We start from the raw sequence: 57671 nt of genomic DNA, 5'->3' as shown, positions 1-57671 counted from the left end.
GCACGAGCTTCTGCTTGCCGACTCTCCGATTTCGCCGATGCCGATTCGGGGCGGGCTTTCTAGCCCTTCACCTCGAATCTGTCAACCTTCTTTTTCTCTTTCGAGACTCTTTCGAGACTCTTTCGAGGGAGGTCGACCGGGCGGTCTCCAGAGGGACAGCCTTCGCTGCCGGTCTCTGGCCCCCGCCTGAGCGGGGCGCGCTTTCTATCGGCCCACCCCGGACCTGTCAACCTTCTTTTCTTCCGGGCTCTCTTTCGAGATTCCTTCGAGAAAGGCCGACCGGCGATCTCCAGAGGGACAGCCTTCGCTGCCGATCTCTGGCCCTCGCCTGAGCGGGGCGCGCTTTCTATCGACCCACCCCGGACCTGTCAACCTGCATTTCTTCGCGGGGGAGCGTCCTTTGGCAGAGCCCGCCCGCTGCCCGCCAAGCTCGTCCACCACCCGAGGCGGCATCGAGGCGGTCGAGCGCGAGCTCGGCGGGGCGTCACGCCGCGCGGCGAGCTCGCTCTCCAGGTGCCGGGCGGCCTCTCCGGGCGCCGGGCGGCTCGGCACGACCTCCGCGCGACGAGGCCCCTCGGCCCGGGCGACACCTACTGGCGCTACTGCGGGAAGTTGCCCCGGAACGGCAGAAGAACCGCCATGGCGCCAACGACGCCAAGAGAAGAAGAGGGGGGAAGGGTTGTCCCTCCATTTTCCCCTTCCAATTTCCTGGTTTCTTGGCGCCCTTGGCGTCATGGCGGTTCGCCTCTCGGCCCGACTCCCCACAGCAGCGCTAGCATCCCAGGACATGTCGATCATCGATCGCTTCTGCTGGTACGAGCTGAGGACCACGAGCCCGGAAGCCGCTCGGGCGTTCTACGCCGAGGTCGCCGGCTGGCGGGCCGAGCCGTCGGGCGGTTCCAGCATCTTCCGCGCGGGCGAGCACCGCGTGGGCGGGCTGGTCGAGCTGCCCGAGCGCGCGAGGGCCCTCGGCGCCCCGCCGCACTGGCTCGGTCAGCTCGGCGTGCGCGACCTCGACGCGTCGGTGCAACGCTGGATCGAGCGCGGCGGCCAGGCGCTCGGGCCCGCGCAGCAAGCGACCGATGGCAGGCGCGTCGCCGTCGTCCGCGATCCGCAGGGCGCGGTGCTGGCGCTGTGCTCACGGGGGGATGCGTGGGGCCAGGGGGATGCGTCGAGCGGCGAGGACGTCGCGTGGCACGAGCTGCACACCACCGACCACGAGCAGGCCTGGTCCGTCTATGCCGAGCTCTTCGGGTGGAAGGCGACCGAGGCGCTGCACCTGGGACCGGAGATAGGGCCGTACCAGATGTTCTCGTGGGCAGGCGCCGATCGGAGCGTGGGCGCGATGGCGAGCACGGCCCGGGCGCCGCACATCCACACGCACTGGCTCTTCTACCTGACGGTGGCGGACCTCGATGCCTCCCTGGCGAGGGTGCGGTCGCTGGGCGGCACGGTGGTGAACGGGCCGATGCAGGTCCGAGGCGGCGATCGCGTCGCCCAGTGCGAGGACCCGCAGGGCGCTGCCTTTGCCCTTCTTCAGCGCGTCAAGGCGAGCCGCTCGACGCCGGGACCAGCGCCCTCGGCCCCGGCCCCGGGCGCGCGCCGCCCTTGATGCGCGCCTCCGTCACGACCTCGTCCCACTGCGCGTCGTAGCCCTCGAAGTGGACCCGGTAGGAGCCGGGGGCGACGACGCCGGTGATGATGGCGGGCTTGTACGCGCCCTTCCACTCGACCTCGACGCGGTCGCCGACCTTCCGCGCGCTGCCCTCGCCGGAGGCGCGCTGCTCCTCCTCGCGCAGTCGCCGGGCGCTCGCCTCGTGCAGGCACTGCTCGCGATGGCAAGCGAGGCCGGAAGCGCAGTCGTCGTCGACGCGGCACGGAGACCCGAGCGGCGCCTTCTTCCCGCAAGCAGCGAGCGCGGCGGGCAACGCGGCCGCGACCACGAGCGCTCTCAGAAGCGCTCTCAGAACGGAAACGGCTCCACCCCGCACGGCGCCCCATCTCACCAGACCGGCCCGGGCACCACAACGCCGATCCGGCCCCGGCACCACAACGCCGACCGCGCCCCGCCCCTGCCGGCGGGCCCGCGCTCTGCTATGGTCGCCCCCGCCGTGCGACTGCTCGCCGCCCTCGCGCCCGTGGCCCTGCTCCTCGCGGCGCCGCCGCTCACGGGCTGCGGCGGCGCTTCCGCGCCGCGCGTGTGCGCGGGCGCCGGCGTCTGCGGCGCCGGCTACTGCGTCGCGGGGCGCTGCCGGCCGGCCGACGCCCTCCCGGCGCCCCTCGACGCGCGCCGCATGCTGCTCCCGCCCGAGGACCTGGCCGTGCTCGAGCAGAACGGCGACGCCGCGCCCGCCGTCCCCGACGCCGCCGCCCTCGGGCGCGCCTCGACCGGCGACGTCGTCCTGCTGCTCCGCTTCACGCCGCCCTTCGGCGAGGACGCCGAGATCGCGAGCGCCTTCGTGGTGCTGGAGCCGGCCCCAGGCGCGCCGCCCGCGGGGCGCGCGCTCACCCTGGAGGTCGCACGCATCCTGGAGCCGTGGCGATCGGCCACGGCGACGTGGGGACGGCAGCCCCGCCTGTCCGTCCCGGTGCCCGCGGCGATCGCGCCGCGCCGCCCCGTGACGCCGCTGCGGATCGACGTCACGTCGCTCGTGCGCGACTGGGCCAAGCGGCGCAGGGACGACCACGGCATCGCGATCCTCGCGCCGGGCAGCGACGCCGTCGGGGCGGCGTACACCATGGGCCTTTCCCAGGGCGTCGGCCCGCAGCTCGAGGTGTACGTCCGGTGAGCGGCGGTCAGGGCGACGACGCGGAGGACGACCTCGACGCGCGGCTCTCCATGCCGCTCCCGCTCGTCCGCCCCGACGCGGCCCGGGCTCGGCCTGTCGCGCCGGACGAGCCCTCGGCCGCGCGCGGCGCCGAGGGAGCGCTCCCGGCCGCGCGTGGCGCCGCGGCCGCGCGCGGCGCCGGCCACGACGACGAGCCCGCCGTCACCCGGCGCTCCGCCGCGAGCGCGCCGCCCCCCGCGCGCGCGCCCACCGTGTCGCCGGCGTCGCGCGCGACGCCCGCGCCCGCCCCGCCGCCCGCGCTGCTCCAGGTGCGCGACCTCCGCGTCTCGTTCACCGCCGACGGCCGCGTCAGCCGCGTCCTCGACCGCGTCTCGTTCTCGGTGCCGCGCGGGCGCACGGTGGCGCTCGTGGGCGAGTCGGGCAGCGGAAAGACCGTCACCGCGCTCAGCATCCTGCGGCTCCTGCCCGCGCCCTACGCGTCGATCGACGGCGGCGCGATCGCGCTCGAGGACCGGGACCTCCTCGCGCTGCCCGAGCGCGAGATGCGCGCGGTGCGCGGCGGCAAGATCGCGATGATCTTCCAGGAGCCGATGACCTCGCTGAACCCCGTGTACACGGTCGGCGCCCAGATCGCCGAGGCGATACGGCTGCACCGGCCGATGTCCCGCGGCGACGCGCGGCTCTACGCGGTGAGCCTGCTGCGCAAGGTCGGCTTCCCCGAGCCCGAGGAGCGCGCGAGCAGCTACCCGCACGAGCTCTCGGGCGGGATGCGCCAGCGCGTGATGATCGCGATGGCCCTCGCGCCGGGGCCCTCGCTCCTCATCGCCGACGAGCCGACCACTGCGCTCGACATGACCACCCAGGCGCCGATCCTCGACCTGCTCGACCGGCTCAAGGCCGAGTCGTCGATGAGCCTCCTGCTCATCGCGCACGACCTCGCCGTGGTGAGCGAGCTCGCGGACGAGATCGTGGTCCTCTACGCCGGCGTGGTCGTGGAGCAGGGGCCGGCGCGCGAGGTGCTCGCGGCGCCGTCGCACCCGTACACGCGGTCGCTGCTCCGGAGCGTCCCGGCGCCCGGCTACCGTCCGCACCGGGTGCGCGGCCAGAGGGCGCGGCGCCTGCCGACCATCCCGGGCGGGCCGCCGGATCTCCGCGATCTCCCGCCCGGGTGTCGCTTCCACGACCGCTGCGACGCGGTGTTCGCGCGCTGCCGCGCCGAGGCCCCGGCGCTGTACGCCGTCCCGCCGGGCGCGGGGCAGCATGCGGCCCGCTGCTTCCTCCTCGCGGACGCGGGCGCCGGGCGCGCCGGCGAGGAGGGCGCCGCGTGACGCGCGACGCCGGCTCCCCGCGACCGCCGGAGGGCGACGGGCCGGGCAGCCCCGCGGCCCGCGATCGGGCGGAGGACCCCGCGGCCCGCGCCGAGGGCGCCCGGGGCGCGCGCCCGCTCCTCCAGGTGGAGGGGCTCTCGAAGCTATACCCGGTGCAGCGCGGCCCGTTCGCGAAGCCGTCGTTCGTGCAGGCCGTCGACGGGGTGACGTTCCACGTCGACCGCGGCGAGACGCTCGGCCTGGTCGGCGAGTCGGGCTCGGGCAAGAGCACGCTCGGGCGCGCGGCGATCCGGCTCATCGAGCCCACGGTCGGCCGCGTCCTCCTCGACGGCACCGAGCTCACGGCCCTGTCCGACCGCGCGCTCCGGGCGATGCGCCGGCGCATGCAGATCGTCTTCCAGGACCCCTACGGCTCGCTCAACCCGCGGATGACGGTGCGCGAGATCGTGGGCGAGGGCATCGTGATCCACCACCTCGCGCGGACCCGGGACGAGGAGACCGCGATGGTCGAGGGCGTGCTCCAGAAGGTCGGCCTGCGGCCGGACATGATGGCGCGCTTCCCCCACGAGCTCTCCGGCGGGCAGCGGCAGCGGATCGCCATCGCGCGGGCGCTCGCCGTGCGCCCCGATTTCCTCGTCTGCGACGAGCCGGTGAGCGCGCTCGACCTCTCGGTCCAGGCCCAGATCATCAACCTGCTCGAGGAGCTCCAGGACGAGCTCTCGCTCGGCCTTTTGTTCATCTCGCACGACCTCCGCGTGGTCGAGCACGTGAGCCACCGCGTCGCGGTCATGTACCTCGGCCGGATCGTGGAGATCGGCCCGACGAGCGACGTGACCGAGCATCGGCACCACCCGTACACGCGCGCGCTGTTCGACGCGATGCCGTCGCTGGACCGCGGCGGCAAGGCGCGGCGCCTGCTCCCCGGCGCGCCGGCGAGCGCGATCAACCCGCCCGAGGGGTGCGTGTTCCACCCGCGCTGCCGGAAGGCGGAGGAGGGCAAGTGCGACGCCGAGATCCCGCCGCTCGAGGAGCTCGTCCCGGGGAGCGGCCACCGCGTGGCGTGCTGGCACCCGGAGGTCGAGTGACCGCGATGCGCCGGTGGAGGGCCCCCCTGGGGCCTCACCTCCGGGGCTTGCGTTCCGGCGAGCCCCTTTCGTGGCTCGCCTGCGCTTCAGCCCCTCCAGTGAACCTCCTGGGGGGCCCGCCACCGGCGCGCTGAAGCGCCGCGGCTCAAGTTGGCACAAACGACGGCCCGATGTGACTCGAACCGGGCGCTCTCCTGCATGAATTCTGCGCCTTTCTCAGAGGCATCTTCTTTGCTGCATGTCGTGCGGCACCCCGGGGGATCGCGTGTTGCGAGATCGATGGAAGAGGTGATGAGATGGCGAGTGATGAGCTTCGAGCGTTGACAGCAGCCCTGCTGCTCGGTGCCTGCCTGATCGGATGTAGCAGCATCAACGGAGGAGGCGGCGGCGCCAGCGACGACGGCGGCGGCGCCAGCGACGGCGGCGGCGGCGGCAGCGACGAGAGCGGCGGCGGCGGCGGCAGCGACGAGAGCGGCGGCGGCGGCGGCAGCGACGAGAGCGGCGGCGGAGACGGCGGCGGCTGGGTGACGTCCGCGGGCGGCCCGTGCGCGGTGCGCGACGTGGAGGGCACGATCCCGGGCGTGAAGCTGTCGATCACGTCGAGCCGGTGCGTCTACTTCATGGGCGAGCACGCGGAGTTCGTCTACGAGGTCACGACCGACGCGAGCGTCCCCCCGATCGACATCGCGGCCTCGACCGGCTGCGGGCGCTGCACCAAGCCGAGCTCGGATCCGCTCTCGTTCGTCTCCTACCAGATCAGCGGCACGTCGGTGGACGGCGAGCCGCAGCGCTACTGCCTGTGCGACGTGGGCTGCTGCGCTCCCGACGAGGCGACGACCGTGGAGGTCGACGCGACGGTGGCCACCGGCACGATCCGCTGGTCGGGGCGGCAGTGGGATGGCCCGTCGGACACGGGCAACCCCGAGGGCCCGGCGTTCTCGCCGGGGAGCTACGATGTCGTGGTGACGTTCGACGGAGGGGCGCAGGGCTCCGTGACGGCGAAGTTGGGGATCCAGATCGTCCTCCCGTGAGGCCGTGAGGCCCGGAGCGGCCCGGCCCTCTGCAGGGGGCCGGCCGCGGCGGGTCTGCTAACGCCATTGCGGGAAGTCGGGCCGAGAGGCGAACCGCCATGACGCCAAGGGCGCCAAGAAACCAGGGAAGTAGAAGGGGAAAATGGAGGGACAACCCCTCCCCTCTCTTCTTGGCGTCGTTGGCGCCATGGCGGTTCTTCTGCTGATCCGGGGCAATTTCCCGCAGTAGTGCTAACGTCCGCGCACCATGCACGCCTGGCGCGCACACACCTTCGGCTCCCCCGAGGTCCTTGCCTGGGAACCGGTGGACGATCCCCCGCTCGCCGACGGCCAGGTCCGCATCGAGGTCGCGGCCGCGGCGATCAACTTCCCCGATGTCCTCTTCACGGCAGGCGCGCACCAGGTCAAGCCGACACCGCCGTTCACCCCCGGCTTCGAGGTCGCCGGCGTCGTCATCGAGAGCCGCGAGCCGTCCTTGCCGCCGGGCGCCCGCGTGGCCGCCACGCTGCCCGGCGCGGGGGGTTACGCGACGCACGTCATCGCGGGTCCGCGCACGACCTACGCGCTCCCCCACGGCATGCCGTTCGAGGACGCCGCGGCGCTGACGATCACCTACCAGACAGGCTATCTCGCGCTGCACCGGCGCGCCGGCCTCCGGCCGGGCGACACCGTCCTCGTGCACGCCGGCGCGGGCGGCGTCGGCAGCGCGGCCATCCAGCTCGCCAAGGCCGCGGGCGCGACCGTCCTCGCCACCGCGGGCGGCGAGGAGAAGGCGGCGGTCTGCCGCGCGCTCGGGGCGGACGTCGCCATCGACTACCTGCGCGAGGATTTCGTCGCGATCGTCAAGGATCGGACGTCGGGCCGGGGGGCCGATATCGTCTTCGACCCGGTGGGCGGCGACGTCTTCGACCGGTCCACGCGGTGCGTCGCGTTCGAGGGCCGCATCCTGGTGATCGGCTTCGCCTCCGGCCGCATCCCCGCGGCGCGCGCCAATCACCTGCTCGTCAAGAACTACGCCGTGATCGGCGTCTACTGGGGCACCTACAGCCGCAACGAGCCCGCCCTGACGCGCAGGGCGCAGGACGAGCTCTACGCGCTTTACGCCCGGGGAGCGATCAAGCCGCTCCTCTCCGCCGCGCGACCGATGGCCGACGCGAGGGCCGCGATGGCGGCCGTCGCCTCGCGCGCCACGACGGGCAAGGTGGTCCTCACGACGCGCTGACGGCGGGGCGCACAGCGCCCCTCAGGCCGGGCCGCCGCCCGCCGCGCGAGGACGCGGCGGGCGGCGCGGCGGCCACGATCACCGGCAGCCGCCGGCCGTCGACTCCTCGGGGAGATCCCCGAGCGTGTCCTGATCCGTCGTCTTCAAGCCGAAGCCATAGGGGAACAGCGGCTTCTGACCGTCTCCACGGTTGACCGTGGTCTGGCAGTCGCTCGCCGGCCACGAGAACGACAGCTTGCCCTGGAACTCCTCGTCGCCGAACAGCACGTCCGCCACGCCGCCGCCCTCGGTGCCCGGGAGCCACGCCGCCACGAAGGCGTCGGAGAGGTTCAGCTCCTTGTTCACGTAGAGCGGCCGCCCCGACAGGAAGACGGTCACGATCGGCAGATCCGGCGCGGCCGCGCGGATGGTCCGGAGGACCTGCACGTCCTCGGGGCGGAAGGCCGCGTGCTCCAGCGTCTTCGCGTGCGGCGCGGTGTTGTCGTCCTGGAGCTGGATGTCGCCGTACATCTCGGCATACGGCGTCTCCCCGATCACCACGATGGCCGCGTCGAAGCTCCCCGACGCGCGGCTGCCGTCCTCGCTCAGGGTCACCTGGCCGCCGCCGCCCTTCACGAGCTCCTCGATCCCGGCGTAGATCGACGTCGCGCCCGGGAAGTCGGCGTTGTCGACGTCGGTGCCCTGCCACGTCCGCGACCACCCGCCGCACTGGTTCGGGATGCTGTTCGCGGACTTGCCCGCGACGAGCACGTTGGAGGACTTGCCGAGCGGCAGCGCCCCGCCTCGGTTCTTGAGGAGGACGAGCGACTTCCGGACCGCCTCGCGCGCGAGCTCCTTGTGCTCCGCGGCGCCGAGCACGCCCTGCTGCCCCGCGAACATCCGCTCCGACGGCGCGCCCTTCGTCGTCCGCGGGCCGAGGAGCCCCGCCCGCATCTTGACGCGCAGGATCCTCGTCACGGCGTCGTTGACGCGCGCCTCCGAGATCTGGCCGCCCTCCACCTGGGAGAGCGTGTTCTGATAGAACGCCTTCCAGTCGTAGGGGACCATCATCATATCGATGCCCGCGTTGAACGCGGCGGCGCACGAGTCGTTCGTGCACCCGGGCACCTGGCCGTGGCCGTTCCAGTCGCCGATGACGAAGCCGTCGAAGTGGAACTTCTCCTTGAGCACCCCGGTGAGCAGCTCGCCGTTCCCGTGCATCTTCGTGCCGCGGATGCTGTTGTAGGACGCCATGACCGTCTGCACGCCCGCGGGGATGGCCGACAGGTAGCCCTGCGCGTGGAGGGTGCACAGCTCGGTGTCGGAAGCGAGGTTGTTGCCCTGATCGTCGCCCTTGTCGGTGCCGCCGTCGCCGATGAAGTGCTTGGCGGTCGCGATGACGTTCGCGGGGCCGAAGAGGCTTCCGCCCTTCGGGTTGCCCTGGATGCCCTTCACGATCCGGCCCGCGTAAGCGTTCACGATCTCCGGATCTTCGGAGAAGGCCTCGTACGTGCGACCCCACCGGTCGTCGCGGACGGTCGCCAGGGTCGGCGCGAAGGTCCAGTCGAGCCCGGTCGCCGCGACCTCCTTGGCCGTGGCAGCGCCGATCCGCTCGAGCAGCTCCGGATCGTTCGCGGCGCCGAGGCCGATGTTGTGCGGGAAGAGCGTGGCGCCGCGGACATTGTTGTTGCCGTGCACCGCGTCGATGCCCCAGATGATCGGGATGCCCGCGCGCCCGCCGGTCTTGTCCACCGAGGCCTTGTAAAAGGCGTCGGCGAGCGTGACCCAGTCCCCCGCCGACGCGTTCTTGCTCTTGCTCGGCCAGGAGCCGCCGCCGTTCAGCACGGAGCCGATGTTGTACTGCCGGACCTCGTCCGGCGAGATCTCGTTGATCTCGGCCTGGATCATCTGGCCAACCTTCTCTTGCACGGTCATCCGGCCGACGAGCTCGGCCACGGCCGCCTCGATCTCCGGATCCTGCGCGAGCTCGCTGTGCACCTCGGGCCAGCCGGCGTCGCAGGGCAGGAGCCCCGCGCTGTCCTCGCCGCCGCCGGCGCCGCCCGTGCCGCTGCCGCCCGTGCCGCTGCCGCCGCCGCTTCCGCCCGTGCCGCTGCCGCTGCCGCCCGTGCCGCTGCCGCCCGTGCCGCCATCCTCGCCGCCTTCACCGCTGCCGCCGGTGCCGCTGCCGCCGGTGCCGCTGCCGCTGCCGGGGCCGGTGCCCGTCCCCGTCGATGAGCTGGTCGGCTCGTTCGACGAGTCGTCCCCGCAAGCGGCCGGCGCGAGGACGACCGCCGCCGCCATGATCCATGTCGCATACCGTGTAAGGCGCATAAGGAGCTCCCCTTGGTTGTCCGTGATCAAGAAGAAGGGTTTTGAAGTGATCCGTGGCCGTCATCCAGGGCGCCCTGGGGACCGGGCCCCGCGCGCGCCTCGCCCGCGAGCGCCGCGGCAGAGGGACCGAGGGCGCGCCGCCCGCTCGCGTGCCTGGAGCTCACCCCTCGGCCCCAGGCCGCGCGCTCTTCCCGTGGAGAGCAGGGCGCCCCCCCACAACGCGCATCGCACGCGTGCTCGGCGGGCGGACAGCGATGCCCTGTCAAGCATCTTACCCGGGCAAGACACAGGCCAGAGCGCGCGATGAACGTGCGCGGAAACAGGCCCCACGCACCGGGTAGAAAGCAATACAACGGCGATGTTCTAGTCCATGGCAGCACCGGCACGCAAGCCCCCCCTCATCCTCCGGACCAGGGGTCGGTCGCTGATCCTGGACGCACTCCACGCCTGGACACGGCATGGACCGCAAAAGCCGTGAGCGCGGAATCCTCCGGTGCTGCGCGCCGTGGCATGACGCCACAACGTGTGGAAGACGGCCACGGACGCCCGCGGCCGCCACGAGGGCGCGCCCTCGCGTCGTGGCGTCAGGGCGCGTGGCCGTGAACTTGCAACTTTGCAGGACACGAGGTTGACGCCATGCGCAAGCCACACTCCCGGGAGGCCCTGACGACGGAGAGACGCCCTCCCCTTGCGATTGCCGTGCTCCTGCTCGCGCCGGGGCTCTCCGCCGGCTGCGGCCAGGGCGACGCGCGGCCCCCGAATCCGGGCGCCCCGCCGGGGCAAGAGAAGAAGATCGATACCAGGCTCCTCGAGAAGGGCGCAGAGGCGCTCCAGGACCTCAGCCCGGTGCGGGCCATCGACCACTACCTCGACGGGTTCCACGTGATGTCAGGACGACCCGGACCACCACATGGAGGCCCATCACTACTGCAAGGGGGTCAACGAGGAGTTCACGCAGCTCCATCGCTCGTTGCTCGATGGCGCGGACGGCGCAAGTCGCCGGCACGAGGGCAGGCCAGCCGGGGCGCGCGCGGCATGCGCAGGTGAGCAGCGAGCAGGCGCTCAGGACAGATACAGGCTCGCCCGCGGGGCCACGCCCGCGGGTCGGCGCTCCGAAGGACGGGGGAGCGCCCAAAGACCTCCGGATGAGCCCGATTGTTCGTGGCGAACGATTCAACCAAGTCGTAATAAAACAACGTGACGAGCGATTTCTTGCTATCCATGGAAGCGGGATTTACCCGCGGGGCCAGGCTCGCCTATGGTGCGCCCATGCTATCGATTACTCGTACTTCAATCCATCTCCTCGCGACCACCGGTGCAATCCTCCTCGCGCTCGTGGCGTGCGGAGGCGACGACGATGAAACGGGCTCCGGCGGCTCTGGCAGCACGACCGTGACCGGCACCGGCGGCGCAGGCGAAGGCGGCGCAGGCGAGGGCGGCGCAGGCGAGGGCGGCGCAGGCGAGGGCGGCGCGGGCGAAGGCGGCGCGGGCGAGGGCGGCGCGGGCGAAGGCGGCGCGGGTGAGGGCGGCGCAGGCGAGGGCGGCGCGGGTGAGGGCGGCGCGGGTGAGGGCGGCGCAGGCGAGGGCGGCGCAGGCGAGGGCGGCGCAGGCGAGGGCGGCGCGGCCCCGGAGGCCACGGCGTGGTCGGACGTGGAGCCCGTCCTCAAGGCGCGCTGCGCCCCCTGCCACACCAACACCCCGGCGGCCGGCGGCTTCGCGCTCACCTACGCGGCGGCGATGACGGACGCAGAGAACGCGGCGTGCAAGGCCGAGGGGCTCAATCGGGGCGCGTGCGCCCTCAAGCTCGTCCTCTCCGGCGCCATGCCCGCCAACATGGGTTGCAAGGGCGATCCGGCGCAGGACGGCGGCAAAGCCGGCTGCCTGAACGCCGAGGAGCTGGCGACGCTCCAGGCGTGGGTCGACGGCGGCCAGGCCGAGTGACGCCCGGGGGGCGCGGCCCCGGCCGCGCCTCGCCTCACCGCGGCGGCTCCGTGAGCGCCCCGTCCTCGTAGGCCTGGATCAACCGCTCCAGGACCTCGATCTCCCTCGCCAGCTCCTCGCCCTTCTCCGTGTCCGCGACCCTGCGCGGGACCCCGTGGACCTCCACGTCCGAGATCGCGGGGATGATGTCCTCCCCCGCCTCCACGGCCTGCTCGACCGACGTGAAGTGGTGGTGCTGCGCGAGCCGCGCCCCGCTCGCCTCGAGCACGAGCGTGTACCCCTTGTCGCCGTAGGCCTCCGAGAACGCCCCGTCGATCGTCACCGCGCGGCGCGACGCCTTGATCGGCGACTCCCCCCGCTCGACCCGCACCGGCACATGCCCGTTCACGATGAGCCCGCGCTCCTCGTCCACGCCGAACTCGCGGCACACCCGGCCGCAGAAGCCGGCGTCGTGGATCAGGTGGAAATAGGGGTTCTTCGTCTCCCGGTGCGTCGCCTCGTCGGCGACGAAATACGACTCGAAGGTCGTCATCCGGTCCTTGCCGAACATGGGAGAGAGCGGGCCGGTCCAGAGGTACCAGAGCATGTCGACGTCGTCCTGCGCGCCCCCCCGGAAGGCCCGGCGCACCTTGCGCTCCAGCGCGTCGAACAGCGCCCTGCCGCGGCGCTCTGCGCCGTCCACCTCGAAGGGGAGGAACGCCCCCTCGCCGTCCACCGGGACGCAGCCGTGGAAGATGAGCGCGCGATCGCGCCGCAGCCACGTCGTGCCCTGCTGCACCATCCAGCGCATCTGGCGGGACAGCACCGGGCTCTTCAGGAACGACTCCTTGAGGAGGGCGATGCACGCCGCCTCGTCCTGCGTCAGCGCGTACGGGTCGCCGGCGCCGAGCGTCGGAAAGCGGGTGTCGAGGAGCTCGTGGCGCTCGCCGTCGATCGTGACCGTGCCCGCGCGCGGGTCGACGCGGTGGAGCAGGCAGCGGTGCTCGAGGGCGTACTCCGGGCGCCGCCGGCAGAGCTGGCCCTCCAGCTTGAGCTGGAGGATCGCCATGGCCTTCTGCATCCGCGCCATGAGCAGCGCGTCGCGCAGCCCCTCGCCCCGGACCGCGAAGCGCGCCGCCGGGTCGTCGGCGTAGGCCGTGCGCGCGAGCCGGTCGACCGGGGCGACCGGGATGCCGAAGCCCTCCTCGAGCTGCGCGAGGCGCCCGTAGCGCAGCGAGAGGCGGACCACCGTGGCGATGAGCGCCTCCTGGCCGAGGCTCGCGCCCATCCAGCTCACGTCGTGGTTGCCCCAGACGACGCGCGCGCGCGGCTGGCGCATCAGGTACTCGATCACCTTGTCCAGCCGGGGGCCGCGATCGCCGAGGTCGCCCGCCACGACGAGCTCGAAGACCGTGAGGTTCCGGATCGCGCGCGCCGTGGCGCGCAGGATCTCGATCTCGCGGCCGTGCTGGAGGAACGGGTCGACGAGCGCGTCGACGTAGGCGCCCTCGCCGAGCGCGGCGCGCGCGGACACGAGCTCGCGGAGCAGGCCCCGCATGTCGGCCGGGAACGCCTGCTCCACCTGGCGGAGCGTGTAGCGCAGCGACAGCTCGCGGATGACCTCGATCTCGCGCGCCAGCGCCCAGAGCACGAACGCCCGCCGCGCCGCCGCGTCGCCGCGCGCGACCCGGGCGTAGCTCTCGCGCGGATAGTAGATGACCGAGAGCAGGGCGCGCTTCTCGTCGGCCGTGAGCCGGTCGCCGAAGACGCGCTCCACGAGCGGCCGCAGGCTCCCGGACGCGTTGTTGATGATGTGCTTCAGCTTCCTGTGCTCGCCGTGGACGTCGCTGACGACGTGGACCGTGCCCTTGGGGAGCGACAGGATCGCGCGGAGGTGGCCGATCTCGGCGAGGGCGGCCTCGGTGGTCGGGTACCGGCCCGCGAGGGCGCGGAGGAGGGGCAGCTCCCGCGTGTCGAGCATGGCGCCCCAGCATAGAGCAAGGCCGCGGCCCGCCGCAGCCGGCGAGCGCTGGCGTGCCGCACCGCCCGGCCGCGCTGCCCCCCCGGTGGTGGTCACGTTGGGGGTGCTCACCTCCGGGGCTTGCGTTCCGGCGGGCCCCTTTTGTGGCCCGCCTGCACTCCAGCCCCTCCGGTGAGCACCCCCAACGTGACCACCACCCTACCCCCCTTGCGGCAGGGCAGCGCCCGATTAGGCAACGTCACGGGGAGCACCCGGGCGCGGAGCGCAAGCTCGGCGAGGGCTCCACCTTCACCATGGAATCACCCCTGTCCCGATGAGCAAGTCTGTCCTGATCATCGATGATGATATCGATCTGGCGACCACCCTGGCCGAGACGCTGCGCGAGCTCGGGTACGACGCGACGCCGTTCTTCAGCGGTCGCGAGGCGCTGGAGCGCCTCGCGGCGGGCGAGCGGCCGGGGGTCATCCTGCTCGACCTGATGATGCCGAAGATGAACGGCTGGAAGGTGTGCGACGAGCTCAGCGCGGCGCCCGGGCTCGGGGAGATCCCGGTCGTCATCATGACCGCGGCGTCGAACATCAAGCAGCCGATGCCGACGCACGCGCGCGAGGTGATCAACAAGCCGTTCGAGCTGGAAACCCTGCTCCGGACCATCGACGCCGCGTGAGCGACGCGCGCGGGGCGGCGCCGCTCACGCCCGGGCTGGCCCCGGCGGAGGCGCCGGTCAGCGCGGCGCGGCGACCACCTTCACGACGAGGTCCGGGTCTGCCTCGATGTCCTCCTGCGCGAACAGCGCGGGGCGCCACTCCTTGCGCGAGAACATCGCGGTCTGATCGGCGAAGTGGGGCGACGCCGGATCGTGCGATTGAGCGTAGGAGAGCAGCGCCTCCGCGCGCGGGCCGTCGCTCGTGAACTCGAGGGCGAGGAGGAAGCTCGTGCCGTAGTTGATGGGGTAGCCCGAGGTCGTGAGGCCCGTCACCTCGTTGAGGAGCTCCCCGGCCGGGGTGTGCCTGGGCAGGAGCGTGCTGTTGTAGCTCGTCGTGAACCCGACGACGTTGGCCACCCCTTCCCGGCTGCCCCCGCCGTGGATGGCGATGGCCTCGTCGCCTCTCCGGGTGAACTGCGCCTCGCCGAGCGGCGTGCTCGGGTCGAGCCCCGCCTGCGCGAGCAGGCGCGTCGCCTCGCCCAGCGCCACGAGGATCGGATCCGGGCCCGCCTCCGGGGCGCTGACCAGATCGCGCGGCGTCGCGAGCGGGTCCTCGGGATCGAACGGCTCGGCGTAGAGCGCGCCCGCGTCGACGAGGTCGGCGTTCCGGAACCGGCCGAGCAGCTCGCGCCACACGAGCGCGCCGGCGCTGCTCGTGTCCAGCCGGCCGTCCCAGGACGCGAGCGCGCGGCACGCGTCGGTGAGATCGACCTCTTCGCCCTCGACCTCCACCGGCGCCGCGCCGTCGCAGCGCCCGACGACCGCCGCGAGGAGATCCTCCGCGATGCTCGCCCGGTTGCTCAGGATCGCGCCCTTCAGCTCGTCCCACGAGAAGAGGCCGTCCTCGCCCGAGGCCGCGCCCTCGCCCTCCTCGGTGAGCAGGCGGAGGTTCATGCGCGTCCGGGCCGAGATCGGGGCGCCGGGCGCGCCGAAGAGCGCCGGGTAGCCGGCGAGCGGCTCCGCGGGGTTCGTGAGCCACGGCGTGTCGTTGGCGTTCATGACGAAGTCGGCGCGCGTCAGCATCGGCACGTCGCTCCACGGCACGAGCGGGCCTGCGCCCTCCGTCTCGACCCACTCGTCGCGCCGCGTGCTCCCGTCGAGCAGCACGATGCCCGAGGCGGCGAGCGCCCCGGTCAGCCCGTCCCTGCCCAGCGCGCGCCCGTAGGCGCGCGCCGCCTCCTCGCTCAGGTGGGGCACGCGCGAGGCGTCCATCAGCAGCGTTTGCCCTCCGGCGTCCACCGCGGTCGTGAACACGAACGGGATCCCCCGCAGCTCCTCGTGCGCGCGCCGGAGCTCCTCGAGGTCCCTGGCCCGGCCCATCGCGAGCCACTGATCGAGGGCCGTCACGTTGTCCGCGTTCGCGTCCCGCAGGGAGAAGGCCTGCTCCGCGGACCAGGCGAGGAGGGAGGCCCCGAGCATCGGGCCGTAGTGGCTCCGGTACATCGCCCGCGACACCTGCGTGAGCGAGCCGTCCTCGCCCAGCACGTCGATGGTGAGCTCGCGGCGCTCCATCGCCCGGCGCTCGCCCTCGTAGAGGTAGGCGGTGGGATCCTCCGGATCGAGGGTGAGCCTGTAGAGCGTGAAGTGGTTGGCCGGCGAGACGGTGTGCGTCCACGCGACGTGCTCGTTGAAGCCGATGTTGATGACCGGCAGGCCCGTCAGGGAGACGCCGTAGACGTCGAGCTGCCCCGGGATGGTCAGGTGGGACTCGTGAAACCGGAGCTCCCCCTCCCAGGGGAAATGCGGGTTCGCGACCAGCATGCCCCGGCCTCCGTCGGCGCGGTCGCCGCCGATCGCCCAGGCGTTGCTGCCGAGATCGAGGTGGGCGAAGTCCGGAAGGCCGGCGTCGGGCGCGCGGCGCCGCTCGCCGGAGGCGACCGGAGGCGCGGCGCGACTGAGGAAATCGAGCAGCTGTCCGCTCCCGGCGAACTGGTTGATGTGGACGAAGTACGCGGCGAGATCGGCGGCGCTGATCGGCTTGACCCACGCCGCGCCGGTGCAGGGGGCGGGCAGGCCGCCGGCGCCGGTCTCCGCCAGGTACAGGTTGTATCCCGCGGCGTACCCGTCGACGAGCGCGCGCGCCTCGGGGGACGCGCGCGAGAGGAGGGCCTCGCCGCGCTCGGCGACGCCGAGCGCGAGGTAGGCGAAATCGCTGTCGATGTTCGCGTCGTCCTCGCCGGGGCCGAACGTCCTGGCGCGCTCGCTGCGCACCTTCACGATCTGGTCGGCGAGCGTGCACACGATGTCGCGCGCCGCGGCGTGGCCGAGCCCGAACCCGAGGCTGCCGTGGTCCTCGGCGAGGATGTGCGGCACCCCGTGGCTCGTCCAGCGGATGGTGGCCTGGTAGTCCCCGTGCGCGACCGGCGCCGGATTGACGCCGGGCTCGTCGCTGCACGCGGCCAGGAGGCCGAGGCAGCCGAGCCCCACAACGATTCTTCCTCGCATGAAAGCATTCTCCCGGCCGCGAGGAGCGCCGCGCCGCCGGCTCGCTCTTCCGGCGACGGCGCCGCCTCGAGAGCGCCGCCGCGCCCTGCTTCGAGCGCTCTGCGACCCTGTGATGGTCCTGTGTTCGTGTTCCTGTGCTCTCTGCTCGAGCGCCGCGCGAGCATAGGGACACGGCGCGGGGACGCCTAGACGGCAGAGCCCGCGCGGCGCGCCGGGCACGGTTGATGGAGGCGCTGCGCCGCTGTGCAAGGCTCGCTCTCTCCCAGGCCGCAGGCTGCGTCCAAGCCGCAGGCTGCGTCGCGCGCGGGCGAGCCGGGGCGCGCCACGCGCGCGGTCCCGGCCATGGCGATCGTCGTCCTCGTCGCGCTCGGCTCGGGGTGCGTCCGCGAGGCGGCAAAGGAAGCGACCAGCGGCACCCTCGAGGCGCTCGAGCGCGGCGCGGGGGAGCTCACCGCGCCGGCCGAGGGGGCGGACAGGAGGCAGGCCGAGGGCGCGCCCGGCGGGCAGCAGGCCGAGGGCGCGCCCGGCGGGCAGCAGGCCGAGGGCGCGCCCGGCGGGCAGCAGGCCGAGGGCGCGCCGGCGGCCGGCCGCCCGCTCGTGGGCGCGATCGTCCACGACGCGGTCCGGGCGGGCACGGCGGAGCTCGGGCGGCAGGCGGGGGTCCTCGAGCCGGTCATCGCGCGGACGAGCGAGGCGGTGAGCAGCGCCGTGGTCGAGGGCGCCCTCCAGCACGACCGGCAGCTCCTCGCCCTCGTCGAGCAGGGCTCGGGCGCGGCGGCGCGCGCGGTGGCGCGCGAGGGGACCGCGCAGCTCGTGGAGCACCTCGCCGGCTGCCCGGCCGGCGACCCGGGCTGCTCGAGCGCCGCGATCGAGCGGGCGAGCCGCGCCGCCGCCACCGGCTTCGCCGACGGCCTCGGGCGGGCGCTCCGGCCCTGGGTCCTCGGCCTCGCGTTCGGCGCCGGCTTCCTCCTCGCCGCGCTGCTCGCCATCGCCATCGCGGCCGTCACGCGGCGGCACGAGCGCGCCGCCACGCACTGACGCGCGACGCGAGGCGGCGCTCCCGGGTGCTGAAGTGCTTCGGCTTGAAAATCGTCCAGCGAAGCCGTATCGCGAAGCCCTTGCCGATCACGAGCAGCTGGTCGCCGATCCGACGGGGTTCATGGCGATGATCCAGACGTTCGCGGCACCGATGACGATCCAGATGCGAACGATGGTCTGGCCTGTCCCCGGCGGGAAACGCCCGTCCGATTCGTCGCCTCGTCGGGCCGCCCCCCGTCAGCCGTCAGGAGAGCACTTCGGTAGCAGTCTTCGCCCCGAGGACGTTCTCGATCCAGCGGTCGAGGGTCGAGATGCCCGTGCATGCCTGGATGCGCGCGCTCTCGTCCTCGGCGAGCCCGATCCCTGCGCGCGCAAGCAGCCGCAGCAGCGTGTCCCTCTTGCCCTTGAGCTCGCCTTCACGCATACCATCGAGCTTTCCCTCACGCATGCCCTTGAGCTCGCCCTGACGCATGCGCCACCGCCGACAGCACGGCGAGCTCGGTCTCCTTCTCGGCGTCGGTCGGGTCGGTGATCTCGGGGACGACGGCCGGACCGAGCTCCAGCGGCTTGGCGGTGCCCCCGCGGCGTCGAGGCACGCATTGGCCCCTCGATGCCTCATATCGATTTCTTGCTGCCCAGCATCGCCCTCTCGGCGCTTCACATCGACTTTTCGATGTCCCAGGGCGAATCTTCGACATGCGCCCTTGACAGAGGACCTGGCCGTGCGCTCCTGCGGACATTGGTCCGGCAGCGATCCGCATGACCTGCTCCTTTCCTCGACGCGGATCGCCTCAGCAATATCCCCGCCCGTGAACCGCTCCCCGCTTCCGCGTTGACCCGCCTCCCTGATTGCTCCGGCCTCTCCGATTGCCCCGCCTTCCCGATCCAACCCGCTCCCGCAAGGCACCCTGATCGGCGCCGCGGATCGGCCCGCTGGCAATCGACCCGCCGCCGGCCGCTCGGGCACGGCGCTGCCGTCGCGACCGCGCCGCTTCCCGGCAATCGCGATCGCGCCGCCTTTCGGCGCGCGACGGTCGGCTTTACAGCATGCCCGGAAGGAGGATCACCCATGGCAAAGGCACCCCACGACCCGAACGTCGAGCAGAACAAGGCAACGAGCGAAGGAGGAGCCATCGGCGATGCCCAGGCCCTGGAGCAGATTACCGGGCTCATCCTGCTCGACATGGCGGCGGCCGAGGCGTACCGCGCAGCGAGCGACGTCTGCAAGGCGCCGGAGATCAAGAAGCAGCTCGAAGCGTTCCGCCAAGATCATGAGCGGCACGTGCGCGAGCTCTCGGACGCGCTCGGCACCGGCCTGCCCGAGGAGGCCGACGATCGTGGCCTGTGCATCCGCCGGTACACCGAGCTGTCGGCGCGCGAGGACCGGACAGCGCTCGTCGCCATGCGCGGCAACGAGGAGCTCACGAACGACGCCTACGCCTCGGCGCTCGCGAGCGATCTGCCGGCGGAGGTCCGGCGGATGGTGGAGGCGAACTGGAAGGATGAGCGGCGCCACATCCGCTGGATCACGGAAGAGATCCGGACGCGCGGCTGGGAGCTCCCGGAAGTGCCGTCGACGCTGGCCGAGGCCGCGTGATCTCGCCGACGGCCGACGGCCGAGCCGTCGGCCAGGGCGCCGGCCGGGGAGGCCCAGCGCGCGCGATTGACGCGCGGCCGGACAAGTCAAGCATCCAGCAGCATTCCAACCGATAAACGCTGCGCGCCCGCCACCGGCGATATCCGCGGCCAGCATCCTCGATATCGACGGCCAGCATCGTCCCAGGATGAACAAAAAATGAAGCGGGGACGCTTCCTGGAACCCCTCTGCCGGGCAACCCCCTGCAGCGACGGGATGCTGCGCCGGCATAATCGCCGGGTCTGAACCGTTGATCTCACCGTTCTCGTCGCGTCTCATCCTCGTCGCGTCTCGTGCCGCTGCGGCGGCCATGCCCCTCCGCCTCCTGCAAGCCCAAGGAGGAGGCGCCGCGCTGCCTCTGTACACGATTCGAGCCATCTCGAAGCAGCTGGGAAGCAAGCGAGAACCGCTCGAAGACCCATGAGCAGATGGCATGATGCTGCCATGGCTTCGCCCCCGACCGCCCGATACGCGATTGGTCGGTCATCCATTGCGACCGCAAGCAAGACCGAAAAATCGACCCTCGCCAATGAGCACGAAATCAATCTTGACACAAACTCGACCAGCCGTTACAGCTCCTGTTATCCACAGCAGGCTGGGGGGGGAACCGCTGTGACCCGCGCAAGCGTGGCGTTCCTTTTGGTGAGACAAGGAGGCGCAGCGTGCTCGATCGAGCTGGATGCTTGGCCAACGATCGATTCATCCGGCAGTATCAGGAATGGATCAACCCGATACTGGCCCGGGATCTCGAGCTGAAGACGACATCCAGGCCAAGCCGGATCGTCGATATGGGCGTAGGCCCAGGGTTCCTGTCGCGGGCGCTGGCCCGGCGGTTCCCCGAGGCCACGGTGATCGGGGTCGACATCAACCCCGCGATGCTGGATCTGGCCCGTGACAACCTCGCAGGGAGGCCCGAGGCGCAGCGCATCGAGCTGGTGAAGCAGGATGTCCACGCGCTGTCGTTCGAGGATCGGTGCGCGGACGTCGTGATCTCGTGGTCCTGCTATCACCACTGGGCGGATCCGGTTCGTGGGCTGGCCGAGTGCTGGCGCATCCTCCGTCCGGGCGGGATTCTCTCCATCTTCGATGTGGAGCCGAGCCCTGAAATGATCCCTTATCTACAGGCGAACCTCTCCGATCCCGAGATCGCCGGGATCCTCGTCAAGTCGCTGCGGGAAGCGATCCCTCAGCAGGTTGTTGGAGAGCATGCGCGCGCCGCGGGGATCGTCGGCTTCGAGATCAAGCCGTTCGAGCTCGACATGGCCGCGGTGCTCGACTGTATCGACGAGATCGAGGAGCCGGCTCGGGTATCCGAGCCATCACCCGTCAACAGCATCGCATGGGCGCTCACCGCCCGGCGTTAACCCGGAGCCACGAAGAAAGGAGGTGATGTTCATGAAGCGCTACGTGCAGCCGAAGCTGATCGATCTGCGCACCGCGATCGTCGTCGGCGGCCATTGATCCGCGCTACGCCGCCCTCGCCGGCGGCTGGGTGGCTGGATGAATGGCCAGGAAACATCGGACCAAACCGCTGGGGCACTGCCCTGAAAGGAGATTCTCATGAAGCGCTACGTGCAGCCGAAGATGGTCGACCTGCGCACCGCGATCCTCGCCGGCGCCCATTGATCCGCCCGACGCCGCCCTCGCCGGCGGCGGATGGACGGTCAAGGATCGCCGCACGAGCCCGCCCTCACCGGCGGTAACCGAGCAGCCTCGGGGCTCCGATCTCAGGGTCGGGGCCTCGAGGCTCCTCCTCTCATCTCATGAGGAATGCACCCGATGCTTGATGCCAGCTTCATCCCTGCACTCGCCGAAGGCGTCGAATGGCGCGAGCACGCCAAGGGCGTCGTCATCAACCCCATGATGGCCCTCAACGACACCGCCGCGACGATCTTCCGCCTCATCGACGGAGAGCGCACGGTGGGCGCCATCGCCGGCGAGATCGCCCGACAGTACGACGCCCCGGCCGACGAGGTCCTCCCGGACACGATCCACTTCATCGAGCAGCTCATCGACAAGAAGATCGTCCGTCCCCATGAGTAATCCGCCTCCTCCCCCGCCGCTCCCCGGGCCGATGAACACGCCGCCCGAGCCCGCCGAGTGGCTGCGCCTGCGGGCGCTCGGCGTGCTGAACAACCTCGTGGGCATGGTGGCGCTGGGCCGCCGGGCCGGGCTCACGCCCGAGCAATGCGCGCGCTTCGTGGTCGAGCAGTACCGCGACCACGGCTTCCACGACGGCTGGCGCACGCAGCACGGCACCGGCAATGCGGCGCAGTTCGCCGAGATCTTCGCCGCCGGCCGGCGCATGCTCTACGACGAGGTCATCGTCTCGGAGGCAGAGGGAGGCTTCCTCGTGCGCTCCCGGGCGTGGTATTATGACCCTCAGCCGGAGGTGTTCTTCTTCATGGACGTCGAGCTGCCCGAGCTCGACCGCTTCTCCGTGGAGGTCATGCGCGTCCACGCGGAGGAGCTCTCGATCGAGCTCGACATTCGCCGGAGCGGCGAGTGGGAGGTGGCGCTCATCCGGCCACGAAGGGAGTCTTGAAGGCTCGCCATGCGCGTTCCCGCCTACCACGTCGTCGGCGCCCTCAGGGGGCTGAGCCTGGGCCTCTTCAGCCCGCTGTGGGTCGCGTACCTCTACTCGCGCGGGATGGATCTGATCAGCATCGGCCTGCTGGGAACGCTCTTTGAAGCCGTCAAGTTCATCTTCGAGGTGCCGACCGGCGCGCTGGCCGACCACTGGGGGGATCGCCGCTCGCTGCTGACCGGCACCGCGCTGATGGTGCTCACCTGGGTGGGATTCGGCTTCATCCAGGGGTTCGGCCTCGCCTGTGTCGTCATGGTGACCTGGGCGGCGGGAGAAGCCTTCATGTCGGGCGCCTACGAGAGCTGGATCTCTGGCCTCGTCCCGGAGGAGCGGCTGACGCGCACGTTCCTCGACAACTCGCGCATCAACGTGATCGCGCTCGTCCTGGGCGCGGCCGGGAGCGGCTGGATCTACCAGCGCTCTCCCACGCTGCTCTTCCTCGTGATCGCCGCGCTCTTCGCCGTTCAGCTCGGGGTGCTGCTCGGCGCCAGGTTCGCTTCGCGCAGCCCGGAGCTCGCGCACGCGCCGGAGAAGCCCTCGCTCGGGCTGCGCAGCATGATGGCCCACGCGCGCGCCAGCGCCTCCGACCTCCTCCGATGGCGGCTGGGAGGGCGCGTGGCGATCATGACCTTGTTCGCGGCCATGGTGTTCGATGGCATCGCTCGCTTTTACCAGCCTGCGCTGGTGGACCGTGGCACGTCACCTCAGGCCATGGGGGGGGTGATGTTCGCCGCGGCGCTCGTCGTGCTCCTGTTCCTGACGCTCGGCGCGCGGCTCACGGCGCGGATCGACCGCGCGCCCCTGGCCGCGGTGGCCGTCGTGGATCTCGGCGTGGTGGCGCTGTGCGCGGCCGTGGTGCTCTCCTCCGGCGCCCCGGCGCTGATGGCCATCGCCCTGCTGCTCGCGATGGAGGACGTGCGCGATCCGATCCTCAAGAGCGTCATCGCCAGAGGCGCGCCCCAGGCGCGGCGGGCCACCATCCTGTCGCTGGTCTCCGGGATCGGCGCCGCGGGCGAGATCCTGGCGGGCGTGATCTTCGGGTTGCTCGTCTCTAGGCTTGGAGAAGGGAGCGTCTTCGTGGTGGGGGCGGCGCTGATGCTGCCGACGATCATCGCGGGCCTGGTCCGCCGCGCTGCGGGAGACGAGCCGTCGGCGGCGGGGCTCGGCTCGAGCCCCCAGGAGAAGGGTTGAGGGGATCGATGTGCGGCATCGTTGGTCTCTTGACCCTGGGAGACGAGGAGCTCGGTCCGCGCGACGAGCGGGCGGTGGACGCGGCGGTGACTCGCCTCTTCGCCCGTGGGCCGGACGGTGAAGGGCGGGTCGCCCGCCGCGGCGTCGATCTCCGCTTCCGCCGCCTGGCCATCAACGATCCCAGCCAGGCCGGGCTCCAGCCCTTCCAGAGCGAGGATGGATCCGTGGCCGTGCTGGTGAACGGCGAGATCTTCAACCACCGTGCGCTGCGCGCGGCCGTCGGGTCTGGCCATCGCTGGCGCAGCGGCTCGGACTGTGAGGTGCTGCTGCCGCTCTACCGCGCCCACGGGCTCGCCGCGCTGGAGCGCCTTTGCGGGATGTTCGCCGCGGTCGTCGTCGATCTGGCCGAGCGAAAGGTGCACCTCGCGCGCGATCGCTTCGGCATCAAGCCGATGTTCTACAGCGTGCGAGGCGACCGGATCGCCGTCGCGTCGGAGGTGTCTGCCCTCGCCTCGCTGCTGGAGGCGCCGGCCGGGATCGACTGGGAAGCCGCGCTCTCCGATCCGTGGTTCGCCCGCTATCCCTGCCTCTCCTGGCCAGACCCCGCGCGCTGGTACGCCGGGGCGGAGAGCGTCCGGCCCGGCGAGGTGGTGACGATATCGATGACGGACGGGAGGGTGGCCACGCGGCGATGGTGGCGGCTCGGGGCCTGCCTGGCCGGCTCGGCCGGCGCGGAGGGGGGGCCCGCCGCCACGACCCCTGCCGAGGCGCCGGTCGCCGCGTATCGAGAGGCGCTGGAGAGGTCCGTCGCAGATTGCCTGAGCGGCGAGGCGGACGTGGCGCTCTTCCTCTCCGGCGGCATCGACTCGGTGGCCATCGCCGCGCTGGCGCGTGCCGGCGGGGCGCGTCCGCTGTGCGTCACGAGCTCGGCCCCGGCGGCGGAGCTCTCGGGCGATCTCGGCGCGGCCCGCGCGGCGGCGGACGCGCTCGGGCTCCCGCTCGTCTCGTGGGCTCCGGCGGACGTCTGGCCGAAGCTGGACGCCGACCTGTGGACCGGCCTGCTCGCCATCACCGAGAACCCGCTGACCGGCCCCGAGCAGCTCTACAAGATGGCGATCTACGTGGGCCTCGCGCGCTCCCACCGCGGCGTGCGCGTCACGCTGTCGGGGCAAGGCAGCGACGAGTTCAACGGGGGCTACAGCACGCTGTTCGCCCCGCCCGGCGGCGGCTGGGACGACTTCCTCACGGCCGTGGATCTCCTGGCCGGCGAGATCTCGGCTCACCGCACGATCGACCTGGCCGCCCACTGGAATCGTGATCTCGGCGCCCCGGTCGTCCGCGGCCGGCCGCGGCCGCCGGAGGCGACGGCCCTCCCTGGAGACAGGGGCTGGCGTGACTACATCACCAGCAAGTGCCGCGATCTCGAGCTGTTCAACCTGTGGAACGAGGATCGGACAGCGGCCGCCGTGAGCATGGAGAACCGCGTGCCCTTCCTCGATCACCCGGTGGTGCTGACCTCCGCCCGGCTGGGGCTCGATCCGGCGCTCGCCGCGCGGTGGCTGTACGACAAGCGCGTGCTGCGCGCGGCGGTGGGCCCCTTGTTGCCGGAGGCGCTCGCGGTGCGCGAGAAGGTGCCGTTCTTCTACGGCCGGGGGGCTGCCCTGGCCGCCAGGGAGATGGCGAGCCTGCTCGGCGCCGACGGCGGGCGGCTGCTCGAGGCGGCGCTCGACGGCTCGCCTGCGGCGCGGGAGTGGCTCGACGCGGACGCGCTGCGCGCGGCGGCGCTGCGGGTGATCGAGGATCCCCAGGCGCGCGGCTGGGAGGGCGTGCTGCGCGTCGTCAACCTCGCGCTGCTCGACGGGCTCGTGACGCACCGGATCCAGCCGCCGCAGATCGTTCCCGGAGCGGGCGCCTGACAGTCCACCGTAAAGCACGACAGGGATGAGCTCATGGAGACATCGAGGACCGACACGTGGAGCGAGCGTTTGGGTGACTGGGTCGCAGGGCTCGGCGGCAACGAGGAGGGGCTCCCGCGCACCCACCTGCATCGGCGGTTCAGCGCGGAGGCGTTCCGCTCGCTGCCCGGCTTCGCGGAGGCGGCCGACCTGGAGCGCTTCATCGCCCGTTACCCTGCGCCGATCATGGCCGTCGGCGGGCCGTGCTGGGACGAGACGGCGGGGTTGCGCGATCGGTTCCTGATCCGGCCCGAGCAGGCGCTGAAGTACTACGCTGCCGGCGCCACCCTGGAGCTCGATCATGCCGACCTCTTCTCGCCCGAGCTCGCGCGCGTCGTGGGCACGCTCGCCGGCATCCTCCGGCTGCCCGCAGGTGTGACGGGCAAGGCCATCGTCTACGCCTCCCCGAGCAGCGGCGGGTTCCCGGCGCACTTCGACGCGTACTACAATTTCGTCTTCCACATGGGCGGGGTGAAGCGCTGGAGCCTGTGGAACAACGACAACGCCACCGATCCCGTGGTGCACTACGAGGTCGAGACGTATCCCTTCGTCCCTCCCAACCTGGCCCCTTACTGGCAGGGGACGCCCACGCCCACCCGAGAGCCGCCGATGGTCGAGGAGCTCAGCGCGGGGTCGCTGCTCTTCTTGCCGCGCGGGATCTGGCATGAGACAGCGGCGAGCGGGTACTCGCTCTCGATCAACATCACGTATTCGATCCCGACCGTGGCCGATCTGGTGTCGGCCGCCATCGCTCGTGCCCTGCTGTCACATCCGCACTTCCGCAGCACGCCGCTCAGGCTGGACAGACCAGCCGCGTCGCTGGCCGAGGCGGCGCGGGTGCTGGGCGCGCTTCCCCCGGAGGTCCTCGCGGAAGCGCAAGGGGAGGGGCAGGATCTTTATCAGATCTTCCTGCGCGGCTACATCACGAACTTCCGCGAGCACCTGGCCGGCGTCATGGACGAGGCGAAGAGGAAGTGAAGCGGGGCGTCCCGCCGGGCGACGCGACCGCGCAGGGCAGCCCGCGCCAGCGCAAGCTCGGCGGCTAGCGCTTCTTCGCCCTCGCGGCGGAGTTCGGACGGATATCGACCTGCGTGGTATTCTGACAGGGCACCAGCGCCGTCACACCTGCGCTGAGCCATTCGGGGTATTTCGTCTCCCCCGGCTTCCCCACGCGCACGAAGAAGCGACCGCAGCGCACCACCAGCGGCTCGTTGACCGGCCCCGCGTGCTTCCCGTTCACATAGACGCCCCCCGTCTCGGGGAACCCCACCGTGAGCACGCCATGCCCCTTGGGCAGCGTGGCGAGGTCAGGCACCTTCCGCGCCTCGTTCTCCACGGCCTCCTTGGCCGCTGCTTCTTTGGCCGCCGCTTCTTTCTCCGCGGCCTCCTTGGCCGCCGCTTCTTTCTCCGCTGCTTCTTTGGCCGCCGCTTCTTTCTCCGCTGCTTCTTTGGCCGCCGCTTCTTTCTCCGCGGCCTCCTTGGCCGCCGCTTCTTTCTCCGCGGCCTCCTTGGCCGCTGCTTCTTTCGCCGCGGCCTCCTTCGCCGCTGCTTCTTTCGCCGCGGCCTCCTTCGCCGCGGCCTCTCTCGCGGCCGCTTCCTTGGCCGCTGCCTCTCTGGCCGCCGCCTCTTTCGCCTCCGCGTCGCGCGCCGCGGACGCTTTCACTGCCGGCGCTTGCGACCCCGGGCTCCGCTCCTCTGAAGGCTGCTCGCTCGGCGGCAGCGCCGCCGTCGCGTCCGACTCGAGCTCCGGCGTCGCGTCGACCGGCGCCGTGGTGATCACCACCGGCGCCTCCCGTCGCGCGATGTAGATCCAGAGCACCGCGACGATCGTCGCCGTGACCGCCGAGACCGCGATCGTCCCGATCGGCGACAGCGACCGCGGCACCTGCCACCGCGGCAACGGCCATCGCCGGCGCAGCGACGCCCAGCCCTGGCGCAGCGACGCCCAGCCCTCGCGGAGCAGCTCCCCGCCCCGGCGCAGCATCGGTCCCCCGCGGCGCAGCGCCGGCCATCGCTCGTGCAGCGACGCCCAGCCCCGGCGCAGCGACGCCCAGCCCCGCTGCAGCGACGCCCAGCCCCGGCGCAGCACCGGCCATCGCTCGCACAGCGACGCCCAGCCCCGGCGCAGCGACGCCCAGCCCCGGCGCAGCGACGCGCCGAGCACACCCGAGGACGCGGCCGCCGAGGCCCCGGTCAGTCCCGCCGCGCCCGGTTGCGAAACGCCGCCGGTCGGCGTTAGGCCCACCGAGCCCACGGGCAGCGCCATGCCCGGCGGCGGCAGGCCAGGCGGCGGCAGGCCAGGCGGAGCCACGGGGACCTCCACGCCGGACGGCGTCACGGACGACTCCGGCGACGACGCCGGAGCCGCCGCCGGGCCGAAGAACACCGGGGCCAGATCCGCCGGAAGGGCCGGCGGCGGGCCGAAGCGGATCGCCTCCGGGATCCCCGAGGGCGACACGCCGAGCGGCGCCAGCGAAGGCGCGGCGCCCGGCAGCGTCGAGCTCCCGTCCTCGAGCACCGGATCGGCCTCGTCGGGCAACGTCGCCATCCCGCCCGCCAGCGCCTCCTCGGCCTCCGCGTCGCGCTCCGCTGCGCGCCGCGACGCCTCGAACAGCCGGCCGAACGTCTCGCGATCGGGCAGCCCAGGCCTCCGCGCCTCGCCCTTCGCCCCGTCCCCCCTCGACCCCCCGCCGTTCGATCCCCCGCCCCTCAACCCCCCGCCGTTCGCCCCCGCGCCCCTCGCCGCCTCCCCCTTCGGATCGCCTGGGAGCGGCGGCGCGGGGTTCGCCGGCACCGGGATCGTGATCGGATCCGGCCCCGGCGCGGCGGTCCTCCCCGGCCCGTCCCGCCGCGCCGACCCCGCCAGCGCCTCGGCGGCCGCCGCCGTGGGGGGCGCGGTCTGCGCCAGCGGCCCCCCGGGCCGCGGCGGCGCCGGGCTCCCGTCCCTCGCGAGGCGATCCTTCGCGAGCCACCTCGCGGCGTCGGCCGCAGGCCTCGCGGTCTGGCCCCCCTTGCCCTTGACCGGGATCGTCGGACGCCGATCCTCCTCGGGATCCGCGTCCTCGAGCTCGATCGTCGCGTGCGCGGACTGCACGCGCGTCACCAGCTCGGACTTGCCCCGCTCGGGCCGCGACACCTTCGCGAGCGTCTGCTCGATGTCCTGGCAGGTGAGCTTCCGGTTGTCCGGCGACGGGGAGAGCGCCGTGTCGAGCAGCGCCGCGATCGGGCGCGGGATCTCCGGGCGGATCGACGAGATGGACGGCGGACGCGTGCCGTCCGCGGGCGGGCGGCGCCCCGAGAGCAGCGACCAGAGCAAGAGCCCGAGCCCGTAGATGTCGGCCTTCGTCGTCACGCGCTCGGCGCGCACCTGCTCGGGCGCCATGAACCCCGGCGCCCCCTTCACCACGCCCGCGATCGTGTCCGGCGTGCGCCCGAGGATCTTGCCGAGGCCGAAGCCCGTCAGGCGCACCTGCCCGTCCCACCCGATCACGACGTTCTCGGGGTGCAGGTTGCGATGGATGACCGGCGTGGGGCTGCCGTGCTCGTCGGTCGCCCCGTGCGCGTGCGCGAGCGCGCCCGCGAGGCAGTGCACCACGTAGTACACCGCCGCGTCCGCGAGCTTCTGCTGCCGCGACGACAGGTGCTGGAGCAGCCGATTGAGGTTCACGCCCTCCACGTGCTCGAGCACGAGCACGAGCTTGCCGTCGTGCTCGAAGAAATCGAACATCCGCACGATCGCCGGGTGGTTCAGCGACGCGCAGATCGACGCCTCGCGGGCGAGCTCGTCCCCGAAGCGCGGGTCGCCCTCGGCCGTGTTCGGGACGAGCTTCAGCTCGCTCACGCGCCGGAACCCGAGCGGGCCGTCCAGCCGCCCGAGATAGACGCTGGTGGGCCCAGAACCGGACAGGCGCCGGAGGATCTTGTAGGCCCCAATCGTCCCGGGAGCGGGCTCCGTCGGAAACATCCGGGGCCGATCATACCCAAGCGCGACGACGCCCCCAAGCCAACGACCAACACGGATCATTTCGCGGCGCCGGGGGGCGTGCGCGGGCGCCTCGGTAAGGCGCCATGCTCCACGCACGCTGTGCGCGGCGCGCTGCTCTCCTGCTCACCCCCGCGGTACAGCCGATCAGCGGAGCGCTGGACAGCCGTGACGGATTATGGCGCGAGGTGGATCACGCGACCCGCGCGGATCCCAGGCGCGCCGTGACGGCGCGCGCGATCGGCCGCGGCTCGGCGCTACGAGCGGCGGCGGGCCTGGGCTATAAGCCGCGGCGATGAAGCTCCGCTCCTGGCATCGCCTGCTCGCCGTCGTCTTCCTGGCCGGCTGCGAGGCTGCCGTCCCGCCGCCGGCCCCGCCCCCGCCGCCCCCGCCGCCGAGCACCGCCTCGGCGCCCGCGCCCGCGCCGCCGCCCGCGCCCGTGGCGCCGGCGCCGCGGTTCCCGGCGGGGTGGCCCCACCCCGAGGGCGCGCCGCCGGTGCGCGGCCCCTCGATGGTGTCGAGCGACGCAGCGCTCGCCTCGAAGGTGGGCGCGGACGTCCTCGCCTCGGGCGGCAACGCCGTCGACGCGGCGATCGCGACGGCGTTCGCGCTCGCCGTGGTGCACCCGTCGGCCGGCAACCTCGGCGGCGGCGGGTTCATGGTCGCGCGCCTCGGCGACAAGGAGCACGCGCTCGACTTCCGCGAGACCGCGCCGGGCAAGGCCACGCGCGACATGTTCCGGGGCAAGGACGGCAAGCCCACGGACGGCTCGCGCGTCGGCCACCTCGCGGCCGGCGTGCCGGGCAGCGTGGCGGGGCTCTGGGAGGCGTACGACAAGCTCGGATCGAGGAAGAAGACGTGGGCCGAGCTCGTCGCGCCGTCCATCCGCCTCGCGAGGGAGGGCTTCACCGTCGACGAGAACTTCGCGAACACGGTCGCGCGCGTCGCGAAGAGGCTCGAGCGGTTCCCGGCCTCGGCCGCGCTGTTCCTGCCGGGCGGCGAGCCGCTGAAGGTCGGCGCGACGTGGAGGTCGCCCGATCTCGCGGCCACCCTCGAGCGCATCGCCGAGAAGGGCCCCGCGGGCTTCTACGAGGGGAAGACCGCCGAGCTCATCGTGGCGGAGATGCGGCGGGGCAAGGGCCTCATCACGGCCGCGGACCTCAAGGGCTACAAGGCGAAGTGGCGCGAGCCGGTCGTCTTCGAGTACCGCGGGCGCCGCGTCACCTCGATGCCGCTGCCCTCGTCGGGCGGCGTCGCCCTCGCGATGATCGCGCACACGCTCGAGGGGCTCGACGTCGCGAAGCTCGGCTGGCACTCGCCGTCGCACGTGCACGTGGTGGCCGAGACGATGCGGCGCGTGTTCCTCGCGCGCAACGAGATCCTCGGGGATCCCGACTTCGTGAAGAACCCGGTCGAGGAGCTGCTCTCGGTCGCCTGGGCGGAGAAGCAGCGCGCCTCGATCGATCCGGAGCGCGCGACGCCGACCACCGCGCTCGCCGGCTCCAGGAAGGACTCGGGCGGCCGCGGGCCGCACACGACGCACTTCTCGGTCGTCGACGCCCAGGGCAACGCGGTCGCGCTCACGACGACGCTCAACGGGTGGTACGGCGGGGGGGTGACCGTGACCGGCGCGGGCTTCCTGCTGAACAACGAGATGGACGACTTCGCCACGGTGCCGGGCACGGCGAACCAGTTCGGCCTGGTGCAGGGCGAGGCCAACGCCATCGCCCCCGGGAAGCGCATGCTCTCGTCGATGTCGCCCACCATCGTGACGGGCAAGGACGGGCGCGTGGAGCTCGTCCTCGGCGCCGCGGGCGGGCCGACGATCCTCACCGCCGTCTTCCAGATCCTGTCCAACGCGGTCGACTTCGGCTTCGACGTGACCACGGCCGTCAACGCGCCGCGCTTCCACCAGCAGGACTTCCCCGACAAGCTGTTCATCGAGAAGGGCGGCTTCCCCGACGAGCTCCAGAAGGCGCTCGGCGCGATGGGCCACAGCCTCGACGAGCGCGGGCACATCGCCGACGCGCCGGCGATCGGCCGCGAGGGCAGCGCGTTCGCGGGCGCGCGGGAACCCCGCCGGCCGGGCTCCGAGGCGGCGGCCGGGAAGTGACCTCGCCGCGGGGCGCTGCGGCGCCGGGTTGACCCGCAAGGGGCGCAAGGGAGAGAGGGGAAAGAGGGGAAAGAGGGCAGCTCGTCGCTTCTCCTCGTCCCCTGACGCCCTCGTCGCCCCCTGGCGTCTTGAATCCGCCGGCGTTCTCTCCCCCTGGCGACCTGGCGGTGATTCTGCCGAACGAGAGCGCCCCTCCGCAGGAGGAGGAACGGCAGGAGGACCCAGCGCCCCGGGCGCGGCGCCCGTCCCCCTGTGCGCGCTTGCAACGTTATTTTCGCATTGATACGAATGACGTATGTCGTCAACACTAGACCATCATGCTGGACAGCTCGCGGCGCTGGGCCACCCGGTGCGACTGAATGTGCTGCGCTTCGTGGTTCAGGCTGGCGAGGAGGGGGCATCCGCAGGTGCGATCCAGGAGCACGTCAGCCTTCCGGCCTCGACGCTGAGCCATCACCTGAAACGGCTCGTCGAGGCTGGCATCCTGAAGAGCAGGGGAGAGGGGACTTTCCACTACTACAGGGCCGACCACGATGCGCTCCGCGCCCTCACCTCGTACCTGTGGGAGGATTGCTGCAAGCGAGGCAATGGAAGCTGCTGATTTCTGATGACCGATTCGCTCCCTCGCGGGGCATCGCCGTGATCCTCCCGGGGTGAACGCGCGCGCGGGTGCGCGGCGGTGGTCGCCGGTGAGGGGATCTCTGCGCGACGCGACCTCGCGCCGGCGGGGCCGCGCGGGGGCGGCCTCGCTCTCTCCCCCTGGCCCCGCCGGCCGCATCCTCCCGGGGCGCCCGCCGTCCGACGCCGGCCGTCGTACCGTCGCTCGAGCGATTCCACCGCCGCGTCGCGTCCGGTTGTACAAGCTCGACCGTGAGCGCCGGCGGGTCGCCCCGCCCGGCACGACCTGAACCCCGGGGGGCAGGCCGCCGGCGCATTGCGGAGCTGCCATCGCCGCGTCGCTCGGCGGTCCGACGCCGCGTTGCGCTTGCCCCGGAGGACGCCCCTGCGCACGCGATTCGGGCGGCGGTTCGGCCTTGACACGCGGCGTACGTTTCGATTGCTTACAAATGTGCGATCCGCCGAGGCTGCCCGCCCGCATTCTTGCCCACACGCCCCGGGGCTCGCCGATGGTTTCGCTGAGAACCCAGCCCTCATGCGCACCGGCGAGAGCCGCGCATGAGGCGCTCGCCGTCGACGCGAGACGGAGAGAATCGCAGCAATCCTTGGGGGTGATCGACATGGTCGATCTGTTGAATCACGAGCTCATCGACACGTTGCATGACGGGACGCGCAGCAGTGTTTATCTCGGCCGGAGGAAAGGCACGGGGGAGCTGCGCGTCATCAAGGTCGCACGCAAGGGCAAGAACGGCACCCGCAACGTCGCCATCCTGAAGCGCCAGTACGAGATCACCCGGGAGCTCGACCTGGATGGGATCGTCAAGGTCCACGATCTCGAGGTGCGCCTCGACTACGCCGCCCTCAGCATGGAGTACTTCGCGGGCCGCTCGCTGCGCTCGCTGATCGACGAGAGCAACGGGCGCGGCGTCGACCTCGCGCGGGCGATCCGGATAGCGCTCCAGCTCGCGGACACGCTCGGGGCCGTCCACGAGCGGAACATCATCCACAAGGACATCCAGCCGAGCAACATCATCGTCGAGACCGGCACGAGCACGACGAAGCTCACCGATTTCTCCATCGCCTCCCTCCTGCCGGGGGAGCGCCCCGCGGTGTACGACCCGTGGACGGCCGGCGAGGGGGCGCTCCAGTACATCTCGCCCGAGCAGACGGGCCGCATGAACCGGGCGATCGACTTCCGGTCGGACTATTACTCCCTCGGGGTCACGCTCTACGAGCTCACGACGGGCTGCCTCCCCTTCGAGACGACCGATCCGATGGAGCTCGTGCACCACCACATCGCGAAGACGCCTGTCGCGCCGCGCCAGCTCAGGCCCGAGATCCCGGAGGCCCTCTCCAGGATCATCATGAAGCTGCTCTCGAAGACGGCGGAGGATCGGTACCAGAGCACCTTCGGCCTCAAGGCGGACCTCGAGGCCTGCCTCGACATCCTCGAGAACCGCGCGACGGGCGCGGATTTCGTCCCGGGGCGGAGGGACAAGCCGAACCGGCTCCAGGTGTCGCAGAAGCTCTACGGCCGGCAGGCGGAGGTCGAGGCGCTGATGGCGGCCTTCAGGAACATCGGCGGGTCCGGGCCGGAAGGCGGCCAGGGCTGCCCGTCGGAGCTCGTCCTCGTGGCCGGCTACTCCGGGATCGGCAAGTCGGCGATCGTGAACGAGATCCACAAGCCGATCGCGAGGGAGGGCGGGTACTTCGCGGCCGGCAAGTTCGACCAGCTCGCGCGCAACATCCCGTACGCGTCCCTCATCGCCGCGCTGCGGGAGCTCGTCCGGCAGATCCTCATGGAGAGCAAGGACGAGCTCGCCGACTGGAGGTCCAGGCTCCTCTCGGCCGTCTCCCCGAACGGCCAGGTCATCGCCGAGGTGATCCCGGAGATCGAGCTCATCCTCGGCAAGCAGCCGCCGGTCCCGGACCTGGGCCCCATCGAGACGCGCAACCGGTTCAACCTGACGTTCCGGAGCTTCATCGGCGCCATCGCGCAGAAGACGCGGGCGCTCGTGCTGTTCCTCGACGATCTCCAGTGGGCCGACTCGGGCTCGCTGAACCTCATCAGCGTGCTCCTGGAGGTTCCCGACATCCGCCACCTGATGCTGATCGGGACGTACCGGGACAACGAGGTGGACGACGCGCATCCGCTCATGATGATGCTGAGCGCGCTCCGCAAGGGCGGGGCGCGCGTCCGCACGATCACGCTGAAGCCGCTCGCCGCCGAGCACGTCAACCAGCTCGTGTCCGACACGCTCGGCTCGCCCCCGGACGAGTGTCGCCCGCTCTCGGACATCATCTCGACGAAGACCGACGGGAACCCGTTCTTCACGATCCAGTACCTGGAGAGCCTCCGCCGCGAGGGCCGGCTCTGCTTCAGCTCGGAGACGGGCACCTGGCGGTGGGACACGGCCGAGATTGAGCGGATGGGGGTCGCGGACAACGTCGTCGACCTGATGATCCGCCGGATCGAGGGCCTGCGGGCGCCGGCGCAGCGGGTGCTCCAGCTCGCGGCGTGCATCGGCAATCAGTTCGGGTTATCGCTCCTCGCGCTGGTCCATCAGAAGGGCCAGCGGGCCACCGACGAGGACCTCTGGGACGCGCTCGAGGCGGGGCTCATCGTGCCGCTGGACGGCGATTACAAGCTCGCGCGCTTCCTCGAGGAGGCCGACGGGGGCTCGGTCGCGTACAGGTTCTTGCACGACCGCGTGCAGCAGGCGGCCTACAGGATGCTCCCGGAGGGCGAGCGGAAGAGGATCCACCTGGAGCTCGGGCGGCTCTTGCTCCGGGAGACCCCGCCCGAGGCGGTGGAGGAGCGGATCTACGAGATCGTGACGCACATCAACCTGAGCGCCGATCTCCTCGTGGACCGGCGGGAGCGCCGCGAGGCGGCGGCGCTGAACCTGAGGGCCGCGCAGAAGGCGAGGCGCTCCACGGCCCACGGCCCCGGCGTGCAGTGCCTCCGCGCCGCCGCCGCCTTCCTGCCGGACGACGCGTGGCGGACGGACCACGCGCTGGCGCTCGCCGTCTATACCGACCTGGCCGAGCTCGAGTACCTGACGATCCACTTCGATCGCGCGGAGGCGTGCGCCCGGATCGTCGAGGAGCACGCCAGGGACGTGCTGGAGGCGATCCGGGTCCACGAGACGCGCATCCAGTTCTACATCTCGCAGAACCGCATGCAGGACGCGATCGATCTGGGCATGCGCGTGCTCGGCATGCTCGACGTGGAGCTGACCGAGGCGCCGCCCGCGAACGCCGACGCGGCACGGCTGGCCGAGCTCCCTGCCATGACGGACGAGCGGATACTGGCGGCGATCCGGATCATGACCACCATGAATCCGGCCATGTACCTCGCGAGGCCGGCGCTGCTGCCGACGAACGCGTTCACGATGGTGGACCTCTGCACGCGGCACGGCAACTCGCCCCTCGCCGCGTTCGCCTACGCGATCTACGGCGTGCTCCAGTGCGTCATGAACAACATCGATGAGGGGTTCCAGCTCGGCCGTCTGGCGCTCGATCTCACGCGCAGGTTCGGCGCCGTCGAGCTGGAGAGCAGGATCTCTGGCGTTGTTCACGTCCTCATCTATCACTGGAAACGGCACCTGCGGGAGACGCTCGATCCGCTGCTGCACGCCGTTCAGGTGGGCCTGGACACCGGAGACATCGAGTATGCCGTGAACACCTCGATGCAGTACGCCGTGCACTCGTTCTTCGTGGGGGAGGAGCTCTCGACGACCGAGCTCCGGATGAAGCACACGGTCGACCTCTCTTTGAAGCTCAACCAGCAGTTCCAGCTCTACAACATCAAGATCTGGAAGCAGCTCGTGCACGGCCTGCGACACACGTCGGCGGAGAAGCGTCGGCTGGTCGGCGACAGCTTCGACGAGACGACGATGACGGAGTGCCTGGGGCAGAGCCGAACATCCCTCTTTTCGCTGCACCTCGCGAAGGGGATGCTGCTCTATCACTTCGGTGACGCGGCAGGGGCCCACGACTGTCTCCACGCCGGTGAGCAGTACCAGGACGCCGCCGGCGGCATGATCACCGACCTCGAGCACAACTTCTACGGCTCCCTCGCGGCCCTCGCCGCCCTCGGTCAGCTCCCGGAGGACGAGCGCGCCGCCGCGCTCGAGCGGGTCCACGCGAACCAGCGGCGGCTCGGCGGGTGGGCGCGCTCTGCCCCGGAGAACTGCCGGCACAAGCACGATCTCGTGGACGCGGAGCTCTCGCGCGTGAGCGGCGCCGTGGTCGAGGCGATGGCACTCTACGACCGGGCCATCGAGGGGGCGCGAGCGCAGGGGTACATGCACGAGGAGGCGCTGGCGTGCGAGCTGGCCTCCTCGTTCTACCGGGGGATGGGCCGACGCGCGATCGCCCAGCACTACATGACCATGGCCTATCGCGGCTACGCGCTGTGGGGCGCCGAGGCGAAGTGCCAGCGCCTCGTCACCGCGTTCCCCGAGCTCATCCTCGAGGGGACACCCGACCAGGCGACGCCGATCTCCGGGCCGCCCAGCGCCGACGGCGCGGCCCTGGATCTGCTCAGCGTCATCAAGGCGTCGCAGGCGATGGCGAGCGAGATCGTCCTGGAGAGGCTCCTGGAGAGCCTGATGACGATCGTGCTCGAGAACGTCGGCGCGCAGTTCGGCGTGCTGGCCCTCGCGCGCGGCGACGCGCTCTTCGTCGAGGCCGAGGGCGCCATGCAACCGAAGCAGATCCGCGCGCTCCAGGGGACGCCCGTCGACACATCCGGGCAGGTGCCCCTGTCCGTGATGAGCTACGTCCAGCGCACGCGGAAGAGCGTGCTCCTCGACGACGCGGCGCAGGAGGCCACGTTCTCCGGAGATCCTTACATCCAGGAGCGGAAGACGAGGTCGCTGATGTGCTCGCCGATCGTGCGTCAGGGCCGGCTCGTCGGCGTGCTTTACCTCGAGAACAACCTGTCGGCCGGGGTGTTCACGCAGAGCCGGCTCGAGCTCCTGTCGCTGCTCTCCACGCAGATCGCCACCTCCATCGAGAACGCGAAGCTGTACGAGGGGCTGGAGCAGGAGGTCGCCGCGCGGACCGAGCAACTCCGGGTGTCCAACGAGCAGCTCCGCGAGGTGAACGACAGGCTGCAGATGGAGCTGGCCGAGCGCGTCCGCCTGCAGGAGGAGCGCGTCCGGATGCAGGAGGACATCATCCAGGCCCAGCGCGCGCGGCTCTTCGAGCTGTCGACGCCGTTCATCCCGATCACCGACGATGTGATGGTGATGCCCATCGTCGGCACCATCGACGATATGCGGGCCGAGCAGATGCTCGAGACCGCGATGCACGGCATCGCGTCGAGCTCCGCGAGGGTCGTGATCATCGACGTCACGGGGGTGAAGAGCGTGGACACGAGCGTGGCGGGCAGCCTCATGAGCCTGGCCAAGGCCGTGGGCCTCCTGGGGAGCAAGGCGATCCTCACCGGGCTCCGCCCCGCCGTGGCGCAGAGCCTGGTCGCGCTCGGCGTGGACCTCGGCGCGATAGAGACGCGGGCGAACCTCAAGGCGGGCATCGCCTACGCGATGAAGCGCACCGCGGCGAGGCTGCACTCCTGACGGGCGCGAGCCGCCGGCCGCTCACGGGAGGCTCGTCCGCGGTCACCCGGCGCGCGCGATCTCGCCGCCGGGCTCGGAGTACCGGAGCGCCGCCAGCGCCCAGCGCTGATGGCCGGCGATCATGGCGTCGATCGCGCCCAGGTACTGGCGGATCCCGCCGGTCGACCACGACGAGAGCACCTTCTCCTTGACGTCCTGGTACTCCGCGACCCGGTCGTCGTGCATGCGCCTGAGCTGCGCGACCGCCTCCTCCAGCGTGATCTTGTGCTTGTCCCGGAGCACGAGGATGAGGTTGTGCACCTCGCCGGACCGGAGCTCCTTCTCGAGCGAGAAGTAATCGTTCGTCCAGCAGAGGAGATCGTTGCAGATGTCGCGGACGCGCTGGAGCAGCGGATGCTGGACGATCTCGAGAGGCAGCGGCTGCTCGAGCAGCAGCTCGACCAGATCGCAGTAGGGGTAGACGGCTCCGCTGTAGCGTCGCATCATGATGTACTCGTCGAGGTGCGGTGTCCTCCGCCGCGCCCGGTTGTTCGCCTCCCAGAGGTTGGCCTCGTAGTAGTACTGAAAGTGCGAGAGCCAGCGGTTCAGGAAGAAGTGGGGACGGCCGCGCCGGAGCCGATCGCGGATGTCGAGCAACCCGCGCGTCAGGGGATCGTCCATGTCCGCCTCGATGTACCCGAAGAGCTCGCCCAGGTATCGCTCGTTCAGCTTCGCGACGGCTCGCGGGTCCGAGCTGAGCTCGCCCTCGTCGTAAATGTCATCCAGGAGAAACAGCACGGCTGTGAAATCAGACGCCAGCTGGAGGTTTTGCATGCTCGCCGAGGGGAACACCCATGCTGCGAGCTGAGCGACGCTCGCCGCCTTGATGCGCGAGAGCGCCCGGTCGTCGGTCAATAGCCGCAGCCGGCGAACCCAGTGCAGCGTGCGGCGCTCGACGACGTCCATCTTGGGATGACATGACGCGGAGAACGGGTAGTCGAAGCGGTCCGCTTCGTTCTTGCGCACGACGATGCTGGTACGATCCGATCGCATGATAAACTCCATCGCAAACCGCGGCCCTGCGGCTCGTGCCACGAGCGCGCAGCGCGACACATGGGCAAGCCACGTGCGGGGGTGACGTGCCGCGCGCGCGGCGGAGCGGCGGACGCGTCAGGCCGGGACCACCTCGACGGGGAGCGCCAAGGGGCAGCGGGTGTTGAGGGCCACGTTCCACTCGAGGCGCTCGGCGCGGAGCTCGATCCGGCGGCACCGGCGCGTGAGCTCCTCCAGCACCACGCGGGCTTGCGTCCGGGCCAGCGATGCGCCGAGGCAGAAGTGGGCGCCGTGGCCGAACGCGAGGCTCGCCTGAGCGCGGCGCTCCGGGTCGAAGCGGTCCGGGTCCTCGAACCGCGCCTCGTCGCGCAACGCCGAGCCGAGGAGCAGCACCACCATCGCGTGGGCGGGCAGGCGCACGCCGCCGAGCTCCGTCTCGGCGAGGGTCAGTCGCATCACGGCCTGCGCGGGCGGCTCGAAGCGCAGGGCCTCCTCGATGAAGCCCGGGATGAGCCCCGGCTCCGCTCGGAGGCGATCCATCCACACGGGGCGCCGGGCGAGGATCAACGCGAGGTGCGTCATCAACGTGATCGTCGTCTCCAGCCCCGCCACAAGGAGCAGGAACAGGAACGCGATCACATCGCTCTCCGTGAGCGCGCTGTCGTTCACCCGGAGGCGGAGCAGGTCGGTCACCAGATCGTCTTCCATCCGGCTGCGGCGCGTCGCCAGCAGGTCCTGCATGCACCGCTCCATCTCGTCGATGGTCCTGCGCACCTCACCGATCCGCGCGTGATCGTCCGGGGGGATGGTGCCGACGCTGACCAGGTCGGCCGTCCAGCGGTTGAAGTGCTCCTCGAGCGAGGGATCGAGGCCCGTCAGCCGGGCCATGACGCTGAACTGCGCGCGACAGGCGAAGTCGGGGATGAAGTCGACCACGCGTCGCCGCAGGAGGTCGTCGGTCAGCCGCGCGGCCGTGGCGCGCATGTGCGGCTCCAGCGAGCTCACCGTGGCGGCGGTGAAGCCGCGGTTGATGAGGTTGCGCAGGTTCCCGTGCCGCGGCGGGTCCGCGACGATCAGGGAGTCGGAGATGGGGTTCTTGCGCTGCAGACAGGGGTGCTCGGTGGCGATGCGCATCCCCGCGGAGGAGAACACCTGGGTGTTCTTGAGGGTCGCGACGATGTCGTCGTATCGAGTGACCACCCACATGTCGTTGGGATCGACCTGGCACACGGGTGAGGAGCGGCGCAGCTCCGCATAGAACGGGTACGGGTTCTCTCGGACGTCTTTTGCAAGCAAGTGAAGTCGGCTCATCGTTCTCTTCCTGTGGTGCACGGAGCACACGACCGCATCATGCGGCGAGCGCGAGGACCTTCGGCGCCGCACGCATCAGATGTTGATATCGCCGACGTCACGACATCGCCTCGGCTCCGCTCCGGGACAGCGTCTCCCGTTCGCAGCAAGAGCCCGATACGATGCCGTGGGCCGCGTCCCGGCGATGCTCCGGTTGATGGGTGACCACCCGGGCAAAGCTCGGATCGCCTGGGCGCGACGAGGCGCGGCGCGGCACGAGCCGCCGCCCGGGGTCTCGCGAGGCGCGGCTGCATCCCTCGCTCGCCGGCGCGCGCCCAGGCGCGCGAGCGCAGCGACTCACGTCATCCGGGCTGCTGCGAGCGCTCTTCCCGGTGAGTCATGCAACCAGAGCCAGGCGAGAGCGCTGCTGCGCTCTCTTCATGGCTGCTCGGGGCCGATGTTGCGTCGGTGTTCCTCCGTTCGGTGACACGATGGTATACGATGTGGACGAATGCGCAACGGTAATCTTTGCTCGTGAACTGTGTGCAACGACATTCGGCCCCTCGATACGCCGGCCGAGCCCACAATTGCGACGCCCGGATCGCAGCGCGTCACGCGATGTGACAAATGACACATTACACGACGTCCCGACGGCGACATCGCATGAGCCATCCATTGGAACATTGCAGTTCAGCAATGTAAAAGGCACCATTCGGCAGCTTCGCAATACGACCGGCGCCGGGGCGCAGCGACCGATCGATACGATACCGAAAAATCGTGTGCAGTAATGAAACCGACGCGGATCCCGGATTTCACAGTTGAACCCCGCGTCCCCTGCGTGGGCGCGTGGCCCCGCGGAGGGCACGGGACGCAGAAATGAACGACAACGCGGGCCAATCGCCGATTTCACGTGGGCTCTCCACGAAATAGAAGCACCAGCGCAATTCAACGTTGATGAGATTTTCATCCTGCGAACGACGACCTCGCGCTCGCAGGGCGGCTCGCCATGCAAGACGAGCGCCTCGCTCGGCCGGGCGCGACACGGTCGCGCGACATCGATTTTATTCGGATGCCATGTCGAAGTCGCCGTCGCCGGCCGCCGCGCTCCCGGCCACGGCTGCGGATAGAAAAATGAACGGCACGCAATGCCGAGCGGCGGCGGTCAGCGTCGAGTCGTGCGCCCGGCGCTGCTCGCAGGCGAGCACCCGCGTGGCGGGTCCCGCGTGGCGGGTCCCTGGACGGGGCGCCCCCACCTGGCGGGCCCCTGGACGGGGCGCGGCGCAGCGGGCGCTGCGCGGACCGGAGCGGGCGCCGCGGCGAAGCCCTCCCTCGGGTGGTGGCCGGCTTTGGAGTGCTCACCTCCGGGGCCTGCGTTCCGGCGGGCCTCTTTTATGGCCCGCCTGCACTCCAGCCCCTCCGGTGAGCACCCCAAAGCCGGCCACCACCCTCCCTCGCTCCGAGCGCGACGCTGTCATCGCGACGCGACATGACCAGCCACCTCCCGCTGGCGCGCCGGGTCGCGCCCTCGACGACTCGAGGCGCGCCGTTCAGCGCACGAGGGTGCGGGCGGGGATGTCGGGGGCCGAGCGGGCGCGTCGAGCCGTCCCGCGCCCTCCGGGAGCTCGCGCCGGGCAGATCAGGCGCCTTGCGCCGTCAACGGACGAGGGCGCCGTCGCGGCGCTTCGCGGCGCGCATCTGCGCGACCGTCCTCGTTCCCCCCTTCGCGCCGGGGCTGTCCGCCGCCGCCTCGGGCGAGCCCGCCTCCGCGTCCCGCCCCTCGTCCGGCTCCTCCGTCGTCTCGCCCGCGCCGGCCTCGGTCGCGCCGTGGGACGGCAGCAGCGCCCTGGCGCTCGACACGACGACGACGCTCACCAGCGCGAGGACGCTCGCGGAGCCAGCGGCGAACACCGCCATGTGCAGCAACGTGCGGCGGAGGAGGCTACCTTCATTCAACTTTCCGATGAGCCGCAGCATGTTGCTCCCACGTTCTGGCCGGCGCCGGCTTCACGGCGCCCGTCCGCTGGCGTTCGGAGGTCCCACGGTGTCCCGTCGTCCCCGTCCCGTGGACCTTGCGAGCCTCGTGCCAGCCGGCGATCGGCGAGAAAACCGCGCGGATCGCGCGGGCGGAGGCGCCCCCGTGTCAAAATGGTCGCGGTGGGCGCGGGAAGGCCGCCGCGCCTTGCCAGAATGACAACCCGGTTCGCGGCGGCGGCGCGCCCGGCCGCGGGCACGGCGACCCGTTGCGCGGCCCAGCGCGATCTGGTACCCATCGCGACTGGCAACCTGAGGAGAGCACTCCCTTGAAGATCAGCTCCTGAATCGGTCTCCGTCGCAGGTCGCGAGCGCGCCCGGGCTCTTTCCTGGCCTGGCCGCCCGACTCGACCTGCTCGTCCCGTGACCGGGCCGCCGGGCCCTCAGGATTCAGGAGCTCGTATGCTGTCGTTGCGCGCGCAGCGCCTCTCCTTCTCTTATTCCGACGCGTCCACGATCCTCGCGGACGTCGATCTGTGCCTCGTGCCCGGGTGGTACGGGATCGTCGGGCCGAACGGCGCCGGCAAGACCACGCTCCTCCGGCTCTTCGCCGGCGATCTCGCGCCCGAGGCGGGGAGCCTGCGCCTGGATCCGCGGGGCGCCGCCGTCGCGGTCTGCCCGCAGGCCGTGGAGCGCGCCGGCGCGGCGATCCACGCGCTGGCCCAGGCCGAGGACGGCGCCGCGCGCCGGCTCCGCGGCGCGCTGCTCCTGGATCCGGCCGAGCTCGGGCGCTGGGACACGCTGTCGCCCGGCGAGCGCAAGCGATGGCAGATCGGCGCGGCCCTGGCCGGGGCGCCGGACGTGCTCCTGCTCGACGAGCCGACGAACCACATCGACGCGGACGCGCGGGCGCTGCTCGTCGGCGCGCTCGGCAGGTTCCCGGGGATCGGCGTGTGCGTCTCGCACGACCGCGAGCTGCTCGACGCGCTGACCGTCGGCACGATCCGGGTCGATCGCGGCGAGGCGCGGCTCTACCCGGGCGGGTACAGCGCGGCCAGGGAGCTCTGGGAGGCCGAGGCGCGGGGGCGCGAGGAGGCCCACCAGCGCCTGCGCGCCGAGGAGCGGCAGCTCCGGAGGCGGCTCGGCGAGGAGCGGCGCGCGCAGGCCGCGGCGGACGCGGATCGCAGCAAGGGCAAGCGGATCAAGGGCCCGCGCGACCACGACGCCCGCAGCATGGCCGCGGACTTCCGCGTGTCCACGGCCGAGGCGCGGCTGTCGCGCAACGTGGGGGTGACGCGGCGCAAGCTCGAGAAGGTGTCGGCCGAGGCGGGGACGTTCGAGCTCGAGAAGGCGGTGGGCCGGAGCGTGTTCGTCGGTTACGAGCGGTCGCCCGCGCCGTGGCTGCTCGTGCTCGACGCGCCCGAGATCCGCGCGGGCGGCGGCGACGGGCGGGTCCTCTTGCGGGACGTGCGGCTCGGGCTCTGGCGCGAGGACCGCGTCCGGATCGCGGGCCCGAACGGCGGCGGCAAGACGACGCTGGTGAAGGCGCTGCTCTCGAGCGCGCGGGTGCCGGCGGACAAGGTGCTGGTCGTGCCGCAGGAGCTCGGCGAGGCCGAGGAGCAGGCGCTCCTCGCCACGGCGCGGCGCCTGCGCCCGGAGGAGCGGGGGCGGGTGATGTCGCTGGTCGCGGCGCTCGGGGTGGAGCCGGGCCGCCTGCTCGCGTCGGCGAGGCCGTCGCCGGGCGAGGCGCGAAAGCTGATGATCGCGATGGGCCTCGGGCGGCACGTGTGGGCGCTCGTGCTGGACGAGCCGACCAACCACCTGGATCTGCCCTCGATCGAGCGGCTGGAGCGCGCCCTCGCCGACTACCCGGGCGCGCTGCTCCTGGTCACCCACGACCAGGCGTTCGGCAGGAGCTGCACGTCCATCCTCTGGACGGTGGCCGGTGGAGAGGTGCGGGTGTCGTCGGACAGCGCCGGCGCGTGACCCGACGCGCCGGTGCGTGACCCGACGCGCCGGCGCCCTCGCTCGCGATCGCGCGTCCGCGCCGCGCTCAGTCGATGGCCGGCGTGGCGCCCATCTCCTCGAGCACCGCGTCCGCGCCCGCCACCGCGTCCATCACCCACTGCATGTAGCGGAGATCGACGTGGATCGTCCGCGTGATCGCGGGCATGAAGAGCCAGTCGGACGCCATCGCCTCGTAGTTGCCGTCGAAGGCGAGGCCGACGAGCTCGCCGCGCGCGTTCAGCGTGGCCGAGCCGGAGTTGCCGCCGGTGATGTCGAGATCGCTGAGGAAGCAGACCGGCACCTCGCCGAGGCCCTCGTCCACGTACGGCCCGAACCGCTCCTCGCGCGCCGCCTCGAGCAGGGCCTCCGGCGTGTTGAAGGGCGGCTCGCCGGTGCTCTTCGCCACGACCCCGCTGACCCCGGTGAACGGCCGGTAGACCGGCTTGTCGGGCGCGGGGCGGTACCCCCGCACCGTGCCGTACGTGATGCGGAGCGTGCTGTTCGCGTCGGGCGCCAGCATGCCGCCCCGGTACACGCGGAGCGCCTCGATGTAGCGGGGCCGCACGAGGCTCATCGCCCCGAGATACGCCTTGTCCCGGTCCTCGATGGCCTCCTCGACGGGCGCGATCGCGAGCGCCAGGCGGATCATCGGGTCCGCGCTCGCCCTGAGCTCGTCGAGCGTCGCCGTCTTGAGCAGCCTGACCCGGACCGTCGCGTCCCCGAGCGTCGTCTTGTCGTAGAGCGCGTCGATCGCCGCCCCGAGGGCGGCCTCGGTCGGCGCCTCCGCGCCCGCGAGCACCCCGAGCAGCGCCGGCCTGTCCGCCTCCGGGAGCCGCAGCGCGCGCTTCACGGCCAGCTTGAAGGCGCCCTGGTCGATCCTGCGATCGTAGGACTTCTGCAGCGAGAGCTGCGCCTGCTCGTGCCGCTCCCAGGTGCGCTCCTGGTAGTCGGCGTCGCGCTCGGCGTCGGGCTTGGGCCGCTCCTCGGCCATGCGCACGAGCGTCACCGCGGCGTCGAGGAGCCTGACGGACGAGAGCGTCTCCGCCACGGCGGCGTCGTGCTCGCGCGTGCGCTGGTGCGCGGCGTGCGCCGCGGCGATCTGCTCGATCGCGCCGCCGTAGGCCGCCTTGCGCCCCGGATCGGCGTCGATCCACGCCTTGAGCTCGGCCTCGAGCTTGACCTTCTCCGCGGCCAGGCCGCCCTCGACGAGCCCGTCGAGGAGCCCGCGCGTCTTGAGCAGCGTGTTGCTGTAGCCCTGGATGGTGGGCTGCGCCTTGATCCGCACCTCCGGATCCAGCTTGCTGAGCTCCTCCAGGAGCGCGATGGACTCCTCCAGGAACTTCACCCGGTGCGGGTACTGCCACGACACCGCGGTCTCCACCTCGGCCGCGGTCCGGAGCCGGTTCGTGACGCCGGGGTAGCCGGCGACCATCACCAGATCGCCCTCGCCGAGCGGCGTCGAGGCGAGCTTCAGGTGGTGCGGCGGGCGATAAGGCACGTTGTCCGGGGCGTGGCTCGCCGGGAGGTTGTCCTTGCCGACATACGCCCTGAAGAAGGCGAAATCACCCGAGTGCCGGGGCCACCGCCAGTTGTCGATATCCCCGCCGAAGTTCCCGATGCCCTCGTGGGGGATATAGACGATGCGCACGTCCTCGATCTCGAGCTGCTCGATCAGGGAGTACTTGCCGCCGCCGAAATACTCGGCGACCGAGCAGCGGACCTCCGGGCGCCCCTCCTCGCACGCGGAGACGAGCTGCTTCTTGCGCCGCGCGATCTCCTCGTAGCGCTCGAGATCCCCCGCGATCGCCTCGATGCCGCCCCGGACGTCGCCCGTGACGTCGCGGAACGCCCTGGTCACGAAGACGCGCGCGGTGGGGCCGGCCCATTTCTCCTCGGCGCGGGATCTCGCGAGGTAGCCGTTCGTCAGGAGATCCTGCTCCGGGGTCGAGTTGTACTGCAGCGCCCGCGTGGAGCAGTGATGGTTCGTCGCGATGAGGCCGTCGGGCGAGACGAACGACGCCGAGCAGCCGCCCAGGCTCACCACCGCGCCGAGCGGGAACGCCGTGGGATCGGTGAGCGACGCCGGGTCGATCTCGAGGCCCAGCGCCCTGAGCTGGTCCTGGTGCTGCGCCATCTGCTCGGGCATCCACATCCCGCCCGGGTTCTCGAAGGGCGCCGCCTGCCCCGGTCCGACGTCCGGCGGCCTGGACTCACCCGCTCTCGGCCGCTCCGAGCCGCAGCCCGGCGCAAACGTGGAGAGGACAACGAGCGTGAATAACGTGGTGCCACGCAGAGGAGTACCCGACATGCGCTGGTGTTATCATCGCTGGTGGATAAAGCAACCACACGACAACTCGCGATCTGCGCGATCGACGCGCCCTGGGCTGCAAACGGCGCCGCGTCGGAGGAGCGGCTCACACGCCGGCGATACGCTCGATCCCGAAGAGCTATTTTTCCATGATGCGGTCGAGATCGACCAACTCGGGAATCATGCCGCTCGCGCGCTCTCCGAGACGAAATAGCGAGTCCAGCGCGGGATACCCGAGATTCGGGAGATCGGTGGTGCTCACCTGGGTTTGGCCGTTGAGCTGCCGGAAACACGTGTCCACGACCGCGGGGCTCAGGCACGCGCGCGGCAGGCGCGCATGGCCCCGGCGAGGTGCGTCACGAGCGCCGGACGAGCGCTGGGTCCGCGGCGCCCAGGTCCCGCCCTGGCCCAGGTTCCTCCCTGGTTGCTTGCGCAGGAGGTCTTGCCGAGCGGACGGACCGGCTGAGCCGCTGGAGCGCGCTCGCCCGCGGCGCGGCTCACTCGACCTGGTGAGCCCGGAACGAGGCGACCGCGTGGCTGGTCTCGAGGCAGCGGTGGATCCACGGGGCGTCGCGCTCACGCACGGCGATGAGCCGGACATCGCCGGAGCCTTCGAGCGGATCGAGGCCCTGGAAGCCGACCTGCTCGGCCTCCTTCAGCGTCATCACCTGGGCCCCGGTCTCGCGCAGCACCTCGGCGCTGAGCAGGTCGGCGCTGCCTGTTCCCCTGGCGAGGTACACCTCGAACACGGTCATCATGGCGCCATGGTCGCCGCGCGGCGCCGCATTCACAAGGGTCGTCATGCGCTCAGCGCTCCACGACGACGCGCGCGATGCGCGCCGCCCACCGGGCGGGCCGGCGCGAGCGGCCCCGCGCGCCGGGGGCGGCGGTCCGTTCCCACGCGACCATGACCGTTGATAGAGTCGCGCCATGGCTCGTGGCACCTGGCTTTTCTGGGCGCTCATCGCAGCGCTCCTCGGCGCATCGGCGTTCTTCGCGCAGGGCGCCGAGCGCCAGCGCAACGCCGCGCTGGCGGGGCAGGCCACGATCAGGAGCGGCGACGTCGTGAGGCTCGTCTCGGTGATCGACGGCGACACCGTGATCGTCGCTCGAGAGGGCGGCGAGCAGGTGGCCGTCCGGGTGATCGGCATCAAGGCGTTCTCCTCCGCCCGCGACAAGGATCCGGCGGCGCCTTACGGCCGGGCCGCCATCGACCAGATCCGCCGGATGCTCGACCAGCGCGCGGTCCGCGTCCTCGCCCACGATCCACCCAGGGACAGGCACGGGCGCACCCTGGCCACGCTGTTCGTCGAGGGGCACGACGTCGGGCTGGAGCTCATCCGCGGGGGCCACGTGCTCGCCTACACCGCCTTTCCATTCCCGGCGCTGCCGATGTACCTGCAAGCCCAGGAGCAGGCCCGCGGCGACCGGGCCGGGCTGTGGAGCGATCCCGAGGTGGTCGCCCGCGCCGAAGCGCTCCTGACCGACTGGAGGAGCCCCTCGCCGTGATCCACGTCCTGCTCCGGCTCCTGTCGCGCCGGCTGCTCCGACAGCCGCCCCCCTCCTTCCGCGTCGTCGCCCTGCTCCTCGCCATCCTCGCGTACGGCGCCACCGGCTTTCTCTACTTCGAGCTGCCGCGGAACCCACAGCTCACCTGGACCGACGGGCTCTGGTGGTCTTTCGTCACCATGACCACCGTGGGATACGGCGATCTCTATCCCACCACGCCCGGCGGCAGGTTCGTCATCGCCGTCCCCCTCATGTTCTTCGGGATAGGGCTGCTCGGATACGTCCTCTCGCTCTCCGCCAGCGCCCTCGTCGCGGCCAAGAGCAAGGAGCTCCATGGCATGGTGAAGCTGAAGCTCAAGGATCATCTCGTCATCTTCAACTATCCGCACCTCGCCAAGGTCCTCCGCCTGCTCGACGAGCTCGAGCACGAGAGCAAGTTCGGCGGCGCGATCGACGTGGCGCTCATCGACGAGGACCTGGCCGAGCTGCCGCCCGAGCTCGCCGACCGCCGCGTCCGCTTCGTGCGCGGCAACCCGACGCGGGACGAGACGCTCGACCGGGCGTGCATCGACGGCGCCCGGTACGCGATCGTGCTCAGCAAGAAGGCGAGCGATCCGAGCACGGACGCGCTCAACGTGGCGATCGCCCTGGCCATCGAGGCCCGCGCTCGCTCGGTGAAGACCGTGGTCGAGTGCGTCGACTTCGGTACGCAGGAGCTCCTGCGCAAGGCGGGGTGCGACAGCGTCGTGTGCACGTCCCGGTTCGACGCGCACTTCCTGAGCCACGAGCTGCTCAACCCGGGCATGCAGGACGTGTTCGACGAGCTCACGACGGGCCTCCACGGACAGCAGATCTTCATGACCGCGATCGAGCTGCCTGCGGCCGTACCGTTCGCGCTCGTCGCCCGGGTGTGCCAGGAGCGGGGCCACCTGGCGCTCGGCGTCCGGCGCGGCGCCACGCGGAGCCTGAACGTCGGGGGCGACTTCGAGGTGCGCCCGGGGGATCAGGTCATCAGCATCGGCGCGCGCAGGATGGCACCGCTCCGCGAGCCCTGAGCGCGGCCAGCCGGCGGTCGCGCGGTCACTTGCCGGCCGCCTCGCGCTTCGTCTCGAGCTCTTCCCACCGGCTGACCAGGCGCGCCGCCTCCTGCTTCGCGCGCTCGAGCTCCGAGAGCAGGCCCGCGACCTCGGCGCCGCGGCTCGCGTAGAGCCCGGGATCCGCGAGCTGCGCCTCGAGCTCGCGGACCTTCTGCTCGGCCTCGTCGATCCGCCCGACGATGCCTTCGAGCTCCGCGCGCTCGGCGAACGTGAGCTTCGGCCTGTCGGCCGGCCGCGCCGCGGGCTTCGCCGCCGCCGGGGCGGGCCGGGGCTCCGCGGCCTGCGCCTTCTCGGCCCGCACGCCGGCCTCGGCCGCGCGCGCGTGGGCCCGCTGCTCGCGGTAGGCGTCGTAGTTGCCCGCGTAGCGCACCACCCGGCCGTCGCCCTCGAAGGCCAGGATCGAGGTCGCCACCCGGTTCAGGAACCAGCGGTCGTGGGTCACCACGAGCGCCGAGCCGTCGAGCTCGACGAGCATCTCCTCGAGGGCGGCCAGGGTCATCACGTCGAGGTCGTTCGTGGGTTCGTCGAGGATGATCACGTTGGCGCTCTGGGTGAGCATCTTGGCCAGGGCGACCCGCGCCCGCTCCCCGCCGGAGAGCGAGCCCACCGGCTGCCGCGCCTTGTGCGGATCGAAGAGGAACCGCTCCAGGTAGCTGCGGACGTCCATCGAGCGGCCGCCGACCTCGACCCGCGTGTGCGAGCCCGCGATGTTCTCGAAGATCGAGGCGTCGAGGTCGAGCCCGCTCCTGTGCTGGTCGAAGTAGGCGACGCTCGTGTTCTTCCCGAGCACGACGTCGCCCTCCATCCGCGGGCCCCCGCCGGCCGCGCCGCCCGCTTCGGCCGCGCCGTCGCCGCTGGCGCCGACCTGGCCGAGGATCGCCCGGAGCAGCGTGGTCTTGCCCGTGCCGTTGCGGCCGACGATGCCGACGCGCTCGCCCTTGGTCAGCGAGAAATCGAGGCCGCGGACGAGCCACTTCCCGTCGACCGAGAGGCCGAGCTCCTTCAGCTCGAGGATGGTCTTGCCGGTGCGCACCGCCTCGACCGAGAGCTGCGCGGCCCGCTCGGCCCTGGGCGGCGGGGCCGCCTTGGCCGACTCGGCGCGCTGGATGCGCGCCTTCTGCTTGCCGGTCCGCGCCTTCGGCTGCCGCCGCAGCCACTCGAGCTCGGTGCGCAGGAAGTTCTGCCGGTTCGACTCGGTGCGCGCCTCGAGCGCGAGGCGCTCGGCCTTCTGCTCCAGGTACTCCTCGTAGCCGCCGTCGTAGCTGTAGACCTTGCCCTTGTCGATCTCGAGCGTGCGCTCGACGACCCGGTCGAGCAGGTAGCGATCGTGGGTGATGAGGAGCAGCGCGCCGGGGTGCTCCTCGACGAGGTAGCGCTCGAGCCACTCCACGGTCTCGACGTCGAGGTGGTTGCTGGGCTCGTCGAGCACGGCGAGCGCCGGCCGCGACACGAGCAGGCGCGCGAGCGCGACGCGCCGGCGATCGCCGCCGCTGAGCACGCTCATGGGCGCGTCGGGCCGGGTCACGCCGACGTGGCCGATGATGGCGTCGACCCGGTGCATCATGTCCCAGCCGCCGAGCCGCTCGACGTCGGCCGCGGCCGCGGCCTGCTCGGCGAGCAGCGCGTCGGCGTCCCCGGTGCCGGCCGCGAGCGCCCGGCTCGCCTCGTCGTGCCGCGCCCTGGCGGCGTGCCAGGCGGAGAGCCCGGCGAGCACCACGTCGCGCGCGGTGTCGGACGGCTCGAAGACCGGATCCTGCGAGAGCACGCCGATCTCGGCGCCGCGGCGGCGCGCGATGGTGCCGCTGTCGGGCGGCTCGAGCCCGGCGAGGATGCGGGCGAGCGTGCTCTTCCCGGAGCCGTTGACGCCGACCAGGCCGACCCGCTCGCCCGTGCGGATGCTCAGCGAGACGTCGTCGAGGAGGGTCTGGGGGCCGAAGGATTTGTGGAGATCGTGGGCGGTGAGGACGGGCACAGGGCGCGGAGCTTAGCGCAGCCCGTGAGCCGTGGCCGGCTTTGCGCTGGCGGGGGCGCCGAGGGCGGCGCGCTCGGCGCTCGCAGAGGAGCCGATCGGGCGCTGTGCCGGGCTCGCGGACGAGGGACGCATGCTCGGATGCCGCCCGCTGCGGCGAGCGCTGAACCCTGCCCTGGCCCTGCGAGCCGCCCGCTCACCGCGGGTCGCCCGCTGTGTGGCCCGCAAGGTGCATGGCGGAGCGTGATCCCGCGTCCACGACGCGCCCCGGAGGTTCCCGTGACGAGCACCCGCCTGATCCCGACGACGCCGACCGTCACCCCGGCGCCCGCAGCAGCGCCGCTGGCCACGCGCCGCGCCCTGTCCGTCATCCCTCGGACATCGCGCCGGTTCGCGTGCGCGGCGGCCTGCTTGAGCCTCACGGCGTGCAGCGAGCCGTCTTCGGCCCCGGCGCAGCCGGGGCGGTTCACCGATCCGATCGCGCCGCTGGCCGCCGAGCGGTGCGACGGCTGCCACGCCGCCAGCGCGCCGGGCGGCGCCATGTCGGACTACCGCAACGCGAGGCCGTTCATCACGCCGGGCAAGCCCGACGAGAGCCTCTATTACACCCTGCCGAAGGGCCATCCGGCCGCGTGGGGCGATGCGGCCGGGCTGGTGCGCGCATGGATCGCGGCCGGGGCGCAGGAGTAGCGTCGATCATGGAGTGGGGCCCGCCGCGGGGGGCGCGCGTCGCGCCGCTGCTCTGGATCGTCGCCGGGCTGGCGCTCCCCGCGGGCCTCCTGTCGCTGCTGCTGGTCGGCGCCGCCCCGGCAGGGCGAGGCCTCGCGGTGGAGATCGCGGCAGGGCTCGGCTACGTCGCGCTGGGGCTCCTCGCGCTGCAGCTCGCGCTCGGCGCGCGGGCGCGCTGGATCGTCGACGCGGTCGGCCTGGACACGGTGCTGCTCTTCCACCGGCAGGTCGGGCTGTGGACCGCGGCCTTCGCAGCGGCGCACGTCGTGCTGCTCGCCTTCGCCGAGCCGTGGTACGTCGCGCACCTCCTCGACCTCCGCGCGGACGCGCCGCGCGCGCTGGCGCTGGCCCTCGCGCTGATGGGCCTGCTGCTGCTCGTGCTGGTCCCGCGCCAGCTCACCCGGCTGCGCATCCCCTACGAGGCGTGGCGCGTCGGGCACGGGCTCCTGGCGGTGACCGTCGTGGGCGTCGCGCTCTGGCACGCGCTCGCGCTGGGCCGCTCGAGCGCCACGCCGGAGGAGCAAGCCGCCATGACGGCGCTCGTCGCTGCGCCGCTGGCCGTGCTGCTCGGGTCGCACCTGCTGCGCCCCCTCTCGGCGCTCCGGCGCCCGTGGCGCGTCGCCGAGGTGCGCCTCGAGCGGGATCGCGTGTGGACCCTCGTCCTCGAGGCCGTCGGGCATGACGGCCTCCGGTTCCATCCTGGTCAGGCGGTCTGGCTCACGCTCGGCCGCTCGCCCCTCTCGCCGAGGCAACACCCCTTCACCGTCGCCTCGAGCGCCGCCGCGCCGCGCCGCGTGGAGCTGACGATCAAGGAGCTCGGCGACTTCACGCGCTCCATCGGGCGGACGCCCGTGGGGACGCGGGCGTACCTCGCCGGGCCGTACGGCACGTCCGCGCTCGATCTCCGGGCTCCGCGCCCGCTCGTCTGCGTGGCCGGCGGGCTCGGCGTGACGCCGATGATGAGCATGCTCCGCACGCTCCGCGACCGCGACGATCGCCGCCCGGCGCTCCTCGTGTACGCCGCCGGCGCGCTCGACAAGATCGTGTTCGGGCCGGAGCTCGACGAGCTCGCCCGCGCCCTCGATCTCCGCGTGGTGTACGTGCTCGAGAGCCCGCCCCCCGGTTGGACGGGGGAGCGCGGGCTCATCGGGGGCGAGCTGCTCGACCGCCACCTCACCGCGAGGTACGAGGGCGCGGAGGTCTTCGTCTGCGGCCCCGAGCCGATGATGAACCTCGTGGAGCGGGCCCTCCGCGATCGCGGCGTGCCCGGCGCCCGCGTCCACGCGGAGCACTTCACGCTCGTCGGCTCGAGGCCGCCCGGGCGGCGATCGCTCCGGGAGCAGCGCATCCGCGCCCTCGCCGCGGGCGCCGCGGCGCTCCTGCTCGCGGCCGTGCTGCTCGTCGGCGCCGTCCGCGCCGCGCCCGCGAGCTCCACCGGGCCCGGCGGGGCGAGCGCGCTCCACGCGCCGCCGGCCGCGAGGCTCTCTGGCCTCGCGCCCCCGGGCGGAGCTCAGGGAGCGAACCGGACCCGCCCGAAGCGCCGCGCCCGGTGGAAGTTCCCCTCGCCCAGGATGGGCGACCACGCCGTGCCGCCGTTGTTCTCCATGGCGTAGAAGTTCATCCGCCACGCGTCGCCGGGCGCCGGCGGCGCAGCCTTCGCCCTGGCGAACGAGCCCCACGGGATCTTCGCCTCGACGACATATCCGCGGTCCTCATCCGAATCGTCGTCGATCGTCCCCCGGAGCGCCACCGCGCTCGTGAGCCCCGCGCTCCATTCCTGGTGACCGAAAGGCCCGTTCGGGCCGCCCCTCGGAGCGTTGTAGTCGTCGAACCGCGAGTCGAAGACGAGGTTCTGTGGGCTTATCTGGATCTCGTAATAGTCCTTGTTGTCCCCGTCGCCGTCCGGGTCGATCATCACCTCGACGGTATCCCGCTCCCAGAGGTGCGGATCCCTCGCGTCCTTGGGGAACCCGCCGGTGATCGTCCTGTCGCTGACGTCGAAGCCGACATAGAGAAAGCCGTCATCCCAGAGCAGCCACGCCTCGCCCTGCGTCGGTTGCGACCGGTCCTCGCGGCCCGTGCGGACGTTGACGAACGGGCCGGTCCGCGCCGCCGCCTGCCACGCCGGCTCGTCGAGGCGGCCGTCGAGGGTGACGGTCACCCCGGGCGCGAGCCTCTTCACCGAGAGCTCCTTCACGGCGGCCGGCGGCGTGCCCGGCCCGGCGGCCTCCGCTCCCCTGCTGCCGGACACCGGGGCCCGGCCGGCGGCCCCGGCGGGCGCGGCCCGGTCATCGTCACCACCGCCCCGCCCACCGCCCCGGGAGCACGCGGCTGCGGCGATCGCGGCGGCCGCCGCGAGGGCCCCCGCGCGCGCGTCGAACGAGCGCCGCCATCCGCCGGGACGGCGCACGCGGGCCGCTACTTCCGCCCCTTTTTGCGGGCGTCGCGCTCGCGCTTGCGCTGCGCCTTCTTGGCGTTGCGCTCGCTCGCGCTGAGCGTCTTCATCTTGGTCAGGTTCGGGCCCGCCGCGCCGCCCATCCCGGGCATCCCCATCCCGGGCATCCCCGGGAAGCCCATGCCGGGGAAGCCCATGCCGGGCATCCCCATCCCGGGCATGCCGGGCATCCCGGGCATGCCGGGCATCCCGGGGAAGCCGCCGCCGCCGGCCATGGCCTTCTGCATGTTCTTCATCATGGCCATCTGCTTCATGCCCGGGAGCTTGCCCATCAGGCCCATGTTCTGGCCGAGGCCGCTCATCATCTGGCGCATGAAGAGGAACTTCTGCACGAGCTCGCCCACCGCCTCGGGCTGGGTCCCCGAGCCCTTCGCGATGCGCTCCACCCGCTTCGGCTCGCGGATGAGCGCGTAGGGATCGCTCTTCTCGAGGCGGGTCATCGACTGGATGATCGCCTCGATGCGCACGAGCTCCCGGTCGTCCAGGTTGACGTCCTGCGGCAGGCCGCCCGGGAACATGCCGCCGAGGGGCAGCTTGTCCACGAGGTCCTTCAGCGACCCCATCTTCTGGATCATCCGCACCTGATCGAGGAAGTCCTCCAGGGTGAAGTCGCCCTGGAGCATCCGCGCGGCGTCGCGCTCGGCCTTCTTCTGGTCGACGACCTCCTCGAAGTCCTGCATGAGGCCGACGACGTCGCCCATGCCGAGGACGCGGCTCGCCATGCCGTCGGCGCGGAACGGCTCGAACTTGTCGGTCGTCTCGCCGACGCCGCTGAAGAGGACCGGCGCGCCCGTGACCTCCTTGATGCTGAGCGCCGCGCCGCCGCGGGCGTCGCCGTCGAGCTTCGTCAGGACGACGCCGCTGATCGACAGCCGCTCGTTGAAGCCGCGCGCCGTCTTCACCGCGTCCTGGCCGATCATCGCGTCGACGACGAGGAAGATGTTGTCCGGCGCCGTCGCGTCCTTGATCTGCGCGAGCTCCTGCATGAGCGGCTCGTCGATCGCGAGGCGGCCCGCGGTGTCGTAGATGATGACGTCGCGGCCGAGCTTCTTCGCCTCGGCCCGCGCCGCGGCGCAGATCGCGACCGGCGACTCGCCGGGGAGGTTGAACACGGGGACCTTGAGCTGCTCGCCGAGCACCTTGAGCTGCTCGACGGCCGCGGGGCGCTGCATGTCGGCCGCGACGAGCAGCGGCTTGTGCCCCTCCTTCTCGAGGTAGCGGGCGAGCTTCGCGCAGCTCGTCGTCTTTCCGGAGCCCTGGAGGCCGACCATCATGATGCCCGTGGGGCCGCTCTGGGCCCAGGCGATCTCGTCGCCCTCGTGGGTCATCATCGCCTCGAGCTCGTCGTGGCAGATCTTGATGAAGTGGTCGCTCGCCGAGACCTGGTGGACCTCGCCCGCGTGCTTCACGCGGGTCTCCAGGGTGCGGCCGACCGCCTTCTCCTTGACCCGGGCGAGGAACGCCTTGACGACGCCGATCTCGACGTCGGCCTCGAGCAGGCTCAGCCGCACCTCGCGGAGCGCGGCGTCGATGTTGCTCTCGGTGAGCTCCGTGAGCCCGGCGAGGCGGTTCCTGGCCTGACGAAAGCCCCGTGTCAGCGTGTCGAACATGGCAGGGCGGTCTTAGCACAGGGGACCGCGAGCGCGGATCCCCTGGCTCGGAGAAGCGCATCCTCCGCTGTAGGCCCGCCACGGGCCGAGCCGCGCGGCCCGGGGCGCTCGCATCCCGCGCCGGGCGCGGCCCGGGGCCGTCACATCCCGCGCCGGGCGCGGCCCGGGGCCGTCACATCCCGCGCCGGGCGCGGCCCGAGGCCGTCACATCCCGCGCCGGGCGGCGCGGCGGAGCTCCGAGAGCGCCTCGGCGCACGCCGGCATGACCTCGGCGCTCTCCTTGACCTTGGCGTCCGCCGCGGCGAGGTCGGACAGCGCCCCTGGCCCGGCGGACGCCGCAGGGGCCGCGAGCAGCGCGCGGACGCGCGCCTCGGCGGCCGTCGCGTCGAGCAGCAGGCGATAGGCCCGGGCGCACGCGTCCCTGGCGCGCTGGGCGGGCGGGGTCGAGGCGGGCTGCCGCTCGACCGCCGCGAGCAGCGCCTCGCGCGCGGCGCGCGGCTCGCTCGGGGCGTCGCGGAGCACGTCGATCGCGTGCAGGAGCGCGTCCGCCTCCCGGTCCGCGGCCGACTGGCCGCACCCGGGCGCCGCGGCGACGGGGGCGAGGGCGGCGAGCGCCGCCAGGGCGGCGAGCCGTCCGGTCCTCCTGCGTGCCGTTGCTGCCACCCCCGCGCTCCCCGCCCCGCCGGGCGTCCTCACGCCGGGCGTCCTCAGTCGGCCGCCTTCGGGGGCGGGCCGAGCTGGATGCGCTCGCCGAGGTAGGCGCCGATCAGCGTGAAGAGCACGCCGATGAGCGCCATGATCACGTACATGAAGAGCGGCATCGTCCGGACGGTCTGGCTCTGCAGGAGGTAGAAGACCGTCGGGATCGCGACGAGCAGCGAGGCGACGACCGGCTCGAGGAACGTCTTGCCGGGCGAGATCATGCCGAGGAGGGTGCCCCCGAGGAACCAGACGGGGATGGCGACGATCATCCCGTTCGACCCCTCGAAATCGAGCTGCTGCACGAGCATGGGCAGGCCGCCGATGAGCGCCGCGGTCAGCACGCTCTGCAGGACGAGGGCGATGAGGCACCAGAGGATCGAGAAGCCCTCCTGCTGGTAGCGGCGCTGGCGCTCGAAGTCGGAGCTCTGGGCGGGCCGCAGCGAGTCCATCCGGGCGCCGCACGCAATGCAGCGCCCGCTCGCCGTCACGGAGGCGTTGTTCGCGCCGCACGACGGGCAGACGATGGCGTTATCGTTCTTCGGCATCGCGCTCAGGCTAGGCAAGCCGCCGCGGGCAGGCAAGCCGCCGCGGGCGGCCCGCCCGCGCGCGGCGGCCGGAACCGCCCCGGGGCGCGGTTGTCTTGGACAGGGCGGGCGCGGCCGCAGCACCGCGGCCTTCGCTCCGGCTATACTCGGCGACACGTGCCCACCGACCCGACCTCGACCCTGGAAACCTTCCCGCACGGCGCGCGCGGCCCGCGCGGCCCCGGTCTCGGCACGACCGGGCCCGATCCGGAGCTGCTCGCGCTGCCGGCGCCGCCGAGGCAGGCGCGCACGGTGACGGTGGCGCTGATGGCGGTGACCGCGATCGCCGCGCTGGGGATGGCGCTCGCCCTGCTCGGCGAGGCGCGCTATGCGCTGTCGTCCGGCCAGCCCGTCGACGTGGGCGAGCTCGCGCCGCTGCGCCCGGGGGCGGATCTCGCGAACCGCTACGTGCGGGCCACGGGGCTGCTCGGGACGAGCGGCGCGATCCGCTACGGCCGGGCCGCGGAGGGCGACTCGTTCCGGCTCTCGCCGGTGGCCGGCAACCCGGCGCTCTGGGTCGAGATCCGGGTGCCGGAGGGGTTCGAGGGCCCGCGCTTCGTGCCGCCGAGCGCGTTCGCGGGGCGGCTCGTGCCGTTCCGGAGCGCGGGCATCCGGCACGCGCGCCTCGCGGCCGTGGTCGAGGAGCAGACGGGCGCCGGCGTGCCGGACGGCGCGTGGTTGCTCGTCGACGGCAGCTCCCCGCGCGCGTCGCGCTGGGCGGTCGCCCTCGTGGCGCTGTTCGTCGGGTTCGCGGGGTGGAACCTGTTCGGCATCGCGCGGGTGCTGCGCCGGGTGAGGGACGCGAAGGACGGAAGCGCCGGTTCTTGACGCGCTGGGCGCGGCGCACGACCTTCCCGCCCGGACATGCCCAGGGTCACCTTCG

At 72.1% G+C, this 57671-nt stretch carries 44 protein-coding genes (1 of these 44 cut by a window edge); 26 read left to right on the top strand and 18 right to left on the bottom strand.

Annotation, left to right across the window (positions count from 1 at the left end):
- Positions 1 to 787: 787 nt before the first annotated feature.
- Positions 788 to 1612, top strand: a complete 825-nt coding sequence (locus WMF31_RS39790; protein WP_436607099.1) for a VOC family protein — start codon at positions 788 to 790, stop codon at positions 1610 to 1612.
- On the opposite strand, the gene WMF31_RS39785 is transcribed toward WMF31_RS39790, so the two are convergent.
- Positions 1545 to 1943: a hypothetical protein gene (locus WMF31_RS39785; RefSeq protein WP_436607098.1), complete on the bottom strand. Its 399-nt coding sequence runs from the start codon at positions 1941 to 1943 to the stop codon at positions 1545 to 1547. The genes WMF31_RS39790 and WMF31_RS39785 overlap by 68 nt on opposite strands.
- A gap of 168 nt (positions 1944 to 2111) precedes the next feature.
- On the opposite strand from WMF31_RS39785, the gene WMF31_RS39780 reads away from it, so the two are divergent.
- From WMF31_RS39780 to WMF31_RS39760, 5 genes are all read left to right on the top strand, one after another.
- Positions 2112 to 2789 carry a DNRLRE domain-containing protein gene (locus WMF31_RS39780; protein ID WP_436607097.1) on the top strand — a complete coding sequence of 226 codons (678 nt, stop codon included), beginning with the start codon at positions 2112 to 2114 and terminating at the stop codon, positions 2787 to 2789.
- Positions 2786 to 4117 (top strand): ABC transporter ATP-binding protein, encoded by a 1332-nt coding sequence (locus WMF31_RS39775; RefSeq protein ID WP_436607096.1) that lies wholly within the window; start codon positions 2786 to 2788, stop codon positions 4115 to 4117. The genes WMF31_RS39780 and WMF31_RS39775 overlap by 4 nt, the downstream gene beginning before the upstream one ends.
- Positions 4114 to 5202: an ABC transporter ATP-binding protein gene (locus WMF31_RS39770; protein WP_436607095.1), complete on the top strand. Its 1089-nt coding sequence runs from the start codon at positions 4114 to 4116 to the stop codon at positions 5200 to 5202. Before WMF31_RS39775 ends, WMF31_RS39770 begins: the two co-directional genes overlap by 4 nt.
- A 296-nt stretch (positions 5203 to 5498) precedes the next feature.
- Positions 5499 to 6233, top strand: coding sequence for a hypothetical protein (locus WMF31_RS39765; RefSeq protein WP_436607094.1), 735 nt, complete (start codon positions 5499 to 5501; stop codon positions 6231 to 6233).
- A 247-nt stretch (positions 6234 to 6480) separates the two neighbouring features.
- A complete protein-coding gene (locus tag WMF31_RS39760) occupies positions 6481 to 7455 on the top strand; it encodes an NADPH:quinone oxidoreductase family protein (RefSeq protein ID WP_436607093.1) in 975 nt (324 codons plus the stop codon).
- Between the two features lie 78 nt (positions 7456 to 7533).
- Here WMF31_RS39760 and WMF31_RS39755 read toward each other — a convergent pair whose 3' ends face one another.
- Positions 7534 to 9765, bottom strand: coding sequence for a glycoside hydrolase family 3 protein (locus WMF31_RS39755; protein WP_436607092.1), 2232 nt, complete (start codon positions 9763 to 9765; stop codon positions 7534 to 7536).
- Positions 9766 to 11034: 1269 nt separating this feature from the next.
- Here WMF31_RS39755 and WMF31_RS39750 point away from each other — a divergent pair.
- Entirely contained in the window at positions 11035 to 11706 is a 672-nt protein-coding gene (locus WMF31_RS39750) for a hypothetical protein (RefSeq protein WP_436607091.1), read from the top strand.
- Positions 11707 to 11740: 34 nt separating this feature from the next.
- Here WMF31_RS39750 and WMF31_RS39745 read toward each other — a convergent pair whose 3' ends face one another.
- A complete protein-coding gene (locus WMF31_RS39745) occupies positions 11741 to 13666 on the bottom strand; it encodes a fructose-bisphosphatase class III (protein WP_436607090.1) in 1926 nt (641 codons plus the stop codon).
- Between the two features lie 313 nt (positions 13667 to 13979).
- Between WMF31_RS39745 and WMF31_RS39740 the strand changes: the two genes are divergently transcribed.
- Positions 13980 to 14333, top strand: a complete 354-nt coding sequence (locus tag WMF31_RS39740) for a response regulator (RefSeq protein WP_436607089.1) — start codon at positions 13980 to 13982, stop codon at positions 14331 to 14333.
- Between the two features lie 57 nt (positions 14334 to 14390).
- Here the strand turns inward: WMF31_RS39740 and WMF31_RS39735 are convergent, their stop codons facing one another.
- Positions 14391 to 16817: a penicillin acylase family protein gene (locus WMF31_RS39735; RefSeq protein ID WP_436607088.1), complete on the bottom strand. Its 2427-nt coding sequence runs from the start codon at positions 16815 to 16817 to the stop codon at positions 14391 to 14393.
- A 342-nt stretch (positions 16818 to 17159) separates the two neighbouring features.
- On the opposite strand from WMF31_RS39735, the gene WMF31_RS39730 reads away from it, so the two are divergent.
- The gene (locus tag WMF31_RS39730) at positions 17160 to 17855 is read left to right on the top strand and encodes a hypothetical protein (protein WP_436607087.1); all 696 of its coding nucleotides are present in this window, start codon (positions 17160 to 17162) and stop codon (positions 17853 to 17855) included.
- A gap of 244 nt (positions 17856 to 18099) precedes the next feature.
- Here WMF31_RS39730 and WMF31_RS39725 read toward each other — a convergent pair whose 3' ends face one another.
- Both WMF31_RS39725 and WMF31_RS39720 read right to left on the bottom strand, forming a co-directional pair.
- Positions 18100 to 18279 carry a hypothetical protein gene (locus WMF31_RS39725; protein WP_436607086.1) on the bottom strand — a complete coding sequence of 60 codons (180 nt, stop codon included), beginning with the start codon at positions 18277 to 18279 and terminating at the stop codon, positions 18100 to 18102.
- A gap of 16 nt (positions 18280 to 18295) precedes the next feature.
- Positions 18296 to 18451: a hypothetical protein gene (locus WMF31_RS39720; RefSeq protein WP_436607085.1), complete on the bottom strand. Its 156-nt coding sequence runs from the start codon at positions 18449 to 18451 to the stop codon at positions 18296 to 18298.
- A gap of 473 nt (positions 18452 to 18924) precedes the next feature.
- Here WMF31_RS39720 and WMF31_RS39715 point away from each other — a divergent pair, with 473 nt between their 5' ends.
- The 7 genes from WMF31_RS39715 (at position 18925) to WMF31_RS39685 (ending at position 26202) form a co-directional block, all read left to right on the top strand.
- A complete protein-coding gene (locus tag WMF31_RS39715; RefSeq protein ID WP_436607084.1) occupies positions 18925 to 19452 on the top strand; it encodes a ferritin-like domain-containing protein in 528 nt (175 codons plus the stop codon).
- A 722-nt stretch (positions 19453 to 20174) separates the two neighbouring features.
- Positions 20175 to 20855 carry a class I SAM-dependent methyltransferase gene (locus tag WMF31_RS39710; RefSeq protein ID WP_436607083.1) on the top strand — a complete coding sequence of 227 codons (681 nt, stop codon included), beginning with the start codon at positions 20175 to 20177 and terminating at the stop codon, positions 20853 to 20855.
- A 415-nt stretch (positions 20856 to 21270) separates the two neighbouring features.
- Positions 21271 to 21534 (top strand): PqqD family protein, encoded by a 264-nt coding sequence (locus WMF31_RS39705; RefSeq protein WP_165373573.1) that lies wholly within the window; start codon positions 21271 to 21273, stop codon positions 21532 to 21534.
- Entirely contained in the window at positions 21527 to 22036 is a 510-nt protein-coding gene (locus WMF31_RS39700) for a hypothetical protein (protein WP_436607082.1), read from the top strand. Before WMF31_RS39705 ends, WMF31_RS39700 begins: the two co-directional genes overlap by 8 nt.
- Before the next feature lie 9 nt (positions 22037 to 22045).
- The gene (locus tag WMF31_RS39695) at positions 22046 to 23269 is read left to right on the top strand and encodes an MFS transporter (RefSeq protein WP_436607081.1); all 1224 of its coding nucleotides are present in this window, start codon (positions 22046 to 22048) and stop codon (positions 23267 to 23269) included.
- A gap of 29 nt (positions 23270 to 23298) precedes the next feature.
- Positions 23299 to 25185 carry an asparagine synthetase B family protein gene (locus tag WMF31_RS39690; RefSeq protein WP_436607080.1) on the top strand — a complete coding sequence of 629 codons (1887 nt, stop codon included), beginning with the start codon at positions 23299 to 23301 and terminating at the stop codon, positions 25183 to 25185.
- A 33-nt stretch (positions 25186 to 25218) separates the two neighbouring features.
- Entirely contained in the window at positions 25219 to 26202 is a 984-nt protein-coding gene (locus WMF31_RS39685) for a JmjC domain-containing protein (protein ID WP_436607079.1), read from the top strand.
- A 64-nt stretch (positions 26203 to 26266) separates the two neighbouring features.
- On the opposite strand, the gene WMF31_RS39680 is transcribed toward WMF31_RS39685, so the two are convergent.
- The gene (locus WMF31_RS39680) at positions 26267 to 29188 is read right to left on the bottom strand and encodes a protein kinase domain-containing protein (protein ID WP_436607078.1); all 2922 of its coding nucleotides are present in this window, start codon (positions 29186 to 29188) and stop codon (positions 26267 to 26269) included.
- Between the two features lie 313 nt (positions 29189 to 29501).
- Here WMF31_RS39680 and ggt point away from each other — a divergent pair, with 313 nt between their 5' ends.
- The 3 genes from ggt to WMF31_RS39665 all read left to right on the top strand — a co-directional run bounded on the left by ggt (position 29502) and on the right by WMF31_RS39665 (position 37525).
- Positions 29502 to 31319: a gamma-glutamyltransferase gene (gene ggt, locus WMF31_RS39675; protein WP_436607077.1), complete on the top strand. Its 1818-nt coding sequence runs from the start codon at positions 29502 to 29504 to the stop codon at positions 31317 to 31319.
- Between the two features lie 295 nt (positions 31320 to 31614).
- Positions 31615 to 31920 (top strand): ArsR/SmtB family transcription factor, encoded by a 306-nt coding sequence (locus WMF31_RS39670; RefSeq protein WP_129355412.1) that lies wholly within the window; start codon positions 31615 to 31617, stop codon positions 31918 to 31920.
- A 628-nt stretch (positions 31921 to 32548) separates the two neighbouring features.
- Positions 32549 to 37525, top strand: coding sequence for an AAA family ATPase (locus WMF31_RS39665; protein WP_436607591.1), 4977 nt, complete (start codon positions 32549 to 32551; stop codon positions 37523 to 37525).
- A gap of 42 nt (positions 37526 to 37567) precedes the next feature.
- Here WMF31_RS39665 and WMF31_RS39660 read toward each other — a convergent pair whose 3' ends face one another.
- The 3 genes from WMF31_RS39660 to WMF31_RS39650 form a co-directional block, all read right to left on the bottom strand.
- Entirely contained in the window at positions 37568 to 38557 is a 990-nt protein-coding gene (locus WMF31_RS39660; protein ID WP_436607076.1) for a terpene synthase family protein, read from the bottom strand.
- 117 nt (positions 38558 to 38674) lie between these two features.
- A complete protein-coding gene (locus WMF31_RS39655; protein WP_436607075.1) occupies positions 38675 to 39868 on the bottom strand; it encodes a cytochrome P450 in 1194 nt (397 codons plus the stop codon).
- Positions 39869 to 41500: 1632 nt separating this feature from the next.
- The gene (locus WMF31_RS39650; RefSeq protein ID WP_436607074.1) at positions 41501 to 41821 is read right to left on the bottom strand and encodes a hypothetical protein; all 321 of its coding nucleotides are present in this window, start codon (positions 41819 to 41821) and stop codon (positions 41501 to 41503) included.
- A 459-nt stretch (positions 41822 to 42280) separates the two neighbouring features.
- Here WMF31_RS39650 and WMF31_RS39645 point away from each other — a divergent pair, with 459 nt between their 5' ends.
- A complete protein-coding gene (locus WMF31_RS39645) occupies positions 42281 to 43804 on the top strand; it encodes an ATP-binding cassette domain-containing protein (protein ID WP_436607073.1) in 1524 nt (507 codons plus the stop codon).
- A 67-nt stretch (positions 43805 to 43871) separates the two neighbouring features.
- On the opposite strand, the gene WMF31_RS39640 is transcribed toward WMF31_RS39645, so the two are convergent.
- The 3 genes from WMF31_RS39640 to WMF31_RS39630 form a co-directional block, all read right to left on the bottom strand.
- Entirely contained in the window at positions 43872 to 46133 is a 2262-nt protein-coding gene (locus tag WMF31_RS39640; RefSeq protein ID WP_436607072.1) for a S46 family peptidase, read from the bottom strand.
- A 139-nt stretch (positions 46134 to 46272) separates the two neighbouring features.
- Positions 46273 to 46434: a hypothetical protein gene (locus tag WMF31_RS39635; protein WP_436607071.1), complete on the bottom strand. Its 162-nt coding sequence runs from the start codon at positions 46432 to 46434 to the stop codon at positions 46273 to 46275.
- 196 nt (positions 46435 to 46630) lie between these two features.
- Positions 46631 to 46936 carry a hypothetical protein gene (locus WMF31_RS39630; protein ID WP_436607070.1) on the bottom strand — a complete coding sequence of 102 codons (306 nt, stop codon included), beginning with the start codon at positions 46934 to 46936 and terminating at the stop codon, positions 46631 to 46633.
- Between the two features lie 127 nt (positions 46937 to 47063).
- Here WMF31_RS39630 and WMF31_RS39625 point away from each other — a divergent pair, with 127 nt between their 5' ends.
- Together WMF31_RS39625 and WMF31_RS39620 are read left to right on the top strand one after the other, a co-directional pair.
- Positions 47064 to 47642 carry a thermonuclease family protein gene (locus WMF31_RS39625; protein WP_436607069.1) on the top strand — a complete coding sequence of 193 codons (579 nt, stop codon included), beginning with the start codon at positions 47064 to 47066 and terminating at the stop codon, positions 47640 to 47642.
- Positions 47639 to 48697 (top strand): potassium channel family protein, encoded by a 1059-nt coding sequence (locus tag WMF31_RS39620; protein ID WP_436607068.1) that lies wholly within the window; start codon positions 47639 to 47641, stop codon positions 48695 to 48697. The genes WMF31_RS39625 and WMF31_RS39620 overlap by 4 nt, the downstream gene beginning before the upstream one ends.
- Before the next feature lie 25 nt (positions 48698 to 48722).
- Here the strand turns inward: WMF31_RS39620 and WMF31_RS39615 are convergent, their stop codons facing one another.
- Entirely contained in the window at positions 48723 to 50711 is a 1989-nt protein-coding gene (locus WMF31_RS39615; RefSeq protein WP_436607067.1) for an ABC-F family ATP-binding cassette domain-containing protein, read from the bottom strand.
- Positions 50712 to 50987: 276 nt separating this feature from the next.
- Between WMF31_RS39615 and WMF31_RS39610 the strand changes: the two genes are divergently transcribed.
- Positions 50988 to 51398, top strand: coding sequence for a hypothetical protein (locus WMF31_RS39610; RefSeq protein WP_436607066.1), 411 nt, complete (start codon positions 50988 to 50990; stop codon positions 51396 to 51398).
- 8 nt (positions 51399 to 51406) lie between these two features.
- A complete protein-coding gene (locus tag WMF31_RS39605) occupies positions 51407 to 53050 on the top strand; it encodes a ferredoxin reductase family protein (protein ID WP_436607065.1) in 1644 nt (547 codons plus the stop codon).
- Here the strand turns inward: WMF31_RS39605 and WMF31_RS39600 are convergent.
- The 4 genes from WMF31_RS39600 to WMF31_RS39585 form a co-directional block, all read right to left on the bottom strand.
- Positions 52948 to 53847 carry a carbohydrate-binding family 9-like protein gene (locus WMF31_RS39600; protein ID WP_436607064.1) on the bottom strand — a complete coding sequence of 300 codons (900 nt, stop codon included), beginning with the start codon at positions 53845 to 53847 and terminating at the stop codon, positions 52948 to 52950. The two genes, WMF31_RS39605 and WMF31_RS39600, sit on opposite strands and share 103 nt — an antisense overlap.
- Positions 53848 to 53855: 8 nt before the next feature.
- Positions 53856 to 55502 carry a signal recognition particle protein gene (gene ffh / locus WMF31_RS39595; protein WP_436607063.1) on the bottom strand — a complete coding sequence of 549 codons (1647 nt, stop codon included), beginning with the start codon at positions 55500 to 55502 and terminating at the stop codon, positions 53856 to 53858.
- 204 nt (positions 55503 to 55706) lie between these two features.
- Positions 55707 to 56165, bottom strand: a complete 459-nt coding sequence (locus WMF31_RS39590) for a hypothetical protein (protein WP_436607062.1) — start codon at positions 56163 to 56165, stop codon at positions 55707 to 55709.
- Between the two features lie 44 nt (positions 56166 to 56209).
- A complete protein-coding gene (locus tag WMF31_RS39585) occupies positions 56210 to 56749 on the bottom strand; it encodes a hypothetical protein (protein WP_436607061.1) in 540 nt (179 codons plus the stop codon).
- Between the two features lie 156 nt (positions 56750 to 56905).
- On the opposite strand from WMF31_RS39585, the gene WMF31_RS39580 reads away from it, so the two are divergent.
- Entirely contained in the window at positions 56906 to 57616 is a 711-nt protein-coding gene (locus WMF31_RS39580; protein ID WP_436607060.1) for a hypothetical protein, read from the top strand.
- A gap of 36 nt (positions 57617 to 57652) precedes the next feature.
- A protein-coding gene (locus WMF31_RS39575) for a hypothetical protein (RefSeq protein ID WP_436607059.1) crosses the window boundary here: on the top strand, positions 57653 to 57671 show its start. Its footprint extends 896 nt past the window's final position; the window shows 19 of its 915 coding nt (coding positions 1-19); its start codon is at positions 57653 to 57655; its stop codon lies off the right edge, out of view.

The organism is Sorangium sp. So ce1036 (genome assembly GCF_051369805.1).
In the GTDB taxonomy this organism is placed as follows: Bacteria; Myxococcota_A; Polyangia; order Polyangiales; family Polyangiaceae; genus Sorangium; species Sorangium cellulosum_F.
This window is presented reverse-complemented; position numbering and strand designations above follow the sequence as displayed.

Bases quoted from the DNA above. Each gene is read 5' to 3' on its own strand.
- WMF31_RS39625 (WP_436607069.1), top strand. From the start codon at position 47,064: ATGGCTCGTGGCACCTGGCTTTTCTGGGCGCTCATCGCAGCGCTCCTC.
- WMF31_RS39760 (WP_436607093.1), top strand. From the start codon at position 6,481: ATGCACGCCTGGCGCGCACACACCTTCGGCTCCCCCGAGGTCCTTGCC.
- WMF31_RS39660 (WP_436607076.1), bottom strand. From the start codon at position 38,557: ATGCGATCGGATCGTACCAGCATCGTCGTGCGCAAGAACGAAGCGGAC.
- WMF31_RS39705 (WP_165373573.1), top strand. From the start codon at position 21,271: ATGCTTGATGCCAGCTTCATCCCTGCACTCGCCGAAGGCGTCGAATGG.
- WMF31_RS39645 (WP_436607073.1), top strand. From the start codon at position 42,281: ATGCTGTCGTTGCGCGCGCAGCGCCTCTCCTTCTCTTATTCCGACGCG.
- WMF31_RS39740 (WP_436607089.1), top strand. From the start codon at position 13,980: ATGAGCAAGTCTGTCCTGATCATCGATGATGATATCGATCTGGCGACC.
- WMF31_RS39715 (WP_436607084.1), top strand. From the start codon at position 18,925: ATGGCAAAGGCACCCCACGACCCGAACGTCGAGCAGAACAAGGCAACG.
- WMF31_RS39750 (WP_436607091.1), top strand. From the start codon at position 11,035: ATGCTATCGATTACTCGTACTTCAATCCATCTCCTCGCGACCACCGGT.
- WMF31_RS39700 (WP_436607082.1), top strand. From the start codon at position 21,527: ATGAGTAATCCGCCTCCTCCCCCGCCGCTCCCCGGGCCGATGAACACG.
- WMF31_RS39735 (WP_436607088.1), bottom strand. From the start codon at position 16,817: ATGCGAGGAAGAATCGTTGTGGGGCTCGGCTGCCTCGGCCTCCTGGCC.
- WMF31_RS39695 (WP_436607081.1), top strand. From the start codon at position 22,046: ATGCGCGTTCCCGCCTACCACGTCGTCGGCGCCCTCAGGGGGCTGAGC.
- WMF31_RS39725 (WP_436607086.1), bottom strand. From the start codon at position 18,279: ATGCGTGAAGGCGAGCTCAAGGGCAAGAGGGACACGCTGCTGCGGCTG.
- WMF31_RS39650 (WP_436607074.1), bottom strand. From the start codon at position 41,821: ATGCTGCGGCTCATCGGAAAGTTGAATGAAGGTAGCCTCCTCCGCCGC.
- ggt (WP_436607077.1), top strand. From the start codon at position 29,502: ATGAAGCTCCGCTCCTGGCATCGCCTGCTCGCCGTCGTCTTCCTGGCC.
- WMF31_RS39730 (WP_436607087.1), top strand. From the start codon at position 17,160: ATGGCGATCGTCGTCCTCGTCGCGCTCGGCTCGGGGTGCGTCCGCGAG.
- WMF31_RS39745 (WP_436607090.1), bottom strand. From the start codon at position 13,666: ATGCTCGACACGCGGGAGCTGCCCCTCCTCCGCGCCCTCGCGGGCCGG.
- WMF31_RS39790 (WP_436607099.1), top strand. From the start codon at position 788: ATGTCGATCATCGATCGCTTCTGCTGGTACGAGCTGAGGACCACGAGC.
- WMF31_RS39670 (WP_129355412.1), top strand. From the start codon at position 31,615: ATGTCGTCAACACTAGACCATCATGCTGGACAGCTCGCGGCGCTGGGC.
- WMF31_RS39765 (WP_436607094.1), top strand. From the start codon at position 5,499: ATGGCGAGTGATGAGCTTCGAGCGTTGACAGCAGCCCTGCTGCTCGGT.
- WMF31_RS39755 (WP_436607092.1), bottom strand. From the start codon at position 9,765: ATGCGCCTTACACGGTATGCGACATGGATCATGGCGGCGGCGGTCGTC.
- WMF31_RS39655 (WP_436607075.1), bottom strand. From the start codon at position 39,868: ATGAGCCGACTTCACTTGCTTGCAAAAGACGTCCGAGAGAACCCGTAC.
- ffh (WP_436607063.1), bottom strand. From the start codon at position 55,502: ATGTTCGACACGCTGACACGGGGCTTTCGTCAGGCCAGGAACCGCCTC.
- WMF31_RS39585 (WP_436607061.1), bottom strand. From the start codon at position 56,749: ATGCCGAAGAACGATAACGCCATCGTCTGCCCGTCGTGCGGCGCGAAC.
- WMF31_RS39630 (WP_436607070.1), bottom strand. From the start codon at position 46,936: ATGACGACCCTTGTGAATGCGGCGCCGCGCGGCGACCATGGCGCCATG.
- WMF31_RS39680 (WP_436607078.1), bottom strand. From the start codon at position 29,188: ATGTTTCCGACGGAGCCCGCTCCCGGGACGATTGGGGCCTACAAGATC.
- WMF31_RS39685 (WP_436607079.1), top strand. From the start codon at position 25,219: ATGGAGACATCGAGGACCGACACGTGGAGCGAGCGTTTGGGTGACTGG.
- WMF31_RS39605 (WP_436607065.1), top strand. From the start codon at position 51,407: ATGGAGTGGGGCCCGCCGCGGGGGGCGCGCGTCGCGCCGCTGCTCTGG.
- WMF31_RS39640 (WP_436607072.1), bottom strand. From the start codon at position 46,133: ATGTCGGGTACTCCTCTGCGTGGCACCACGTTATTCACGCTCGTTGTC.